The sequence below is a fragment of the Streptomyces sp. NBC_00009 genome (assembly GCF_045040855.1).
Lineage (GTDB): Bacteria > Actinomycetota > Actinomycetes > Streptomycetales > Streptomycetaceae > Streptomyces > Streptomyces aureus.
Genome location: NZ_CP108312.1, coordinates 5,655,878 through 5,711,598, shown reverse-complemented (window position 1 = coordinate 5,711,598; position 55,721 = coordinate 5,655,878). Strand labels below are relative to the sequence as shown.

Annotated in this window: 53 protein-coding genes, 1 other RNA gene and 2 pseudogenes (1 of these 56 cut by a window edge); 38 read left to right on the top strand and 18 right to left on the bottom strand. The window is 69.8% G+C overall.

Translation table 11 applies throughout. From position 1 onward, the window contains the following. Positions 1–681, top strand: the 3' portion of a protein-coding gene (locus tag OHA58_RS25795; RefSeq protein ID WP_405481685.1) for a site-2 protease family protein. Its footprint begins 120 nt before the window's first position; the window shows 681 of its 801 coding nt (coding positions 121–801); the start codon falls outside the window, past its left edge; the stop codon is at positions 679–681. Here the strand turns inward: OHA58_RS25795 and OHA58_RS25790 are convergent. The 3 genes from OHA58_RS25790 to OHA58_RS25780 all read right to left on the bottom strand — a co-directional run bounded on the left by OHA58_RS25790 (position 671) and on the right by OHA58_RS25780 (position 2,782). Then, complete coding sequence (locus OHA58_RS25790; RefSeq protein WP_405481683.1) at positions 671–874, bottom strand: hypothetical protein; 204 nt, start codon at positions 872–874, stop codon at positions 671–673. The two genes, OHA58_RS25795 and OHA58_RS25790, sit on opposite strands and share 11 nt — an antisense overlap. Before the next feature lie 111 nt (positions 875–985). Next, positions 986–1,690: an NADPH-dependent F420 reductase gene (gene npdG / locus OHA58_RS25785; RefSeq protein WP_405481682.1), complete on the bottom strand. Its 705-nt coding sequence runs from the start codon at positions 1,688–1,690 to the stop codon at positions 986–988. A gap of 9 nt (positions 1,691–1,699) precedes the next feature. Beyond that, the gene (locus tag OHA58_RS25780; RefSeq protein ID WP_405485182.1) at positions 1,700–2,782 is read right to left on the bottom strand and encodes an exo-alpha-sialidase; all 1,083 of its coding nucleotides are present in this window, start codon (positions 2,780–2,782) and stop codon (positions 1,700–1,702) included. A gap of 82 nt (positions 2,783–2,864) precedes the next feature. Between OHA58_RS25780 and OHA58_RS25775 the strand changes: the two genes are divergently transcribed. Continuing rightward, positions 2,865–3,467, top strand: a complete 603-nt coding sequence (locus tag OHA58_RS25775; RefSeq protein WP_405481681.1) for a hypothetical protein — start codon at positions 2,865–2,867, stop codon at positions 3,465–3,467. A 315-nt stretch (positions 3,468–3,782) separates the two neighbouring features. Here OHA58_RS25775 and OHA58_RS25770 read toward each other — a convergent pair whose 3' ends face one another. Further along, a complete protein-coding gene (locus OHA58_RS25770; protein WP_405481679.1) occupies positions 3,783–4,016 on the bottom strand; it encodes a hypothetical protein in 234 nt (77 codons plus the stop codon). 58 nt (positions 4,017–4,074) lie between these two features. Here OHA58_RS25770 and map point away from each other — a divergent pair, with 58 nt between their 5' ends. Together map and OHA58_RS25760 are read left to right on the top strand one after the other, a co-directional pair. Beyond that, complete coding sequence (gene map / locus OHA58_RS25765; protein WP_405481678.1) at positions 4,075–4,932, top strand: type I methionyl aminopeptidase; 858 nt, start codon at positions 4,075–4,077, stop codon at positions 4,930–4,932. Positions 4,933–5,075: 143 nt separating this feature from the next. Beyond that, positions 5,076–5,726: a heme oxygenase (biliverdin-producing) gene (locus OHA58_RS25760; protein ID WP_405481677.1), complete on the top strand. Its 651-nt coding sequence runs from the start codon at positions 5,076–5,078 to the stop codon at positions 5,724–5,726. Here the strand turns inward: OHA58_RS25760 and OHA58_RS25755 are convergent, their stop codons facing one another. Next, complete coding sequence (locus tag OHA58_RS25755) at positions 5,727–6,368, bottom strand: PhzF family phenazine biosynthesis protein (RefSeq protein WP_405481676.1); 642 nt, start codon at positions 6,366–6,368, stop codon at positions 5,727–5,729. It lies immediately after the preceding gene. Between the two features lie 206 nt (positions 6,369–6,574). On the opposite strand from OHA58_RS25755, the gene efeO reads away from it, so the two are divergent. From efeO to OHA58_RS25735, 4 genes are all read left to right on the top strand, one after another. Beyond that, a complete protein-coding gene (gene efeO, locus OHA58_RS25750) occupies positions 6,575–7,732 on the top strand; it encodes an iron uptake system protein EfeO (RefSeq protein WP_405481675.1) in 1,158 nt (385 codons plus the stop codon). A gap of 30 nt (positions 7,733–7,762) precedes the next feature. Then, positions 7,763–9,046 (top strand): iron uptake transporter deferrochelatase/peroxidase subunit, encoded by a 1,284-nt coding sequence (efeB, locus tag OHA58_RS25745; protein WP_405481673.1) that lies wholly within the window; start codon positions 7,763–7,765, stop codon positions 9,044–9,046. A 7-nt stretch (positions 9,047–9,053) separates the two neighbouring features. Next, entirely contained in the window at positions 9,054–9,911 is an 858-nt protein-coding gene (gene efeU, locus OHA58_RS25740; protein ID WP_405481671.1) for an iron uptake transporter permease EfeU, read from the top strand. Between the two features lie 69 nt (positions 9,912–9,980). Beyond that, the gene (locus OHA58_RS25735; protein WP_405481670.1) at positions 9,981–10,967 is read left to right on the top strand and encodes a hypothetical protein; all 987 of its coding nucleotides are present in this window, start codon (positions 9,981–9,983) and stop codon (positions 10,965–10,967) included. A gap of 72 nt (positions 10,968–11,039) precedes the next feature. Here OHA58_RS25735 and OHA58_RS25730 read toward each other — a convergent pair whose 3' ends face one another. Further along, the gene (locus OHA58_RS25730) at positions 11,040–11,765 is read right to left on the bottom strand and encodes a bifunctional DNA primase/polymerase (RefSeq protein WP_266569430.1); all 726 of its coding nucleotides are present in this window, start codon (positions 11,763–11,765) and stop codon (positions 11,040–11,042) included. Between the two features lie 180 nt (positions 11,766–11,945). Here OHA58_RS25730 and OHA58_RS25725 point away from each other — a divergent pair, with 180 nt between their 5' ends. Then, positions 11,946–12,791: a glycerophosphodiester phosphodiesterase gene (locus OHA58_RS25725; protein ID WP_405481669.1), complete on the top strand. Its 846-nt coding sequence runs from the start codon at positions 11,946–11,948 to the stop codon at positions 12,789–12,791. Here OHA58_RS25725 and OHA58_RS25720 read toward each other — a convergent pair. Then, complete coding sequence (locus tag OHA58_RS25720; protein ID WP_405481668.1) at positions 12,778–13,404, bottom strand: TetR/AcrR family transcriptional regulator; 627 nt, start codon at positions 13,402–13,404, stop codon at positions 12,778–12,780. The genes OHA58_RS25725 and OHA58_RS25720 overlap by 14 nt on opposite strands. A 166-nt stretch (positions 13,405–13,570) precedes the next feature. Here OHA58_RS25720 and OHA58_RS25715 point away from each other — a divergent pair, with 166 nt between their 5' ends. Together OHA58_RS25715 and ddaH are read left to right on the top strand one after the other, a co-directional pair. Continuing rightward, positions 13,571–13,753, top strand: a complete 183-nt coding sequence (locus OHA58_RS25715) for a DUF6243 family protein (protein WP_405481667.1) — start codon at positions 13,571–13,573, stop codon at positions 13,751–13,753. Between the two features lie 226 nt (positions 13,754–13,979). Continuing rightward, complete coding sequence (ddaH, locus tag OHA58_RS25710) at positions 13,980–14,813, top strand: dimethylargininase (protein ID WP_405481665.1); 834 nt, start codon at positions 13,980–13,982, stop codon at positions 14,811–14,813. Positions 14,814–14,892: 79 nt separating this feature from the next. Here the strand turns inward: ddaH and OHA58_RS25705 are convergent, their stop codons facing one another. Genes OHA58_RS25705 through OHA58_RS25695 form a run of 3 tightly spaced genes read right to left on the bottom strand, consistent with a single transcriptional unit; the run spans position 14,893 to position 18,378 of the window. Then, positions 14,893–15,909 carry a small ribosomal subunit Rsm22 family protein gene (locus tag OHA58_RS25705; RefSeq protein ID WP_405481663.1) on the bottom strand — a complete coding sequence of 339 codons (1,017 nt, stop codon included), beginning with the start codon at positions 15,907–15,909 and terminating at the stop codon, positions 14,893–14,895. A gap of 31 nt (positions 15,910–15,940) precedes the next feature. Continuing rightward, positions 15,941–17,131, bottom strand: a complete 1,191-nt coding sequence (locus tag OHA58_RS25700) for a serine hydrolase domain-containing protein (protein WP_405481662.1) — start codon at positions 17,129–17,131, stop codon at positions 15,941–15,943. Continuing rightward, complete coding sequence (locus OHA58_RS25695) at positions 17,065–18,378, bottom strand: multidrug effflux MFS transporter (RefSeq protein WP_405481661.1); 1,314 nt, start codon at positions 18,376–18,378, stop codon at positions 17,065–17,067. The genes OHA58_RS25700 and OHA58_RS25695 overlap by 67 nt, the downstream gene beginning before the upstream one ends. Before the next feature lie 124 nt (positions 18,379–18,502). On the opposite strand from OHA58_RS25695, the gene OHA58_RS25690 reads away from it, so the two are divergent. After that, on the top strand, positions 18,503–19,501 hold the full coding sequence (locus tag OHA58_RS25690; RefSeq protein WP_405481660.1) for a Gfo/Idh/MocA family protein: 999 nt from the start codon (positions 18,503–18,505) through the stop codon (positions 19,499–19,501). Positions 19,502–19,618: 117 nt separating this feature from the next. Here OHA58_RS25690 and OHA58_RS25685 read toward each other — a convergent pair whose 3' ends face one another. Next, complete coding sequence (locus OHA58_RS25685) at positions 19,619–21,268, bottom strand: alkaline phosphatase D family protein (protein ID WP_405481658.1); 1,650 nt, start codon at positions 21,266–21,268, stop codon at positions 19,619–19,621. Between the two features lie 134 nt (positions 21,269–21,402). Between OHA58_RS25685 and OHA58_RS25680 the strand changes: the two genes are divergently transcribed. The 3 genes from OHA58_RS25680 to OHA58_RS25670 all read left to right on the top strand — a co-directional run bounded on the left by OHA58_RS25680 (position 21,403) and on the right by OHA58_RS25670 (position 23,778). Continuing rightward, positions 21,403–22,194, top strand: coding sequence for an SDR family oxidoreductase (locus tag OHA58_RS25680; RefSeq protein ID WP_405481657.1), 792 nt, complete (start codon positions 21,403–21,405; stop codon positions 22,192–22,194). 105 nt (positions 22,195–22,299) lie between these two features. Continuing rightward, the gene (locus OHA58_RS25675) at positions 22,300–22,761 is read left to right on the top strand and encodes a lamin tail domain-containing protein (protein ID WP_405481655.1); all 462 of its coding nucleotides are present in this window, start codon (positions 22,300–22,302) and stop codon (positions 22,759–22,761) included. A gap of 120 nt (positions 22,762–22,881) precedes the next feature. Next, a complete protein-coding gene (locus tag OHA58_RS25670) occupies positions 22,882–23,778 on the top strand; it encodes a PhzF family phenazine biosynthesis protein (RefSeq protein WP_405481653.1) in 897 nt (298 codons plus the stop codon). A gap of 34 nt (positions 23,779–23,812) precedes the next feature. Here the strand turns inward: OHA58_RS25670 and OHA58_RS25665 are convergent, their stop codons facing one another. After that, complete coding sequence (locus OHA58_RS25665) at positions 23,813–24,136, bottom strand: nuclear transport factor 2 family protein (protein ID WP_405481652.1); 324 nt, start codon at positions 24,134–24,136, stop codon at positions 23,813–23,815. A 207-nt stretch (positions 24,137–24,343) separates the two neighbouring features. Between OHA58_RS25665 and OHA58_RS25660 the strand changes: the two genes are divergently transcribed. From OHA58_RS25660 to OHA58_RS25555, 22 genes and pseudogenes are all read left to right on the top strand, one after another. Beyond that, positions 24,344–24,916, top strand: a complete 573-nt coding sequence (locus OHA58_RS25660) for a DoxX family protein (RefSeq protein WP_405481651.1) — start codon at positions 24,344–24,346, stop codon at positions 24,914–24,916. Between the two features lie 23 nt (positions 24,917–24,939). Next, positions 24,940–25,305 carry a MazG-like family protein gene (locus tag OHA58_RS25655; protein ID WP_389529955.1) on the top strand — a complete coding sequence of 122 codons (366 nt, stop codon included), beginning with the start codon at positions 24,940–24,942 and terminating at the stop codon, positions 25,303–25,305. Between the two features lie 184 nt (positions 25,306–25,489). Continuing rightward, on the top strand, positions 25,490–26,047 hold the full coding sequence (locus OHA58_RS25650) for an MOSC domain-containing protein (protein ID WP_405481649.1): 558 nt from the start codon (positions 25,490–25,492) through the stop codon (positions 26,045–26,047). After that, on the top strand, positions 26,047–26,637 hold the full coding sequence (locus OHA58_RS25645; protein ID WP_405481648.1) for a GrpB family protein: 591 nt from the start codon (positions 26,047–26,049) through the stop codon (positions 26,635–26,637). The genes OHA58_RS25650 and OHA58_RS25645 overlap by 1 nt, the downstream gene beginning before the upstream one ends. A 131-nt stretch (positions 26,638–26,768) precedes the next feature. Then, positions 26,769–27,623, top strand: coding sequence for a glycosyltransferase family 2 protein (locus OHA58_RS25640; protein WP_405485179.1), 855 nt, complete (start codon positions 26,769–26,771; stop codon positions 27,621–27,623). Between the two features lie 87 nt (positions 27,624–27,710). Further along, the gene (locus tag OHA58_RS25635) at positions 27,711–27,986 is read left to right on the top strand and encodes a DUF1876 domain-containing protein (protein ID WP_389529959.1); all 276 of its coding nucleotides are present in this window, start codon (positions 27,711–27,713) and stop codon (positions 27,984–27,986) included. A 247-nt stretch (positions 27,987–28,233) separates the two neighbouring features. Further along, on the top strand, positions 28,234–29,268 hold the full coding sequence (locus tag OHA58_RS25630) for an RNA polymerase sigma factor (protein WP_405481647.1): 1,035 nt from the start codon (positions 28,234–28,236) through the stop codon (positions 29,266–29,268). 135 nt (positions 29,269–29,403) lie between these two features. Continuing rightward, entirely contained in the window at positions 29,404–30,348 is a 945-nt protein-coding gene (locus OHA58_RS25625) for an ABC transporter ATP-binding protein (protein WP_405481645.1), read from the top strand. Beyond that, positions 30,345–31,115, top strand: a complete 771-nt coding sequence (locus OHA58_RS25620) for an MlaE family ABC transporter permease (protein ID WP_389529962.1) — start codon at positions 30,345–30,347, stop codon at positions 31,113–31,115. The genes OHA58_RS25625 and OHA58_RS25620 overlap by 4 nt, the downstream gene beginning before the upstream one ends. Positions 31,116–31,118: 3 nt before the next feature. Continuing rightward, on the top strand, positions 31,119–31,922 hold the full coding sequence (locus OHA58_RS25615) for an ABC transporter permease (protein ID WP_326776031.1): 804 nt from the start codon (positions 31,119–31,121) through the stop codon (positions 31,920–31,922). Positions 31,923–31,927: 5 nt separating this feature from the next. Then, entirely contained in the window at positions 31,928–33,163 is a 1,236-nt protein-coding gene (locus OHA58_RS25610) for an MCE family protein (RefSeq protein WP_405481643.1), read from the top strand. Next, positions 33,160–34,197 (top strand): MCE family protein, encoded by a 1,038-nt coding sequence (locus OHA58_RS25605; protein ID WP_405481642.1) that lies wholly within the window; start codon positions 33,160–33,162, stop codon positions 34,195–34,197. The genes OHA58_RS25610 and OHA58_RS25605 overlap by 4 nt, the downstream gene beginning before the upstream one ends. Before the next feature lie 236 nt (positions 34,198–34,433). Further along, a complete protein-coding gene (locus OHA58_RS25600; protein WP_405485177.1) occupies positions 34,434–35,459 on the top strand; it encodes an MCE family protein in 1,026 nt (341 codons plus the stop codon). Continuing rightward, a complete protein-coding gene (locus tag OHA58_RS25595; protein WP_405481641.1) occupies positions 35,456–36,580 on the top strand; it encodes an MCE family protein in 1,125 nt (374 codons plus the stop codon). The genes OHA58_RS25600 and OHA58_RS25595 overlap by 4 nt, the downstream gene beginning before the upstream one ends. Beyond that, positions 36,577–37,863, top strand: coding sequence for an MCE family protein (locus tag OHA58_RS25590; RefSeq protein ID WP_405481639.1), 1,287 nt, complete (start codon positions 36,577–36,579; stop codon positions 37,861–37,863). Before OHA58_RS25595 ends, OHA58_RS25590 begins: the two co-directional genes overlap by 4 nt. Further along, a complete protein-coding gene (locus OHA58_RS25585) occupies positions 37,860–39,137 on the top strand; it encodes an MCE family protein (protein ID WP_405481638.1) in 1,278 nt (425 codons plus the stop codon). Before OHA58_RS25590 ends, OHA58_RS25585 begins: the two co-directional genes overlap by 4 nt. Before the next feature lie 26 nt (positions 39,138–39,163). Continuing rightward, the gene (locus tag OHA58_RS25580) at positions 39,164–39,679 is read left to right on the top strand and encodes a hypothetical protein (protein ID WP_405485175.1); all 516 of its coding nucleotides are present in this window, start codon (positions 39,164–39,166) and stop codon (positions 39,677–39,679) included. Positions 39,680–39,730: 51 nt separating this feature from the next. Next, entirely contained in the window at positions 39,731–40,528 is a 798-nt protein-coding gene (locus tag OHA58_RS25575; protein WP_405481637.1) for a hypothetical protein, read from the top strand. Between the two features lie 159 nt (positions 40,529–40,687). Beyond that, positions 40,688–41,998: pseudogene (locus OHA58_RS25570) on the top strand (DNA/RNA helicase domain-containing protein); the annotation flags it as partial. A 375-nt stretch (positions 41,999–42,373) separates the two neighbouring features. Further along, the gene (locus OHA58_RS25565) at positions 42,374–45,991 is read left to right on the top strand and encodes a DEAD/DEAH box helicase family protein (RefSeq protein WP_405481636.1); all 3,618 of its coding nucleotides are present in this window, start codon (positions 42,374–42,376) and stop codon (positions 45,989–45,991) included. Further along, on the top strand, positions 45,988–47,457 hold the full coding sequence (locus OHA58_RS25560) for a restriction endonuclease subunit S (protein WP_405481635.1): 1,470 nt from the start codon (positions 45,988–45,990) through the stop codon (positions 47,455–47,457). Before OHA58_RS25565 ends, OHA58_RS25560 begins: the two co-directional genes overlap by 4 nt. Continuing rightward, positions 47,454–49,010: an N-6 DNA methylase gene (locus OHA58_RS25555; RefSeq protein ID WP_405481634.1), complete on the top strand. Its 1,557-nt coding sequence runs from the start codon at positions 47,454–47,456 to the stop codon at positions 49,008–49,010. The genes OHA58_RS25560 and OHA58_RS25555 overlap by 4 nt, the downstream gene beginning before the upstream one ends. A 143-nt stretch (positions 49,011–49,153) precedes the next feature. Here the strand turns inward: OHA58_RS25555 and OHA58_RS25550 are convergent. From OHA58_RS25550 to OHA58_RS25540, 3 genes and pseudogenes are all read right to left on the bottom strand, one after another. Continuing rightward, positions 49,154–50,572: pseudogene (locus OHA58_RS25550) on the bottom strand (IS256 family transposase); the annotation flags it as partial. A gap of 612 nt (positions 50,573–51,184) precedes the next feature. Beyond that, complete coding sequence (locus OHA58_RS25545) at positions 51,185–51,379, bottom strand: DUF397 domain-containing protein (protein ID WP_405481632.1); 195 nt, start codon at positions 51,377–51,379, stop codon at positions 51,185–51,187. Beyond that, a complete protein-coding gene (locus tag OHA58_RS25540) occupies positions 51,376–52,233 on the bottom strand; it encodes a Scr1 family TA system antitoxin-like transcriptional regulator (RefSeq protein ID WP_405481631.1) in 858 nt (285 codons plus the stop codon). Before OHA58_RS25540 ends, OHA58_RS25545 begins: the two co-directional genes overlap by 4 nt. Before the next feature lie 141 nt (positions 52,234–52,374). On the opposite strand from OHA58_RS25540, the gene OHA58_RS25535 reads away from it, so the two are divergent. Further along, entirely contained in the window at positions 52,375–52,869 is a 495-nt protein-coding gene (locus OHA58_RS25535) for an ATP-binding protein (RefSeq protein ID WP_405481630.1), read from the top strand. A 200-nt stretch (positions 52,870–53,069) separates the two neighbouring features. Here OHA58_RS25535 and rnpB read toward each other — a convergent pair. The 3 genes from rnpB to OHA58_RS25520 all read right to left on the bottom strand — a co-directional run bounded on the left by rnpB (position 53,070) and on the right by OHA58_RS25520 (position 55,681). After that, an RNA gene (rnpB, locus tag OHA58_RS25530) (RNase P RNA component class A) lies at positions 53,070–53,489 on the bottom strand. A 44-nt stretch (positions 53,490–53,533) separates the two neighbouring features. Next, the gene (locus OHA58_RS25525; RefSeq protein WP_405485173.1) at positions 53,534–54,112 is read right to left on the bottom strand and encodes a Uma2 family endonuclease; all 579 of its coding nucleotides are present in this window, start codon (positions 54,110–54,112) and stop codon (positions 53,534–53,536) included. A 120-nt stretch (positions 54,113–54,232) separates the two neighbouring features. After that, a complete protein-coding gene (locus OHA58_RS25520) occupies positions 54,233–55,681 on the bottom strand; it encodes an RNB domain-containing ribonuclease (RefSeq protein ID WP_405481629.1) in 1,449 nt (482 codons plus the stop codon). Positions 55,682–55,721 lie beyond the last annotated feature (40 nt).

Genomic DNA, 55,721 nt, shown 5'->3' with positions numbered 1-55,721 from the left:
ATCGCCGTCTTCCTGTTCGTGACGGGCGCCTGGATCGTCTCGCTCTGCCTGCACGAGTACGCGCACGCGCGCACGGCCCTGCACAGCGGCGACATCTCCATCGGCGCGAAGGGTTATCTGACCCTGAACCCGCTCAAGTACACGCACGCCCTGCTCAGCATCGTGCTGCCCGTCATCTTCGTGATCATGGGCGGGATCGGTCTGCCCGGCGGCGCCGTCTTCATCGAGCGGGGCCGGATCCGGGGCCGCTGGCGGCACAGCCTCATCTCGGCGGCGGGCCCGCTGACCAACGTCCTGTTCGCCGTCGTGTGCACGGCGCCGTTCTGGCTGGACGCGCTGACCGGGGTGCCGGACACCTTCCGCTACGCGCTCGGCTTCCTCGCCCTGCTCCAGGTGACCGCGGCGATCCTGAACTTCCTGCCGATCCCCGGCCTGGACGGCTACGGCGTCATCGAGCCCTGGCTGTCCCGGAGCTTCCGGAGGCAGGTGGAGCCGTTCGCCCCGTTCGGGCTGCTCGCCGTCTTCGGCATCCTGTGGATCCCGGGGGTGAATGAGGTGTTCTTCGACGCGATCCACGCGATTCTGCGCTCCCTCGGTGTCACCGAGTGGGACACCTACTGGGGGCAGGAGTTCTATCGCTTCTGGCAGGGCACCCCTGACATCCCCGTCGTCACGCAGTAGGCGCGGAGGCGGCTACCGCCTTCGCCTGCTTCTCCGCCTTGGCCCGGCGCGCGTAATACCAGGTCATGTTCGAGGTGAGGCCCGCGAGCAGGACCCAGACGATGCCGAGCAGACTGCCCTGCACGAAGGCGACCACGGCGGCGACCACCGAGAGGACGCAGACGACTAGGGCGTACAGAGCGAGGCGGGGCATGGGGGTCGGCTCCTGTCGGACGGAGAGGTCGTACGCCGACCAGTGTCCCCCATGCCCCTCCCGCGGCTGCACGTCGGCTCCGCGTCCGTTGTGCGCAGCGGCTACGGCTGGTTATACGTCGGTGACCCGCAGCCCCGCGTGTGCCTTGTAGCGGCGGTTCACCGAGATCAGGTTCGCGACCAGTGACTCCACCTGGTGCGCGTTGCGCAGCCGGCCCGCGAAGACGCCGCGCATCCCTGGGATGCGTCCGGCGAGGGCCTGCACCATGTCGGTGTCGGCGCGGGCCTCGCCGAGCACCATCACATCGGTGTCGATCTCCTCGATCTCCGCGTTCTGCAGGAGGACTGCGGAGAGGTGGTGGAAGGCGGCGGTGACCCGCGAGTCCGGCAGCAGCGCCGCGGCCTGCTCCGCCGCGCTCCCCTCCTCCGGCTTCAGCGCGTACGCGCCCTTCTTGTCGAAGCCCAGCGGGTTGACGCAGTCGACCACGAGCTTGCCCGCGAGGTCCTCGCGCAGCGATTCCAGCGTCTTGCCGTGGCCCTCCCACGGCACCGCCACGATCACGATGTCGCTGCGGCGCGCACACTCCGCGTTGTCCGCGCCCTCGACGCCCAGGCCCAGCTCGTCGGCTGCCGCCTCGGCGCGCTCCGCCGCACGGGATCCGATGATCACCTTCTGGCCCGCCCGGGCCAGCCGGTACGCGAGCCCGCGGCCCTGGTCGCCCGTGCCGCCCAGCACGCCGACCACCAGGCCCGATACGTCGGGGAGGTCCCAGGGGTCCTTCGCGGGCGCCTTCTGCACACTGTCGGTAGAGGTCATACGGTGACCTTACTCAGGCGTACGAGCCAGTAGCGCGGCGACCGGGATCCGTCTGAACGTGATCGTCTCGTACGCGCCGAAGTCTCCCGTCTCGTAGAGGAGTCCGACCGTCTCGTCGTCGGTCTGTACGAGGTCGGAGTACGCGGCGGGCAGGCCGTCGACCGTGTGGGCCACGCGCCAGGTGACGCCCTCGTCCTCGCTCGCCCGCACGCTCATCAGCGCCCTGGACCCAGGGTCCGCCGGGCCCGCGAACAGCAGCAGCTCCCCCAGCCTCAGCAGGCTCCCCTCCACCACCGGGCCCACGAGGCCCGCCTGCGGCCGGAACGCCTTGACCAGGCTCTCGCCGCCGTCCTCCGATGTCGCGTCCGCCCTCGTGCCCGGCGCCGGCGAGTCGTTGCGGGCGTTGAAGTACAGCCGCCCGTCGGGCAGTTCGGCTGCTGTCGTCTCGTTCACGTTCACATAGCCGTCCGGGTGGTCGTCCACGTAGCCGAGCCGCCAGGTCCTGCCCCGGTCGTCGCTCAGCAGGCAGTGGCCTCCGTCGTACTTCCCCTCCGTGCCGGTGTCGCCTCCGGCGGGCGGGAGTGAGTGGTTGGCCGGCACCACCACGCGTCCGCTCTGTGTCTGGATCGCGTGGCCCGGGCCCGTGGCGTACCAGCGCCAGGTCCTGTCTTTTGCCTGCGCCGTGATCTCCCTGGGTGCGGACCACGTCAGCCCCTCGTCGTCGCTGTGCTGCACCCAGATCCGGCGCCCGTCCTCGGGCTCCACCTCGCCTCGTCTGATCGCCGCTTCTGTGGCCTGCGCCGCGTTCCGTACGTGGACGATCAGGACCCGTCCCGTGTCCAGGACCACCGGCGCCGGGTTTCCTGCCAGGTCGTCGCCGTTCGCCGCCACCACCTGGAGCGGGTCCCAGGTGCGGCCGCCGTCCGTGGATCTCTTCAGGACCACGTCGATGTTCCCGTGGTCCTCCCTCGATCCCACTCGTCCCTCGCAGAACGCGAGCAGCACGCCGGAGTGTGTCGTGACAGCCGCGGGGATCCGGAAACTCGCGTATCCCTCGCGCCCCGCGCGGAAGGGAACAGACGTCTCAGTCAGCACCCCCCATCCCTCCCCGCCCAGAGGGAATTCCCGGTGAACTCGGCCTGACGAGTGGACTGTTGCGGCAGTATGCGCAGGCATGGACGCCGTACGGGTCGCACTGCTGCGGGAAGTACTCGCCGGAACCGAGTGGCTGGGCGCCGCGCGCCGCTTCGCGGGTGCGCTGCGGACCTCCGTCGTGCCGCACGGGGGTGGGCTGCTCCTCGTCGGCACGCCCGAGTACGAGCCGTGGCATCTCGCGGCGCATCTTGTGGACGAAGCCGCTTGGTCCGGCATGCCCGAGCTGTCGCCCACGCTCGTGCGGCACCGGGCGGGGGTTGGGGATCCGGCCCATCTTGCGGTCGGGCTCGGGCGCATCGAGGCGGCCCGGCGGGGCGAGACCCTGCTCGTCGTGGCGCCTGGGGCGCCCGGTGAGGAGCTGCTGGAGCGGGTGCATGACGCTCGGCGGGCGGGGGCCACGGTTCTGGCGATCGACTCGGGTGACCGTGATCTGCATGCCATGGCTCATGAGGCGCTCACGCCCGGGCCTGATCTCGACCTCGATACGGCGCAGCATCTGGTCAGCGCGGCGGCGGGCGAGAATCCCGTCGGGGGGCCGGGCCGGGGGCCTCGGCGGCGCTTCCGCGATCGGCTGTCCCGTCTGGCGGATCATCTGACTTCGCCGCCGCCTGCGGGATGGTAGGGGGCGCTTGAAGGGTGGGTGGTGGGTGGGGGTGCGTTCTTGGGTGCGGGGTGTCGTCGGCCGTTGTGCTTTCGGGTGCGGGGCCGCGGGGGCATGTACGTGCTCGCTGTTCTACGGGTGCACGTTGGCCAGCTGATTGCCTGTACGTGGTGCTGGTGGCTGCGCGCGCACATGCCCCCGCGTCCCCTCCCGTCTCGTACGCGTCTCAGCGCCGGTGGGACTTGCTGCCTTCCGGGCCGCGTCTCGTGCGCCGATGCCTAGTGCCGGTCGGGGCGGCCAGTCGTGCGCGGGTCAGGGGCGCCCCTCTTGGCGGCGTCAGGTCTCTTCGTTCTCGTCCTTGGCCGTGGCGTCGTGCCACTTGGGGTCCGTCTCCCATTCGAGGTTTCGTTCACGCGCCGTCTCCATCGCGTGTTCCGCCTCGGCGCGCGACGCGTACGGGCCGAAACGGTCCTTGTTGGGGCACTCGGGCCCCTCCTCGACCTTCTGGTGCTCCAGGCAGTAGTACCACTCGCCGGGCTTCCCGACGGTCCGCCTCTTGAACAGGGCCATCTGCGGCTCCTCTCGCCATGACCATGGTCCCCCACAGCCGCTCGATACACTCGCTGGCATGTCTGGCCAGTCGCTGCTCGTACCAGGGGAGCTCTCTCCCACTCGTTCCGTACCCGGAAACATCCGGCGTCCCGAGTACGTGGGCAAGCCCGCGCCGACGCCGTACAAGGGTCCCGAGATCCAGACCCCGGAGACGGTCGAGGCCATGCGCCTCGCCGGCCGGATCGCCGCGCGGGCCATGGAGGAGGCCGCCAAGGCCATCGCGCCCGGTGTGACCACGGACGAGCTCGACCGCATCGCGCACGACTACATGTGCGACCACGGCGCGTACCCCTCGACCCTCGGCTACCGCAACTTCCCGAAGTCGCTGTGCAGCTCCGTCAACGAGGTCATCTGTCACGGGATCCCCGACTCGACCGTTCTCAAGGACGGCGACATCATCAACCTCGATGTCACCGCGTATATCGGCGGCGTCCACGGCGACAACAACGCGACCTATTTGGTCGGTGATGTCGACGAGGAGTCCCGGCTTCTTGTCGAGCGGACCCGTGAGTCCCTCAAGCGCGCCATCAATGCCGTCCGGCCCGGGCGTCAGATCAACATCATCGGCCGCGTCATCGAGTCGTACGCCAAGCGCTTCGGCTATGGAGTCGTGCGGGACTTCACCGGGCACGGGATCAACTCGTCGTTCCACTCCGGCCTGATCATTCCGCACTACGACAGCCCGCACGCCACCACCGTCATCCAGCCCGGGATGACCTTCACCATCGAACCCATGCTCACGCTCGGCACCCATGAGTACGACATGTGGGACGACGGGTGGACCGTTGTCACCAAGGACCGCAAGCGGACCGCTCAGTTCGAGCACACGCTCGTTGTCACCGACACCGGTGCGGACATCCTTACTCTGCCCTGACGCGGATTCGTCCGTAGGCCCGTCCCTCTGTGGGGCGGGCCTTTTGTGTTGCCCGGGTGAGCGATCGGGGTAGCGTTTTTACCGACAGGGCGTCGGGAACCTGGTAAGTTAGGTAAGCCTAAGTTTAATGATCTGGAGGCCTCATGGATACGCCGTTCTCCACCCTGATCCGCACCGCCTCCCACGAACAGCACACAGAGGCCGAGAGCACCACGTTCATGAGTGACCTTCTCGGCGGAGCCCTCGGCGTCGACGCCTACGCCCGGTACACCGAGCAACTCTGGTTCGTCTACCGGGCCTTGGAGGAAGCGGCGGAGCGGCTGGAGGGGTCCGCCGTCGCCGGTCCGTTCATTCAGGCCGAGCTGTTCCGGGTTCCCGCCATCGAGCGGGATCTGGCCCACCTCCGGGGGGACGGGTGGCGCGACGGCGTTTCCGCGCTGCCGGCCACCCAGGCCTACGCCTCGCGCGTCGCCGAGTGCGCCCGGGACTGGCCCGGGGGCTACGTCGCCCATCACTACACCCGGTACCTGGGGGATCTGTCCGGCGGCCAGATCATTCGCGACAAGGCCGAGAAGAACTGGGGCTTCGCCCGCAAGGGTGATGGTGTGCGGTTCTACGTGTTCGAGGGGGTTCCGAACCCTGCTGCTTTCAAGCGCAGTTATCGCGTTCTGCTTGATGGGGTTCGCGTTGATGAGCTCGAGAAGCTGCGCATCGTGGCCGAGTGCAAGCGGGCGTTCGCCCTCAACACCGCCGTCTTCAGGGCTCTCGGCGAGGAGTTCAGCAGCGCCGCCTGATCAGGTCAGGCGGACTCTGCCGCCTACTTCGATCAGGCCTTCCGGCTGGGGGGCCGTGAGGATTTGGGAGCCTTTGCCCTGTGTGATGTTCAGGGCTCTGCGCAGGTGTGCCGTGAGCAGGAGTGCTGCCGCCCCCGTTGCCTCGTCCTCTTCGATTCCGTCGTTCCTGCCCGGGAACCCTCGGGCCCTCACCCGTCCTGCCGCCGCGTCCTCCCATGCCCAGGCGTAGACCCACTCCCCCGGCGGGGGAACTTGGAGCTTCTCCACCTCTGCTGCCGAGCCGTACTCGCGCAGCGTCCGGGATGGCGCCCACTCCGGTCGCGCCTCGATCCAGGTGAACTCCCCGTCCAGTCGCGTGCCCACCACTCCCGCGGGCGTGACCAGTTCGGGTACGTCCAGGAGCCAGGCCGTGCCGACGCACGGGTATCCGGCGAAGGGCAGGCGCGTGGTCGGTGTGTAGATGTCGATGACGCCGCGCTCGGGGTCGTCCACGAACACCGTCTCACTGAAGCCCAGCTTCGCGGCCAGGGCTTGTCGCTCGTCCCTGTCCGGGACGTCACTTCCTTCGCGTACGACTCCGAGCTCATTGCCGTGGTCGCCATCGGGGCCGCAGAAGACTCGGAGCACGTCGTAGTCCGTCACCGGGACAGTCAATCACTCGGTGGGGGTTGGCGGGTTTTTGCCTTTCGTTTGCCTTTTCTCGGGTCGCCCATGGGTCGCTTGTAGCCGGGGCGCGATCGGTGCCTTTTTGTGAGAGCTGAATCACTGGACCCCCGGGTAGCACTGAGGTAAGCCTCGGTTAAGTTAGGTCCGCCTCACTCACTGTGCCTCACCGTCTTGGAGCCCGCATGCGAGCCGTCCGACTCACTGTTGTCACCGCCGCCGCCACCGCGGCGACCCTGGCCGCCGTCACGGGCTGCACCCAGAAGAGCGACGCCAAGGCCGGTGGCGACCGCGTCGTCGAGGTCACCGCCACGGATGACAAGTGCGATGTCTCCAAGACCGAGTTCCCGGCCGGCCATGTCGAGCTGTCCATAGAGAACAAGGGCTCCAAGGTCACCGAGGTCTACGTCCTGTTCCCGGACGACCGGATCGTCAGCGAGCGCGAGAACATCGGCCCCGGCACCAAGCAGAAGCTCACCGCCGAAGTGAAGGCCGGCTCGTACGAGATCGCCTGCAAGCCTGGCATGAAGGGCGACGGCATCCGGCAGAAGGTGACCGTCACCGGCGGCAAGGCCGTCAAGCGTGACGCCCGTCTGGACAAGGCCGTCGCCGCCTACCGGACCTACGCGCAGGAGCAGGCCGACGAGACGCTGCCCAAGGTCACGACGTTCACGGACGCCGTGCGCAAGGGTGACCTGAAGGCCGCGCAGGCCGCGTACGCGCCGTCCCGTATCGGCTGGGAGCGCACCGAGCCCGTCGCCGAGTCCTTCGGTGACATCGACCCGAAGGTCGACGTCCGCGCGGACGGCCTGGAGGAGGGGCAGGACCCGAAGACGGACTGGACCGGCTGGCACCGCCTGGAGAAGGCGCTGTGGCAGGACAAGAAGATCGGCTCGCGGGAGAAGGAGCTGGCCGGTCAGCTCGACAAGGATCTGAAGGACTGGCAGACGCGGGTGGGTAAGGCGGACATCACGCCTACCTCCATGGCCAACGGCGCCAAGGAGCTCCTCGACGAGGTCGCCACCGGCAAGGTCACGGGCGAGGAGGAGCGCTACTCGCACACCGACCTCGTCGACTTCAAGGCCAACGTCGAGGGTGCCGAGAAGGCGTACGACCTGCTCAAGCCCGTCGCCGCGGAGAACGACGCCGCGCTGACGAAGGAGCTCGACAAGCAGTTCGCCGCCTTGGACACGCTGCTCGACAAGTACCGCAAGGACAAGACCTCCTACGAGTTCACCTCCTACGACAAGGTCGGCAAGGCGGACCGCAAGGAGCTCTCGGACGCGGTGAACGCGCTCGCGGAGCCGCTGTCCAAGCTCGCCGCCGCCGTCGTCGTCAAGTAGTCCTCCGGGTACTCAGGTAAGGGGTCAGGGATGACGGACACCACCGCCGATATCTCGGTCGGATCGGACAACTCTCGTACGCCGTCGCGTCGTTCGCTGCTCGCGGTGGGCGGGGCCGGGCTCGCGCTCGGTGCCGCCGCCGCGGGAGGCACCGTCGCCGTGACGCGGACCGGTGACGATCCGCAGCCGGTCGCCGACTCGGGCGGCGCCGTGTCGTTCCACGGCGCGCACCAGGCCGGAATCGCCACCGCCGTGCAGGATCGTCTGCACTTCGCGTCGTTCGACGTGAAGACCGACGACCGCGACGAGTTCGTGCAGCTCCTGAAGGACTGGACGAAGGCGGCGTCCCGCATGACGGAGGGGCACGCGGTCGGCGAGGGCGCGTACGGCGGGTTGCCCGAGGCGCCGCCGGACGACACCGGCGAGGCGCTCGGCCTCAAGCCGTCCCGGCTCACCCTCACCATCGGTTTCGGCCCGTCCCTGTTCGAGAAGTTCGGGCTTGCGGACCGGCGGCCGGAGGCTCTCGTCGACCTGCCGAAGTTCCCCGGTGACAATCTCGACAAGGCCCGCAGTGACGGTGACCTGTGCATTCAGGCCTGCGCGGACGATCCCCAGATCGCCGTGCACGCCATCCGCAATCTCGCCAGGATCGGCTTCGGCAAGGTCGCCGTCCGCTGGTCCCAGCTCGGCTTCGGCAAGACGTCGTCGACGACTCCGGACGCGCAGACCCCGCGCAACCTGATGGGCTTCAAGGACGGCACCCGCAACATCGCCGGCACCGAGACCGCCCGCCTGGATGAGCACGTGTGGGTCGGCGCCAAGGACACGGACGCCAACTCGGCCTGGATGACCGGGGGTTCGTACCTCGTCGCGCGGCGCATCCGGATGAACATCGAGACGTGGGACCGTACGTCGCTCCAGGAGCAGGAGGACGTCTTCGGCCGCGACAAGGGCGAGGGCGCCCCGGTCGGCAAGGCCAAGGAGCGCGACGAGCCGTTCCTGAAGGCGATGAAGCCGGACGCGCACGTGCGGCTCGCGCACCCCGACTCCAACGCGGGGGCGACCATCCTGCGCCGCGGCTACTCCTTCACCGACGGCACGGACGGTCTCGGCCGTCTGGAGGCCGGCCTGTTCTTCCTGGCCTACCAGAAGGACGTGCGCAAGGGGTTCATCCGCGTGCAGCGCAACCTGTCGCGCAGCGACGCGCTCAACGAGTACATCCAGCACGTGGGTTCGGCCGTCTTCGCCGTCCCGCCGGGCGTCCGGGACTCCGGCGACTGGTGGGGCCGGGCGCTGTTCTCCAAGGAGGCATGAGGACACGATGTTCGGCAACTATCTGATCGGTCTGCGCGAGGGACTCGAGGCCAGCCTCGTCGTCTGCATTCTTATTGCGTATCTGGTGAAGACCGAGCGGAGGGACGCGCTGCGTCCCATCTGGATCGGCATCGGTATCGCCGTCGCCGTGGCGCTCGGCTTCGGTTTCGCGCTGACCTTCGGCTCGCAGGAGCTGACGTTCGAGGCGCAGGAGGCGCTCGGCGGTTCGCTGTCGATCGTCGCCGTGGGCCTGGTGACGTGGATGGTCTTCTGGATGCGGCGCACGGCGCGGCATCTGAAGTCGGAGCTGCACGGCAAGCTGGACGCTGCTCTGCAGATGGGTACCGCCGCGCTGGTTGCGACGGCGTTCCTGGCCGTGGGGCGCGAGGGCCTGGAGACCGCCCTGTTCGTGTGGGCGTCGGTGCGCGCGTCGAACGACGGCACGCACGGGCCGCTGATCGGTGTCCTGCTGGGTCTGCTGACGGCGGTCGTCCTCGGCTGGCTGTTCTACCGGGGCGCCCTGCGGATCAACCTGGCGAAGTTCTTCACGTGGACCGGCGGCATGCTGGTGATCGTGGCGGCGGGCGTCCTCGCGTACGGTGTGCACGACCTCCAGGAGGCGCAGTTCCTGGGTGGGCTGAACAGTGTGGCGTTCGACATCAGTGAGACGATCCCGCCGGACAGCTGGTACGGCACGCTCCTCAAGGGCGTGTTCAACTTCCAGCCCGATCCGACCGTGCTGCAAGTCGTCGTCTGGCTGCTGTACTTGATCGTGACGCTCGCGGTGTTCCTCGCGCCCGCCGGTTTCCTGTCCCGGAAGCCGAAGCCCGAGGCGCAGTCTCCTCGTGAGTCCGCCAAAGCCTGATCCGGACGCTCGCGCCGCTCCCCTCCCCGATAGGGTTCGGGCCCGGGAAGGGGAAGGTGAAGAGAACCGATGAGCAAGCTCCTCCGCAGGCCTCGTGGTCTCAGGAAGCCGGTTACGGCGGTGGCCCTCGCGACCGCCGTGGCACTGACGGCGAGCGGGTGTGTGACGGTGCACGGGGAGCGGGAGGTCCTCCCGGCGGCCACGAAGGCCGAGGCCGCCCGCGCCCTGAAGGATTTCACCACCGCGTACAACAAGGCCGACAAGGCGTACGACGGGTCACTCGACGAGGACCATGTGACGGGCGCGCTCGGCGCGATCGACGCCGCCAAGCTGAAGGCCGGTCACACCAATCACCCCGACGGCAACCCCAACCACTCGGATCTGGAGCTGTCGGACGCCGAGTTCACCATCCCCAAGAAGGCGGGCTGGCCCCGCTGGTTCGTCGCGAACACGAAGGCCAACCGGGGCGGCGACTTCCGGTGGATGCTCGTCTTCACCCGCGACGATGTGAACCGGCCGTGGCAGGTGGCGTATCTGACCCTCATGTCGCCCGGTGACGTCCCCGAGTTCAAGAAGGACAAGGACGGCTGGGCGCAGCCCGTGACGGCGGACGCCGCGGGGCTCGTGGTGGCGCCGCAGGACATGAGCCGCAAGTACGCGACGTATCTGAAGGACGGCGGGGACGGTTTCGCGCCGGGCCGGCACACGTCGCAGTGGCGGACCACGCGGGAGAAGAACGCGAGCCGTCCGGGCCTCGCCCGGCAGTACGTCGACGAGCCGATGACGTCGGGCGACTACGCGCCGTTGGGTCTGCGGACCGCGGACGGCGGGGCGATGGTGTTCTTCGCGACGCACCACTACGAGAAGCAGACGGCGTCCAAGGGCCTGAGCATCACGGTCGACAACGAGAACGTGAAGGCCCTGATGACCGGCGACGTCAAGCAGTCGCTGACGCTGGAGCGCATCTCGAACCAGGTCGCCGTCGACCCGGCCAAGGGCGGCGACGTCGAGATACTGACGCGGCTCGAGGGTCTGACGGGCGCGAAGGGCAGCTAGGGTCTGGGTCTTTCGTCAAACGAAAGGCACTAGGGCCCTGGGGGCTCTCTGCGAGCTTCCGGCCCTCGCCCGTCAGCCGCGCGAGGGCCAGGCTGCCGTGAAGTCCTTCTCCTCGCCCACGTAGCGTGCGCAGGCGTCCGTGAGGGCTTCGAGCAGGGTGAGCGGGTCCGGCAGCGGGTGTTCGAGGCCGCGCAGCCAGTCGACGGTCAGGTCACCGGGGAGCCGGGCGGGCGGCACGGGGACGTACGAGCCGCGGCAGTGCCAGCGCAGGCCGGGGTGCTCGTCCATCGTCTCGGGGTGGCAGTCCAGCTCGCAGGGCCACCACTCGTCCTCGTCCTCGGGGGTGCCGCGGGTGGCGGTGAAGAAAAGCATGCGGTCGCCGCCGGACTCGGCGACGGGGCCGACGTCGATGCCTGCCGCAAGGAGGCGTTCGAGGGCTTCGCGGCCCGCCTCCAGGGGGACGTCCAGGACGTCGTGGACCATGCCGGTCGCGGTGATGAAGTTGGCCTGCGGCTGATGCCTGGCCCAGCGCTCGATCTGGCCGCGGTCCGTCGTGGACTGCGTCTGCCAGGCGAACGAGACGGGGTGCCTGCCGGGCGTGGGACAGCCGATGCGGCTGCACGAACACCGGTAGTCGGTGGGGTACGCGGCGGGTGCGAGCGGCAGTCCCGCGTCGGCCGCTGCCAGGAGCAGCGCCTCGCGGCCGTCGTCGCCCTCGGTCTCCTTCGGGCGCCTGGCGCGCAGCCACTGGGAGATCCTGCCCTGTCCGCCGGACCGGCGGCCGTACTCCGCGCCCATCAATCCCCTCACCTCGCCGTAGTACCGAGAAGCATGTCCCATGGTCGCACCATCCTGCGCCGCGGGTGGCCACAGTCCACATCCGGGGTACCCGGGGCGATGCCGAGCGATACGAGACGCGGAAGATAATCGGGTGTCATTAGCGGGTTTACGGTGATTTGCCTGCCTACCGTGGTCGGCATGGTCACACGGATTGCGCTGACGGGCCTCGGCGGGCTCCTCGCTCTCGCCCCGCTGACCCCCTCCCCGCTCGAGTGGGGCTCCGCTCCCCTGACCGTCGGCAGCCTCCACGGCATCGTCTACACGGCGCACCGAGGCGGCGCCCTGGAGGTCCCGGAGAACAGCATGTCGGGCCTGACGGCCGCCTACGCGCGCGGCACCGCGCAGGTCCTCGACTTCGACACCCGGATGCTGCGCGACGGCACGATCGTGGTCATGCACGACCCGACCCTGGACCGCACGACGTACACGTCGGGCCCGGTGGACAGGCTGGACGCGCGGCAGTGGGCGCGCGTGCGGATGCGCCCGAGGGCCTCGCTGCCGGGCCGCTGGCGCGCCGAGCCGCTGCCGACGGCCGCCGAGGTCCTCGACCGCCTGGGCGGGCGCATCGTGCTGACACTGGAGGCGAAGGACGCGCGGAGCCTGGACGGGCTCGCCGCGATGATCCGACGCCGGGGCCTGGTCAGGTCGGTGTTCGTGAACTCCAACGACCCCGCCGTCGCCCTGCGCGCCCACCACATGGGCCTCACGTCGCAGCTGTGGCGTTCGAAGATCCAGATGCGCACGGACCGCCCGGCGCGCTGGGCCCGGTTCGTCGACCTGCTCGACGTGGACTACCAGGCGCGCGACGCCGATCTCGTACGGGCCGCGCGGTCCGGGATCCCGCGGGTGTGGGCGCACACGGTGAACTCGCCGCGGCAGCGGGACCGGGTGCTGCGGCTCGGCTGCAACGGCGTGATCTCGGACGCGCCGGGCCTGCTGGCCCGCACCCCGTCGGACGTGCGGGCGCGGGTCAGCGCGGGCTGAGCCCGTAGAGGGCGTATTCGACGAGGGCGTCGGCGTAGGCGTGGTCCAGGGGGCCCGTGCCCTGGAGCCAGCGCTGGGCGAGCGGCGCGGAGAACAGGTCGCGGGCGATGTACGGGTCGACGTCGGCGCGGATCTGACCGGCGTCCTGCGCTGCGCGCAGCCGGCGCGCGTACAGCTCGAGGGAGGGCATCAGGAGGCGGCCGACGAACTCCTCGCCGAAGGCCGGGTTGGCGACGCCCTCTGCGGCGAGGGCGCGGGCCGGGGCGTCGTAGCGGGGGTCGAGCAGCTCGTCGACGGTGGCGCGCAGGACCGCCTTGAGGTCGGCCTCGATGTCGCCGGTGTCCGGGATGCCGTCCGCCTCCGCCCAGTCGCCCGCTCCGGCCGCCTCCGCCGCCTGGACGCCGAGGTCGATGAAGGCCTCCATGAGGACCTCCGCCTTGGACGACCACCAGCGGTAGATCGTCTGCTTGCCCACGCCCGCGCGGGCGGCGATGCCCTCGATGGTCGTCTTGGGGTAGCCGATCTCGCCGACGAGGGCGAGGGCGGCGTCGTAGATCGCGCGGCGTGAGCGCTCGCTGCGGCGGTTGGAGTCGGGAGCGGTCTTCTGGGCCATGGCTCGAATGTATCAGCGGGCGAGGCGAGACGTGCCGTCTCAACTCCCTTGACAAGACGATCCGTCTCGCCGACAGTGGACATCGTTGGCGAGACGCCTCGTCTCGCTTCGGGCGGTTCAACTCCCGCCCGGGACAGCACCATTCGAAGGTCGAAGGGAGACCACGATGAGCCGAGGTGGATCCGGGAACATGCTGGGCGTCGGCGGCACCCGCAGCAATCTCTCCCGCAAGACCCTGCGCGGCGGCGGCCGCGGCGGCCGGGTCGGCGGCGGGCTCGACCCGCAGGCGCAGAAACGGGAGCTGCTGCGCAGGCTCCGGGAGGAACGCACGGCGGGCGAGAGTTCGTGACGCCGTCGTGAGAGCGGGCCCCGGCGGGTGACGGGTCGGCGAGTGGCGGGGGCGGTGAGTGGCGGGGTCGGCGGGTTGTGTGCCGGTGGCACGCGGGCCGGTGGATTGCCGGCCCGCGACATGCGGGCCGGTGACTCAGAGGGACCACCCGTTCGGTGCACAGCGGCAAGGACTCCTCACACCGCACCATGGGCGCATCTGCCACTGCGGTCGTGAGGAGCCCTCATTGCCTGGTCGCCGCGCCACACCCCGGCGTTACCTGATGTGCCCACCGGCACACTTCGAAGTCACGTACTCGATCAATCCCTGGATGGACCCCGCCAAGCCGGTCGACGTCCCGCTCGCACTCACGCAGTGGGAGGACCTGCGGGACCGCTACCGCTCGCTCGGTCACCGCGTCGACGAGCTCGAACCCCTCCCCGGCCTGCCCGACATGGTGTTCGCGGCGAACGGCACGACCGTCGTCGACGGACGGGTGCTCGGGGCCCGCTTCGCCCATCCCCAGCGCACCGCCGAGGCCGCGGCGCACCTGGACTGGTTCAGGGAGCGCGGCTACGCGGCGGTCCACGAGCCCGTCCACATCAACGAGGGCGAGGGCGACTTCGCGGTCACCGCCTCGTACGTCCTGGCCGGCCGGGGCTTCCGCTCCAGTCCGCTCTCGCACGCCGAGGCGCAGGAGTTCTTCGGCCGCCCGGTCATCGGCCTCGACCTCGTCGACCCGCGCTACTACCACCTGGACACCGCGCTCGCCGTCCTCGACGACGGGGCGGACGAGGTCATGTACTACCCGGACGCGTTCTCACCGGGCAGCCGGGCCGTCCTCGAACGCCTCTTCCCCGACGCGCTGATCGCCACGGAGCCGGACGCTGCGGCGTTCGGCCTGAACGCCGTCTCGGACGGCCTGCATGTGCTGCTGCCGCAAGCGGCCGTCGGTCTGTTCGGGCCGCTGCGGGCCCGTGGGTTCGAGCCGCTCGGAATGGATCTCTCGGAGCTGCTCAAGGCAGGCGGCAGCGTGAAGTGCTGCACGTCGGAGCTTCGCGGCCAGGAACTCGGGGCCTGAGCCGGTTCGCCGGGCGCGGGGGTCTGTGGTTGTTCGCGCCCGCGCGGCGAAGCCGCAAAATGTCACAGCCCCGCGCCCCCTAGGGGGCCGGAGGCCAGGCGTCGCCCCAGTCGGCGTCGCGGGCCGCCCGGTACAGCGGCCCGTGCCGCTTCGTCACCGTCTCGCGGCCCAGCGCGCCCTCCGCCTCGCACAGGTCCAGGAGTACCTGGCCCTTGCGGATCTGGGGGCGGCGGGTGATCCGGGCCGCGGGGCGCTCGGGAGCGAACCGGGTCGCAGCCACGTAGCTGAACTTCTCGTCCTCGTACGCGAGGGAGCCGCCCTTGACCTGGCGGTGCAGCGACGACCTGCTGACCCGCGCCGAGAAGTGGCACCAGTCGGTGCCGGGCTCGATGGGGCAGGCCGCGCTGTGGGGGCAGGGCGCGGCGATGTGGAATCCGGCGTCGGTCAGGCGGCGGCGTGCCTCGATGATCCGCTCGTAGCCGTCGGGGGTGCCTGGCTCGACGACGACCACGGCCCCGTCGGGGCTCGCGGCGGCGGCCGCGGCGTCGACCACGGCGCGGCGGTCGTCGGCGGTCAGCTCCTTGAGGACGTACGACACCGTCACGAGATCGGCGCTCTCGATGGTGAGCGCCGCTCCGATACGTGAGCGCTGCCACCGCGTGGAGGCCAACCGGTCGCAGGAACCGGCCAGTTCACGCCCGAGGGCGAGCGCGGGCTCGGCCCAGTCGAGGACGGTGACATCGCGCTCGCCCGCCCAGGTGTCGGCGACGGCCCAGACCGCGGCGCCCGTCCCGCCGCCCACGTCGACCTGGCTCCCGGGCGCCCAGCCCTCCGGCGCCGCGTCGGCGAGCGCGCCGAGCGCCGAACGGACCGCCTCGAAGGTGGCCGGCATCCGGTACGCGGCGTAGGCGGCGACGTCGGCACGGTCCCGCAGGATCGGCGCGTCCGTCGGGGTGGTCCCCCGGTAGCTCGCGATCAGCCGTTCGACGGCGCGCGCCGCCTGCGTGGGCGGCAGCCCGTCGAGCAGCCCCGCGAGGGCCGCGCGCAGGGTGTCGGCCGGGGAGGCCGGCGAGTAAGAGGAGAGGGGGGCGTTCACCCCCTGATTCTACGGTCGCCCCGGGGGCCGCCTACGCGCCCACGGCCCGCGCGAGACGCGTCGCCGCCGAGGCGCGCGGCCCGTTCTGCGGGGGCCTGCGGCGCGGGTGGACCGTGTTCGCGAGGAGGACCAGGAACGTGTCCGTGACGCGGTCGAGGACGAGCGACGTGCCGGTGAAGCCGCAGTGTCCGGCCGCGCCCTGGCCCGCGAGCTCGCCCATGAACCAGGGCTGGTCGAGCTGGAAGCCGAGGCCGGGGGCCGTGAGCATCAGCTCGACGTAGTCGGGGCCGAGGATGCGTGCGGTGCCGTAGGAGCCGCCGTTGAGCAGGGTGCGGCACAGGACCGCGAGGTCGTACGCCGTGGAGAAGAGGCCCGCGTGCCCGGCGACGCCCCCGAGGGCCCAGGCGTTCTCGTCGTGGACGATGCCGCGCAGGAGACCCCGGTCGGCCTTGGCCCAGGGGCGGCGCTGGTCCTCGGTGGCGGCGGCGCCGGGGTGCGGGCCGAAGCCCGTCGCGGTCATGCCGAGGGGCCGGGTGATGCCGTCGCGCACGAGGGCGTCCAGGGGGCGCTGCGCGATGCGCTCCAGGACGTGCTGGAGCAGCAGCATGTTGAGGTCGGAGTAGAGGTGGGCGCCGGGCGGGGACGACGGGGCCTCGGTGCGCAGGGCCGTCAGGCGCGCCGCGTCGTCCGGGCAGTCGTACAGCGGGAGTTCGGGGCGCAGGCCAGAGGTGTGGGTGAGGAGCTGGCGGATCGTGACGTCGTGCTCGGCGGCGGCCGTGAACTCGGGGATGTAGGCGCCCACCCGCGCGTCGATGCCGAGGGTGCCGCGCTCCAGCTGCTGCACGGCGGCAACGGTCGTGAAGAGCTTCGTGAGGGAGGCGAGGTCGAAGGCCGTGTCGGGGCGCATGGGGACGCGGGACGCGGGTGGGAGCTCGACGCCCCGGTCGGCCGTCTCGTCGTAGGCGAGATACCGCGTCGCCCAGCCCGCCGCCTCGTGCGCGGCGACGACCGGGCCGCGGCCGGCGAGGACGACGGCGCCCGCGCACCAGGGGCGCGCCCCGCGGGGCAGTTCGCGCACGTCCTGGACGAGGCGGCGCAGCTCGTCGGGGTCGAGCCCGGCGCGTTCGGGGGTGCCGGGGCGCAGTCGTGGGGTACTCAGTGCTCCGCCTCCCGCGTCGGCTCGGTCCCGCGCTGCCAGGGGCGGCACAGTCCCATGAAGCATGCGATGGCCGCCAGGGCGCAGGCCAGCTGGACTACGGCCATCGGGACGGCGGTGCCCTCGCCCGCGATGCCCACGAGCGGTGAGGCGATCGCGCCGACCAGGAAGGAGGAGGTGCCGAGGAGCGCGGACGCGGAGCCCGCGGCGTGCGGGGTGCGCATCAGGGCGAGGGCGTTGGTGTTGGGCATGGCGAGGCCCATCGCGGACATGAGGACGAACAGTCCGGCCGCGATCGGCACGAGTCCCACGTCGCCGAAGACGCCGGTCGCCATGAGCAGGAGCGCGGCGGAGGCGAACGCGATGACGCAGAGGCCGACGGCGAGCGCCTTGTCGAGGCTGACGCGGCCGACGAGGAGCTTGCCGTTGATCTGGCCCACGGCGATCAGGCCGACGGAGTTGATGCCGAACAGGAGGCTGAAGGTCTGGGGCGAGGCGCCGTAGATCTCCTGGACCACGAACGGCGATGCGCTGATGTACGCGAACAGCGCGGCGAAGGCGAAGCCGCCCGCGATCATGTAGCCGGTGAAGACGCGGTCGGCGAGGAGGCCGCGCATGGTGCGCAGCGCCTCGGCGGTGCCGCCGCCGTGCCGCCGTTCGGGGGCGAGCGTCTCGGGCAGGCCCTTCCAGACGAGGGCGGTCAGCGCGATGCCGACGACGGTGAGGACGACGAAGATGCCGCGCCAGTCCGTGATCCGCAGGACCTGGCCACCGATGAGGGGCGCGACGATCGGGGCGACGCCGGAGATCAGCATGAGGGTGGAGAAGAAGCGCGCCATCTCGACACCGTCGTACAGGTCCCGCACGACCGCCCGCGCGATCACGATGCCGGCGGCCCCGGCGAGGCCCTGCACCAGGCGGAAGCCGATGAGGAGCGGGGCCGTGGGAGCGAGGGCGCAGACCGCGGTGGCGACGATGTAGACGAGGAGGCCGATGAGGAGGGGGCGCCTGCGGCCCCACTTGTCGCTCATCGGGCCGACGGCGAGCTGCCCGAGCGCCATGCCGGTGAGGCAGGCGGTGAGGGTGAGCTGGGCGGTGGCGGCCGAGGTGTGCAGCGCGCCGGTCACCTCCGGCAGTGCCGGGAGGTACATGTCCATGGACAGCGGGGGTACGGCGGTGAGTCCGCCGAGTACGAGGGTGACCAGGAAGCCGGTGCGGCGGCGGGCGGTGAGCGTGGCGCCCGCGACGGGTGGTGCCCCGGGTATGCGCTGCGCTTCACGCGCGGACGCGTGCTGGCGGCCGTGATCCGGCATGCGGTTCCCCTCCCGGTCGTTCATTCGATTACCTATGCTCTCAGCTCAGGTGCATTGGTTGAGACCACATTTCGTGACGTGCCGGCAAGGGCAGTGGCCGGAACCTGGCAGGGGGCCTTCAGTGGTGGAACGCGAGCGTGTGCGGTGGGGCGTCCTGGCGACCGGGGGCATCGCCGCGTCCTTCACGGCGAACCTTCTCGACATGCCGGACGCGGAGGTCGTCGCCGTGGCGTCCCGCTCCGACGCCTCGGCGAAGGCGTTCGCGGAGCGGTTCGGGATCCCGCGGGCGTACGGGGACTGGTCCTCGCTCGCCGAGGACGAGGACGTCGACGTCGTGTACGTCGCGACCCCGCACTCCGCGCACCGCGCGGCCGCCGGGCTGTGCCTGGAGGCGGGCCGGGCGGTCCTGTGCGAGAAGGCGTTCACGCTGAACTCGCGCGAGGCGGAGGAGATGGTGACACTCGCCCGCAGCCGTGGCCTCTTCCTGATGGAGGCCATGTGGATGTACTGCCATCCGCTGATCAGGAAGCTGAAGGCGCTGGTCGACGACGGGGCGATCGGTGAAGTCCGGACGGTGCAGGCCGACTTCGGGCTCGCGGGGCCCTTCCCGCCTGCGCACCGGCTGCGGGACCCGGCGCAGGGCGGTGGTGCGCTGCTCGATCTGGGCGTGTACCCGGTGTCGTTCGCCCACCTGATCCTCGGTGAGCCCTCGGAGGTCACTGCGAGAGCGGTGCTCTCGGACGAGGGCGTCGATCTCCGTACGGGGATGCTGCTCTCGTGGGAGAGCGGTGCTCACGCGCTGCTCAACTGCTCCATCGACGCGGGTACGCCCGTCACCGCGTCGATCACGGGTTCGCAGGGCCGTATCGACATTCCGCACGGCTTCTTCTACCCGGACCGGTTCGTGCTGCACCGCGACGGGCGCGAGCCGCGGGAGTTCACGGCGGAGGCGGGGGACGGGCCGCGCGACAGCCTCCGGCATGAGGCGGGTGAGGTGATGCACCGGCTGCGGGCCGGGGATACGGAGTCGCCGCTCGTGCCGCTTGCCGGTTCTTTGGCGGTGATGCGCACGCTCGATGCCGTGCGCTCCGTTGTGGGGGTGCGGTATCCGTCGGAGCGGTGACGGTTTCGTTGGCGGGTGACGGGCCGGTGGGGGCTTGTCGCGCAGTTCCCCGCGCCCCTGAAGGCAGCTGCCCGCGCCCCTGAGAATGACTCGGGGGCGCGGGCTGGCCGGTGTCGGTTATGCCGGGCGCAGGCCCTGGTTGCCCACCGTCGTGACGAACGACGCCGCCGTGGCGATCGGGGCTCCCGGCGTCGTCACCGCCGGGACCGTCTTGAAGTCGGCCCGCGCCGATTCCTCACCGAGCGCGACCGTCACGTAGCCGCGGCGTCCGTTGTAGAACTTCAGGTGCGGGTTGGCCTGGGTGTACGTGCCCCAGTTCGCCGGCTTGTCCGCGCCGTCCTTGCCGCTGCTGATGGACGTGGCGACGATCTCCGTGCCGAGGGTCTTCGACGACGGGTCGTCGAAGTTGTCCTTGATGTCGAAGGCGTAGCCGACGTGCACGTCGCCGGTGAGCACCATCAGGTTGTCGACGCCGGCGGCCCTGGCCCCGGCGAGGACCCTCTGGCGCGAGGCGCGGTAGCCGTCCCACGCGTCCATGGACACCTTCGCGGCCGCGTTCAGGTCGAGCTTGCGCTGCGAGAAGGTGACCTGCTGCGGGACGACGTTCCACAGGGCGTTCGAGCGGCGCCAGCCGTCGATGAGCCACCGCTCCTGCGTGGCGCCGGTGATGGTGCGCGCCGGGTCGTCCGACTCGGGCCCGGGGACGTGGGACCCGTCGCCGTACGCCTGGTTGGAGCGGTACTGGCGGGTGTCGAGGATGTCGAACTGGGCCAGCTTGCCCCAGGTCAGGCGCCGGTACATCTGGGCGTCGGGGCCCTGCGGGAGCTGCGGGCGGCGCAGGGGCTGGTTCTCCCAGTAGGCGCGGTACGCGGAGGCGCGGCGGAGCAGGAACTCGGCGGGCGGGCCGTCCTTCTCGTCGATGTCGTCCGCGTAGTTGTTCTCGGTCTCGTGGTCGTCCCAGGTGACGACGAAGGGGTGCGCGGCGTGCGCGGCCCGCAGGTCCGGGTCGGACTTGTAGAGCGCGTACCGCAGCCGGTAGTCCTCCAGCGTCACGGTCTCGCGGTTGAAGTGGGCGGGCAGTACGTCGCCGCCCGTGTAGGCGCGGGCGCCGCCGGCGGAGTTCACGGCGTACTCGTAGAGGTAGTCGCCGAGGTGGAAGACGACGTCCACGGAGGGGTCGGCGGCGAGGTGCTTGTAAGCCGTGAAGTAGCCGTCGTGGTAGGCCTGGCAGGAGACCGCGGCGAGGGTGAGGGCCGAGGTGCGGGCGTGGGCGGAGGGCGCCGTGCGCGTCCGGCCGGTGCCGCTGACCCACTTGCCGGTGCGGAAGCGGTAGTAGTACACGCTGCCCGGCGCAAGGTGTTCGACCTCGACGTGGACGGAGTGGTTGAACTCGGGGTGGGCGGTTGCCGTGCCGCGCCGCACGATGCGCCGGAAGCTCTCGTCGTGCGCGAGTTCCCACTGGACGGCTATGCGCTCGGCGGGCAGCCCGCTGTCCGCCTCGTACGGGGACGGGGCCAGGCGGGTCCACAGCAGGACGGAGCCGGGCAGCGGGTCGCCGGAGGCCACGCCGAGCGTGAACGGGTCGGCGGTGATCTTGCGCGCGTCGAGCTCGGCGGCGCTCGCGGTGCCCGCGGCCGGCAGGTTCGTGGCGAAGGCGAGCGCGGCGGCGGCGCCCGTGACGGTGAGGAAGCGGCGGCGGCCCAAGTGGCCCGCCGCGGCGCGCAGTTCGGGCGAGTGCTGGTTCGGATGGCGTCCTTCGGCTGTCATGTGGCCCTCCCCTGACGGTTGTTGTCAGAGGAAATTGGAGTGCCGGGGGACGACCGTGGCCTGTCATTCGCACGGCCGCCACATGGCGGATGGGTGATCTCCGTATGACCCCTCCTGCCGTACGCTCCGGGGCCATGAACGCTCAGAACAACGCCCCGGAACCGCACGTACCGCCCGCCGTACGGACCGCCGTGGTCACCGGCGCGGGCTCCGGCATCGGCCGGGCCGTCGCCGTCGAACTGCTCCGCGCGGGCTGGCAGGTGGCGCTCGCGGGCCGCCGCACCGAGACCCTCGACGCGACGGCGGCCCTCGCCCCCGAGGCCGCGGCCGGGTCGCTCTCCGTAGGGACCGACGTCTCGAGCCCCGAGGACGTGGCCGCGCTCTTCTCCGCCGTGCGCGACCGGTTCGGCCGCCTCGACCTGCTCTTCAACAACGCGGGCACGTTCGGGCCGGCGGTCCCGGTCGAGGACCTGGAGTACGACGCCTGGCGCCACGTCGTCGACACGAACCTCAACGGCGCGTTCCTGTGCGCGCAGGCGGCGTTCCGGCAGATGAAGGAGCAGGACCCGCAGGGCGGCCGGATCATCAACAACGGCTCCATCTCGGCGCACACGCCGCGGCCGCGCTCGACCGCGTACACGACGACGAAGCACGCGCTGACCGGGCTGACGAAGTCGCTGTCCTTGGACGGGCGTCCGTACCGGATCGCGTGCGGCCAGATCGACATCGGCAACGCGGCGACCGACATGACGGAGCGCATGCAGACCGGGACCCTCCAGGCCGACGGAACGCTGGCGCCGGAGCCGGTGATGGATGTCGCGGACGTGGCGCGCACGGTGCGGCACATGGCCGAGCTGCCCCTGGAGGCGAACGTGCAGTTCGCGACGGTCCTGGCGACCAACATGCCGTACATCGGGCGCGGTTGAGAGGTTAATCTCCACAAGCGGAATGGGACCTACCGCCCTAATTCAGGGCAGCGCAGCCCGTATGCTCAGCATCTCTCCACGAGAACTTCACATTCGGAGCACACCTTGCGCATACGTTCCGCAGCCTCCGCCGCCCTGGCGGCCGGCGTCCTGACGGTCTCCCTGCTCGCCGCGTCCCCGGCCTCCGCGGCCGCTCACCAGGGCGGTCTGCATCTGGGCTACATCCAGTACGACAGCCCCGGCAGCGACAACCGGTCGAACTCCTCGCTGAACGCGGAGTGGGTGAACATCCACAACAACACCCGCTCCGCGATCCAGCTCAAGGGGTACAAGCTCAAGGACAACACCGGCTACACGTACACGTTCGGCAGCTACAACATCGGCGCCGGCAAGACCGTCAAGGTCCGCACCGGCCAGGGCACCAACGCCTCCGGTGTGCGCTACTGGGGCCGCGGCTCGTACGTCTGGAACAACACCGGCGACAAGGCCCGCCTCATCAAGCCGAGCGGCGCCCAGCTCGACTCCTGCTCGTGGGGCGACGGGCCCGGCGGGATCAGCTGCCACTGAGCCATTTCCGAGGGGGAAGGCGGGCAGCCGTTCCGCGGCCCGGAGGCAGGGGGGACCTGCCGACGGGACCGCAGGAGAACCCGGGCCGCGCTGCGGCTGCCCGCGCTACGCTCCCCTGTCATGAACACCAACTCCGACGTGCTGCGGTACACCGCGTTCACCACGGACCCCGCGGGCGGCAACCCCGCCGGTGTCGTGCTCGACGCGCGTGCGCTCGACGACGACGAGATGCTCGCCATCGCGGCGCGGCTCGGATACAGCGAGACGGCGTTCCTGATGCCGGCGCCCGGCGGCGCCCCTGCGTCCGACAGCACCCCGGCGCCCGGCGGCGCGCAGCGCTCGTACACCGTGCGCTACTTCAGCCCCAAGGCCGAGGTCCCGTTCTGCGGGCACGCCACCGTGGCGACGGGCGTGGCGCTCGGCGAGATCCACGGGCCCGGCGACTACCTCTTCGCCACGCAGGCCGGCGAGGTGCCGGTGACGGTCACTCAGGGCGCCGACGGCACCCCGCGCGCGACGCTCACGAGCGTCGAGCCGCACCTCACCGACGTGGCGCCCGACGACCTGGCCGAGGCGCTCGCCGCGCTCGGCTGGCCCGCCGCCGACCTCGACCCGGCGTTCCCGCCGCGCATCGCGTACGCGGGAAACCGCCACCTCGTCCTCGCGGCCGCAACGCGCGCGCGGCTCGCGGACCTCTCCTACGACTTCGCGCGTCTCGAGGCCCTGATGCACCGCCTCGACCTCACCACGGTCCAACTGGTGTGGCGCGCCTCGGAGTTCGTCTTCCACGCCCGTGACCCGTTCCCGGTCGGCGGTGTCGTGGAGGACCCGGCGACGGGCGCCGCCGCGGCCGCGTTCGGCGCGTACGCGCGCGCACTCGGACTCGTCCCCTCCGAGGCGGTCCTCACCCTCCACCAGGGCGAGGACATGGGCCGCCCGGGCGAGCTGACGGTGACACTGCGCGAGGGCGACCCTCGGGTCCGGGTGAGCGGCGCGGCGGTGCGGATTCCCGGCTGACCGGAAGTACTGACCGGGAGTGCCGACCGGGGAGTTACGCCTGGCCGGTCTCGAAGCGGGTCACTTTGCCGCCCGCCACGACGAACTGCCACTTCGTCCGCATCTCGCCCCAGGCGTCGTTGCTGTAGAGGGCCGTCAGGGCGAGGCCGCCCGCGGACTCCTTCTCGACCTCCATGTGTCCGTGGGAGTCGAAGATCTCGCGGCCGGTCCACTCTTCGATGTCCCGGTCGGACCCGTCGTCGGACATCGTCGCGCCGGGCGCGAGGGCGGCGCGGAAGGCCTCCCGGTCGTGGGCGTTCACCGCGGCCACGAAGGCCCGCACGGCCGGGTCGCTGAGCTTCGCTGTCTGGATGTGCATCACGTCGTCTCTCCTTCCGGCGCTACGGTGCCGGACCTTCCGGTCGTTCGTCGCCGGGCCGGGACCCCGGCCGCACGGGGCCCGGGCCCCCGGCCCAGACTCACACCGCGGCCCGGGACGCGCCACCCGAACGGGCCCGCGTACCGGGTGCCGCGGCCCGGCCTGCCGGACCGTAGGAGCATGACCTGTCACAAGCACCGTAGGACCATGACCTGTCACAAGCCTTGTGTGGACCGCAAAGACCTGGGACTGCTCGTGCTGCGCGTGGGCACGGGCGGTGTGCTCGCCGCGCACGGAGCGCAGAAACTGCTCGGCTGGTTCGGCGGCGGTGGCCTGCGCGCCACAGCCTCCGGGATGGAGGCCATGGGCTTCGCCCCGCCGAAGGCGAGCGCCCTGGCCGCCGGTGTCGGCGAGGCGGGCGGCGGCGTCCTGCTCGCCCTCGGCCTGGCCACCCCCGTCGGCGGGGCCGCCGCGGCCGGCACGATGGCCGGCGCGGTCGCGGTGCACGCGCCCAACGGCTTCTTCGCCCAGGGCGGTGGCTACGAGTACCCGGCCTTCCTCGGCTTCGTCGCGGCGGGACTCGCGGTGACCGGCGCGGGCCGCTACTCCCTCGACCATGCGCTCGGCCACGCCCTGGACCGGTACTGGATGGTCCCGGCCGCGCTCGTGGGCAGCGCCGCGGCGGCGCTCGCGGTCGTGGCGTCGCGCAAAAGGCGGGTGGGCGGGCCGGGTCCGCAGCCGGGTCCGGGGGAGTATTCCCCGGACAGCACCGACGAGTAGCCCGTCCGTGGCAGGCTGCGCGGATGTCCGACACCACGCGGCCCAGCGCCCGGCACGACCTCGCCCCGCCCACGTACGACAGCGTGTGGGAGACCGTCGACGGGCTGCATGCCTGGCTCGAATCGCACAACCGCCGCAGCGCGGACGAGGCCCTTCTGCTGCGGGTGCTGAAGCTGTCGGAGGAGGTCGGCGAGGTCGCCCAGGCGGTCATCGGCGCGACGGGCCAGAACCCGCGCAAGGGTGAGAGCCACTCCTGGCAGGACGTGGAGTCGGAACTCTGCGACGTCGTGGTGACGGCCCTGGTCGCCCTGCGCACGCTCACCCCTCAGGCCCCCGAAGTGCTGGCGGCGCATCTGCGGCGGGTGGCGGAGAGGTCGCTCGCCTCGTGATCGTCCGGCTGAACGGCGACGGATGGGCGCCGGGCGACGTGGCGGCGCGGATCGTGGAGCACGTGGGCTGAAGCCCCTTGTGTTCGCCGGGGTTAGGCTCGGCGTGGATCGCGGTCCGGACGGCCGGGATCACGGATCAGGCAACCGGGATCAGGGATCACCGGCGCGGAAACGGGGGCCCGGCATGGGCAGGTTCGACGGCGGCGAGGTCATCGCGGTCAGCAGCAACGAGACGTACTCCTTCACGAAGCCGAACCGGGAGAGCATCACGCTGCTCGCCGGGCTCGGCGTCGAGGGCGACGTGCACGCGGGCGTCACGGTCAAGCACCGCTCCCGCGTCGCGAAGGACCCGACGCAGCCGAACCTGCGGCAGGTCCACCTGATGCACGACGAGCTGTTCGCCGAGGTCGCCGAGCAGGGCCACGACGTCGCTCCCGGCGACCTCGGGGAGAACGTCACGACGACCGGCATCGACCTCCTCGCACTGCCCGCGGGCACGCTCCTGCATCTGGGCGAGGGCGGCGCCGTCGTCGAGGTCACGGGCCTGCGCAACCCGTGCCTGCAGATCGACCACTTCCAGGACGGGCTGCTCAAGCGGGTCGTCGGGCGCGACGAGAACGGGGCGCTCGTCCGCAAGGGCGGGATCATGAGCGTGGTGCGGACCGGCGGCGTGGTGCGCCCCGGCGACGCGATCCGCGTGGTCCTGCCGGCCGAGCCGCACGTCGCGCTGGAAGCCGTCTGATGATGCCCGAGTCGGAGATCCCCGTCGTCGTCCCGTACGACCCGGCCTGGCCGGAGCGAGGCCGCGCGCTGTGCGTCGAACTCGGCGCGGCGCTCGGCCCGATGGCCCTGCGGACGGAACACATCGGCAGCACGTCGATCCCCAAAATGGCGGCCAAGCCGGTCTACGACCTCCAGGTGAGCGTCACCGACCTGGACGAGGCGGAGGCCGCTTTCGCGGGCCCCCTCGCGGACCTGGGCTTCCGGCTCTCCCCCTACCGCCGGGACCACGTACCTGCGGGCCTGGACGACGTACCGGCCCGCTGGGCCAAGCGCTTCTGGTCCCGGCGCGGCACGCCCGCCGAGCCGGTCAATCTGCACGTACGCCTCGCCGGCTCCCCCAACGAACGCCTGGCCCTGCTCTTCCGCGACTGGTTCCGCACCCACCCGGAGGCGGTCACGGCCTACACCCACTTCAAGTACGCCCTCGCCTCCCGGGTCTCCGACACCGGCACCTACGCCGACGTGAAGGACCCGGTGGTCGACCTGGTGGTGGCCGTCGCGGAACCCTGGGCGGCCGAGACGGGGTGGACGGCGGAACCCGGCGCCTGATCCCAACTCCCCCTGGCTGCCGGGTGACTTCCCGATGAACGGATACGATCGCGGGCACCGCACCGGGATGTCCGAGGAATGGGGAGTCGGCCGTGGAGCAACCGCCGCGTCTGGGCGTCGCGATCGTGACGATGGGCAACAGGCCCAGGGAGGTCGACGCCCTCCTGGCGGCGGTGGCGAAACAGGACGTGCCGCCGACGCGGGTCGTCCTCGTCGGCAACGGCTCGCCGCTGCCCGACTTCACCGGCTCCGGCCTGCCCTTCACCGTCACGACCGTCGAACTCGACGACAACCTCGGCTGCCCCGGCGGCCGCAACGTCGCCCTGGCGCGGCTGCGCGGCTTCGGCGACGTGGACGTGGCGGTCGAGCTCGACGACGACGGGCTCCTCGTCGACGCGGACGTCTTCCGTACGGTCCGCGACCTGTACGCCGGCGACCCACGCCTCGGCATCGTCGGCTTCCGCATCGCGGACGAGCACGGCGAGACGCAGCGCCGCCACGTGCCGCGGCTGCGCGCCAAGGACCCGATGCGGGGCGGTGAGGTGACGGCGTTCCTCGGCGGCGGCCACGCGTTCTCGATGCGGATGCTCGCCGAGACCGGCGACTGGCCCGCCGACTTCTTCTTCACGCACGAGGAGCCCGACCTGGCCTGGCGGGCCCTGGACGCCGGCTGGAAGGTCGTCTACGAGCCGTCGCTCCTGCTCCAGCACCCCAAGACCTCGCCCGCCCGGCACGCCGTCTACCACCGCATGACGGCCCGCAACCGCGTCTGGCTGGCCCGCCGCCGTCTCCCGCTCCCCCTGATCCCGCTCTACCTCGGCACCTGGACCCTCCTCACGCTCGCCCGCACCCGGTCCGCCGGCGGTCTGCGCGCATGGGCGGGCGGCTTCGTGGAGGGCGTGCGCACGCCGTGCGGGGGCCGGCGGCCGATGCGCTGGCGCACCGCGTGGCGCATGACGCGTCTGGGGCGGCCGCCGGTGATCTGAGCCGGTTCGCAAGCGGCGGGGCGGGACGTGGTGCGTCGGGAGCCCGACAGGCGCACCCTGGAATTAGCAGTCCCGGAGGTGATCACGATGTCGGCACAGACCACTGTCGGATGGCATGTAGAGCTGGAATTCGAGGAAGACACACACCGCACGCGTGCCGCCGCGCTCGTCCGGCTCCCCGACGGGAGCGAGGTACGGGCCCATGGCTACGCGAGCCGCCACCCCTCCGACGTGAACCAGCCGCGGGTCGGCGAGGAGGTTGCGGGAGCGAGGGCACTCAACGAGCTGGCGATGAAGATGCTGACGAAGGCGCACGACGAGATCGACGAGGCGTCGGGCCGGACGTCGCACACGTTGCGGTGAGGGTCCCGGTTTTCCGGTGGGCGCCTCCCCGTCACCGGGCGATTCGGCGCGGTGACGGCGAGGCGCGGTCCTGTCCGCCGCCCCGTCGATGGTCCACCTACCTGCAAGCGGTGGTCCACTGACCACCGCTGACCAGCAACGGTGTGGACTCAATGGGCTCCGCCCCTCCACAAGCGCGGATACTGGGCGGTAATGTCGCCATCCGCCGGACGGCACGAGACCGGCGGATGAGCGCGAAGGGGCCCTCATGGCGACGGACATGCCCGCGGAGATGCGAGGGACCGACGACCGTTGGCAGCGCATGTGGAGCCACCGCGAGCACCTGCTCAAGGTGGCCCGGCGCAGGTCGATGAGTCCGGAGGACGCCGAGGACGCGGTGCACGAGGCGATGCTGCGCGCCGCGGAGCGCCCCGACCTGGACGACGAGCGCCTCGGAGCGTGGCTGACGACCGTGACCGTGCGGCTGTGCGTCGACCGGTACCGCCAGGTCAACCGTGAGGCCGAGGTGCACCGCAGCCCCACGCTCACCGCGCCGGGTCCGGTGCCCGTCGAGGAGGCGGTGTGCGACCGGGCCGAGGCCAGATGGCTGGCCGTGCGCAGCGGGGAGCTGCCCGCGCGCCAGGCCGAGGCGCTCCGGCTGAAGTCCGAGGACCTCGACGTCGGCCAGGTCGCCGTACGCATGGGGCTGAGCTATCGCACCGTGGAGTCGCTGCTCGCCAGGGCCCGGCGCACGCTGCGGAACTCGCTGGCCGGAACGCTGGGCCTCGCCCTGTTCCTGTGGGGCCGTGGCAAGCTGCGCGCGGGCGGGCACGCGCAGGCCGTGGCGGTGACCTCGACGGCCGCGACCCTGGTGGTGGCGGGGTGTGTACTGCCGTACGTCCATGGCGGGGACGGGCGGGGCGCGGCTTCCCGGCCTTCCGTGTCCCGAACGGAGAGGGCGGTCAGGGAGACCGTGCGGCCGGACGGCGTCGGCCGGGCGGTCACGCCGAAGCCCCGTGATCTGTCGGCCGCGTCGCCGTCCCACACGGCGAGGCCGAGTCGGTCGCCCGGCGATCACAACCGGTCGCTGCTGCCGCTCTCCGTGCCGTCGTTGCCGGACGCCTCGCTGTCACCGGTGCCGCCCGTCCCCGCCGTCCCCGCCGTCCCCGCCGTTCCCGGTGTGTCCGACCTGCCTCGTGCTCCCGGGCTCCCCGATCCGCCGGCCGCGTCCACGGTCCCGACGACGCTTCCGGCCGTACCGAAGTCTCCCGTCGAGGTACCGACCCGGACCGCCCTGCCGTAGAACCCCGCGCTGACGCAGCACCCTCGAAACTGACGCAGCACCCTCGAAAAAAATCCGCCGCCACCGCGACGGACGCCCCGCCCCTCCCCGTAGAGCAGTTGTACGAGCTACTCCACGGGTCGAAGGGTGAACCGGATGGGTGTCGAGATCTGTGTCGAAGGGCTGACCAAGTCCTTCGGTCACCAGGTCGTCTGGCAGGACGTCTCGCTGACGCTGCCCGCCGGGGAGGTCTCGGTCATGCTCGGCCCCTCGGGCACGGGCAAGTCGGTGTTCCTCAAGACGCTCGTCGGACTGCTGAAGCCGGACCGGGGCTCCGTGACGATCGCGGGCCGGGACATCACGAGGCTGCGCGAGCACGAGCTGTACGAGGTACGGAAGCTCTTCGGCGTGCTGTTCCAGGACGGCGCGCTGTTCGGCTCGATGAACCTGTACGACAACATCGCCTTCCCGCTGCGCGAGCACACCCGTAAGTCCGAGAGCCAGATCCGGCGCATCGTGCTGGAGAAGATGGACCTGGTCGGGCTGATCGGTTCGGAGGGGAAGCTGCCCGGCGAGATCTCCGGCGGGATGCGCAAACGGGCCGGTCTCGCGCGGGCACTGGTCCTCGATCCGGAGATCATCCTCTTCGACGAGCCGGACTCGGGCCTCGACCCGGTGCGCGTCGCGTATCTCAACCAGCTCATCGTCGACCTCAACGCGCAGATCGACGCGACCTTCCTGATCGTCACGCACGACATCGCCTCGGCCCGTCAAGTGCCGGACAACATCGGCCTGTTGTTCCGTCGCGAGCTGGTCGTGTTCGGGCCGCGAGAGAAGCTCCTGACGAGTGACGAACCGGTCGTACGGCAGTTCCTGAACGGCCGGATGCAGGGCCCCATCGGGATGGCCGAGGAGAAGGACGCCGCACAGGTCGAGCAGGAGCTGGCGCGGCTCGGTGACGTGGACCGCAAGGCCCGTCACGCCGGCAACGACATGACGCCGCGCCTGCTGCCGGGCCCCGGCATCGTCCGCCCGCCCCGCTGGGAGGCGATCGCGCGGCGCGAGGCCGAGCTGCACCGCAAGGAGGCGGCGGACGCATGAGCCTGTCACCGACCGGGGCGCTCAGGCACTCGGGAAACCTCTTCGCGATGGCCCTGGACGTGGTCCGGACCGTGCCCCGACGGCCGTTCCAGGCAAGGGAGTTCATCCAGCAGGCCTGGTTCGTCGCGAGCGTCACGATCCTGCCGACGGCCCTCGTGTCCATCCCGTTCGGCGCGGTCATCGCGCTGCAGATCGGCAGCCTGACGCGGCAGCTCGGCGCCCAGTCCTTCTCCGGGGCCGCCTCGGTCCTCGCGGTGCTGCGGGAGGCCTCGCCGATCGTCACCGCGCTGCTGATCGCGGGCGCCGGCGGCACGGCGATCTGCGCGGACCTCGGGGCGAGGAAGATCCGCGAGGAGATCGACGCGATGCAGGTGCTTGGCATCGACCCCATCCACCGCCTTGTCGTGCCGCGTGTGCTGGCGTCGATGGTGGTGGCGGTGCTGCTCAACGGCCTGGTGTCGGTGGTCGGCGTCGCGGGCGGCTACTTCTTCAACGTCGTCCTGCAGAACGGCACTCCGGGCGCCTATCTCGCCTCCTTCACCACGCTCGCCCAGCTCTCCGACCTGTGGGCGGCGGAGATCAAGGCGCTGGTGTTCGGAGCGATCGCGGCAATCGTCGCCTCGTACAAGGGACTTAACGCGAAGGGCGGACCCAAGGGGGTGGGCGACGCGGTGAACCAGTCGGTAGTGATCACCTTCATGTTGCTGTTCGTGACGAACTTCGTGATGACCGCCGTGTACTTCCAAATCGTTCCGCAGAGGGGCTGAGACATGGCGCTGCTGAAAGCCCTGGAGGAACTTGGCAGTCAACTCTCCTTCTACGGGCGCTCCTTGGCGTGGACGGGCCGCACGGTTCGCCGCTACAAGAAGGAGATCCTGCGGCTGCTCGCCGAGGTGAGCTTCGGGCGCGGCGCCCTCGCGGTCGTGGGCGGCACGGTCGGTGTCATCGCCTTCCTGTCGTTCTTCACCGGCACGGAGGTGGGCCTGCAGGGGTATGCCGCGCTGAACCAGCTCGGCACCTCCAACTTCGTGGCGTTCCTCTCGGCGTACTTCAACACCCGTGAGATCGCGCCCCTGGTGGCGGGTCTCGCGCTCTCCGCGACCGTCGGCGCGGGCTTCACCGCCCAGCTCGGCGCGATGCGGATCAGCGAGGAGACCGACGCACTCGAAGTCATGGGCGTCCCCTCGCTGCCGTTCCTGGTGACCACCCGGATGATCGCCGGTTTCGTCGCGGTGATCCCGCTGTACGTGGTCGGGCTGCTGTCCTCGTACTTCGCCGCCCGCACCATCACCACCGGCTACTACGGCCAGTCGGCGGGCACGTACGACCACTATTTCCAGCAGTACCTGCCACCGGTCGACGTGCTGTGGTCCTTCGGGAAGGTGCTCGTCTTCGCCGTCCTGATCATCCTGGTGCACTGCTTCTACGGCTATTACGCGAGCGGCGGTCCGGCGGGCGTCGGCGTCGCCGTGGGCCGCGCGGTACGGACCTCGATCGTCGCGATCAACGTCCTGGACTTCTTCCTGTCGCTCGCGATCTGGGGCGCCAACACGACCGTTCGGATTGCGGGGTGAGCCGTATGAGAGTGGTGAGACTGCGGTTGTACGGCGTCGTGTTCCTCGCTGTGCTCGCGCTGCTGCTGTCCCTGTCCGTCGCCGTGTACCAGCAGGTGTTCACGTCGGTCGTGCGGATCACGCTGGAGGCCGACAGCCTCGGCAACCAGCTCGATCCGCGCGCCGACGTCAAGCTGCGCGGGCTGCTGGTCGGCGAGGTGCGCTCGGTGCGCGCCGACGGGTCGAAGGCGACGCTCGACCTCGCGCTCAAGCCGGAGTACGTCGCGTCCATCCCGTCCGACGTGCACGCGCGCCTGCTGCCCAAGACACTGTTCGGCGAGAAGTACGTCGACCTGGTCGCGCCCGCGCACTCCTCGACCCGGCCCATCCGCGCGGGAGATGTCATCACGCAGGACCGCACCCGCGTCGGCATCGAGCTCCAGCAGCTGATGAACGACCTGCTGCCGCTGCTGCGGACCGTGCGGCCCGGCCAGCTCAACGCCACGCTGTCCGCGTTCGCCACCGCCCTCGAAGGGCGCGGCGACCGGATCGGCGACAACCTCACGCGCGTGGAGGACTATCTGCACCGCCTCAATCCTCATCTGCCGTCCCTCACCGAGGACTTCGCACGCCTTGCCGACGTCGCCGAGGTGTACGGCGACGCGGCGCCCGACCTGATGGAGATCCTGCGCAACACCGTGACCACCAGCCGCACCATCGTCGAGCAGCGGGACCGGCTCGCGGCCGCACTCTCCACGACGGCCACCGCCGCGGGCACCGCGGACGACTTCCTCCACGCGAACGGCGACCGGCTGATCACCCTGGGCCGCGTCTCCCGCCCCACGCTCGGCCTCTTCGCCCGCTACGCGCCCGAGTACCCCTGCCTCCTCGCCGGCCTGGTCCGCCAGGAGAAGGCCTCCGAACAGGCCTTCCAGGGAGGAAAGATGCACATCACCCTCGAAGTCGTGCGCCAGCAGGGGGCGTACGAACCCGGTGAGTATCCCCGCTACGGCGACCGGTCGGGCCCCAACTGCCGCGACCTGCCCCATCCGCCGGTGCCCGCGCCCGGGGTCCACCTCAACGACGGTTCCGCGAAGGGGAGTCCGGCCGGTCCGGCCGACGTCTCCGCCACCCCGGCCGAGCAGCGCGCCGTCGGCTCGCTCGTCGCGCCCGTCCTGGGCGTGCCCGCCGACGAGGTGCCGCCGGTCGCGACCCTGTTGTTCGGACCGATGGCGCGCGGGACGGCGGTGAGCGTCGTATGAGGACGTCAGGAGCCCGGCAGGCCGCCGCCCCGCTGATCAAGTTCAGCCTCTTCGCGGTGGTGACGATCCTGGCGACGGCGCTGCTCGCCGCCACCATCGTCAACATCTCCTTCACCCCCGAGCACACGTATCGCGCGGTGTTCAGCGACGTCACCGGACTGGAGAAGGGCGACGACATCCGGGTGGCCGGGGTGCGGGTCGGCGAGGTCGAGGGCATCCGGATCAAGGACCGGACCCTTGCGGAGGTCACCTTCACCGTCGGCGCGGACCGTCCGCTGCTGCACAGCACCGGCGCGGTCGTCCGCTACCGGAACCTCGTAGGACAGCGTTACGTCGCCCTGACCGAGGGCGCGGGCGACGGCACCGGGCTGAAGCCAGGGGCCACGATCCCGCTGTCGCGCACCCAGCCCGCCCTGGACCTCAACGCGCTGCTGAACGGTTTCAAGCCCCTGTTCGCCGCGCTCAGTCCCGACGACGTCAACCAGCTCGCCACCGAGATCATCCGGACACTCCAGGGCGAGGGCGGCACCGTCAACAGCCTGCTCGTGCACACGGCTTCGCTCACGACGACGCTGGCCGGCCGCGACAAACTGATCGGCTCGGTGATCGACAACCTCAACACCGTCCTGGAGACGCTGGACAAGCGCGGCGCCCGGTTCTCCGGGCTGCTCAAGCAGCTGCGGCGGCTGATATCCGGTCTGTCGGCCGACCGTAAACCCATCGGGCAGTCGCTGGTGAACATCGGCGACCTGACCGACGCCACCTCGGGGCTGCTCAAGGACGCACGTCCGCCCCTGAAGGACGACATCGCCGAGCTGACCGGTCTCACCGGAACGCTGAACAAGAACGAGAACACCGTGGAGGGCGTCCTGAAGCGGCTGCCGAACAAGCTCAACGCGCTGACAGGGACGGCGTCCTACGGCTCGTGGTTCAACTTCTACCTCTGCGACTTCGACGGCCGGATCGTGCTGCCGAAGACGAAGCAGGTGCTCACCCCTGAGCTGCACGTGGCGAGGGCGAGGTGCGGCGCATGACGAGGCACTTCCTTCCGCGCAGGACCCGTAGGCCACGCCCTGAGCCGCTGGTCAAGGTCCGCATCGAGCCGCCCAGGCTGCCGAAGATACGGCTCCTGCCGCGCCGGGCACCCCGCCCCCGCCGCCCGGAACCCCTGGTGAAAGTCCGCATCGACCCGCCCAAACTCCCCAAAATACGGCTCCTGCCACGCCGGGCACCCCGCCCCCGCCGCCCGGAACCCCTGGTCAAGGTCCGCATCGACCCGCCCAGGCTGCCCCGCATACGGATCCGTCGTCCGCGCCTCATCCCGTTCCGCGAGCGGAACCCCGTGGTGGTCGGAGCCGTCGGCCTCACCGTCCTCGCACTGCTGGCCGTGGCCGCGTTCAACGCCGACAGCCTGCCGCTGATCGGCGACGGCGAGACGTACAGCGCGGCCTTCTCGGAGGCGGGCGGCCTCAAGCCCGGCGACGAGGTGCGCATCGCCGGCGTCAAGGTCGGGAAGGTCGAGGACGTCGATCTGGACGGCGGCCACGTCAAGGTCACCTTCAAGATCAAGGGCGATCCCGGGTTCGGGACCGGGACCGGCGCCGCCATCCGCGTCAAGACCATCCTCGGCGCGAAGTATCTCGCGCTGACCCCCAAGGGACCTGGGCAGCTGCCGCCCGGCAGCGAGATACCGCTGAGGCGGACGGTTCCGGCCTATGACGTCGTGCAGGCGTTCAGCGATCTCACGACCACGACGGAGAAGGTCGACACCGACCGCCTTGCCAAGGCTCTCGACACCCTCTCCACCACCTTCCAGGACTCGCCCGCCGAGGTACGGGCGTCCATCAAGGGCCTGTCGAGGATCTCCCGGACGGTCGCCTCGCGCGACCAGGCGCTGGGCGAACTCCTCGACCACGCGAACGGCGTCACGGGCGTCCTTGCCGAGCACTCCGAGGACTTCTCCGCGCTGGTCAAGGACGGCGACAAGCTGTTCAAGGAGATCAGCAATCGGCGCAAGGCGATCCACAAGCTGCTGAAGAGCTCCGTCGCGCTCGGCATCGAGCTCTCCGGCCTGGTCGACGACAACGACAAGGAGATCGGGCCCGCGCTCAAGGGCCTGAACCGTGTGGTGCGGATGCTCGAACGCAATCAGGCGAGCCTCGACCGGAGCGTCAAGCTGCTCGCGCCCTATGTGCGGGTCTTCAGCAACACCCTCGGCAACGGCCGCTGGTTCGACAGCTACGTCCAGAACCTGGTCGCCGCCCCGGTGGTGCCGCGCACGGGAGGCACGCAGTGAAGAACCTGAAGAGGCGCGTGGCCCTGGTCACCGCACTCGCCCTCGTGGCCGCGCTCACCTACGTGCTGTGGCCGCGCTCCGAGCCGGTGCGCGTCACCGCGTACTTCCCACGCACCGTCGGCATCTACCCCGGCTCGGACGTCCGCGTCCTCGGCGTCCGGATCGGCAAGGTCGAGAAGATCACGCCGGAGGGCGACCGGGTACGCGTGGAGCTGTCGTACGACGAAGGCCGCAGGGTCCCGGCGGACGCGCAGGCCGCGATCATCAACTCGTCAGTGGTCAGCGACCGTTACGTGCAGCTGCTGCCGGTGTACCGCAAGGGCGCGGTGCTGCGGGACGGTGACGTCATCCCCGAGACGCGCACGGCCGTGCCGGTCGAACTGGACCGCATCTTCGACAGCCTGCACACGACGGCCGACGCGCTCGGCCCCAAGGGCGCCAACAAGGACGGCTCGCTGTCGCGGCTGCTCGGCGTGAGCGCGGACAACCTCGACGGCCAGGGCGAGAACCTCAACCGGACGGTCAAGGATCTCTCGCAGGCCGTCACCACCCTGTCCGACGGCCGCTCGGACCTGTTCGGCACGGTGCGCAACCTTCAGGTGTTCACGGCGGCGCTCGCCGCCGACGACAAGAGCGTGCGGTCGTTCAACACCAGCCTCTCCGAGGTGGCCGCGCAGCTCGCGGGCGAGCGCAAGGACCTCGCGGACGCACTGCGGAACCTGGGGACGGCGCTCGGCGACGTGTCGGACTTCGTGAAGAAGAACAAGAAGTCGCTGACCTCGGACGTGAAGGGCCTGAGCAAGGTGACCAAGGTGCTCGTCACCCAACGGGCCGCGCTGGAGGAGCTGTTGGACGTCGCCCCCACGGGCCTGTCGAACCTCAACAACGCCTACAACCCGTCCTCCGGCACCCTCGACACCCGTAACAACGCGCAACAGGCCCAGGATCCGGCCTCGCTGCTGTGCTCCGTCCTGAGGACGACCGGCGACGAAGGCGGCAAGAACCCCGACTGCAAGGAGCTGAAGAAACTCTTCGACTCCCTGCCCAAGGTGCCCAAGGGCCCCGCGGTCACGGGAACGGTCGACCGGACGCTCGGCGGAATCCTGGGGGCGAGCGCATGAGCGTACGACGCAAGGCCGGGGCGGTCGCGTGGGCCGCGGTCGGCTCGCTGCTGCTGTCCGGCTGCCAGTTCAACGGCTGGTACGACGTCCAGCTGCCCGGCGGAGCCGCCGCCGACGGCCACGCGTACCACGTCACCGTCGAGTTCCGCGACGTCCTCGACCTGGTGCCGCAGTCGGCGGTGAAGGTCAACAACGTCACCGTGGGCGCCGTCGAGAAGGTGGAGCTGCACGGCTGGCACGCGCGCGTACGGCTGCGGATCGCCGACGACGTGAAGCTGCCGGGCAACGCGCTCGCCGGACTGCGGCAGACCAGCATCCTCGGCGAGAAGTACGTCTCGCTCTCCGCCCCGCCCGGCAGGGCGGCGGTGGGCCGGCTCCGCGACGGCGACCGCATCCCGCTGTCCCGCAGCGGCCGCAACCCGGAGATCGAGGAGGTGCTGTCCGCGCTGTCCGCACTGCTCAACGGCGGCGGAGTGGCCCAGCTCAAGACGATCACCGTGGAGCTGAACAAGGCCCTGGACGGCCGGGAGAACCGGGTCCGGTCACTGCTCAAGGAGCTGAACACGTTCATCGGCGGTCTCGACGACCAGCGGAAGGACATCGTCCGCGCGCTCAAGGCCGTAGACCGGCTGTCGGGCCGGCTCGGGAAGGAGAAGAAGACGATCGCCCGGGCCGTGGACACGATGCCGCCGGCACTGAAGGTCCTCGCCGACCAGCGGCGCGATCTGACGAAGATGCTCACCGCCCTGTCGAAGCTGGGCAAGACGGGCTCCAAGGTGGTCAATGCCTCGCACGACGACACGGTCGCGAACCTCAAGCAGCTGCGGCCGATCCTCCAGCAGCTGAACAAGGCGGGCGACGACCTGCCCAACTCCCTTGAACTGCTGACCACTTACCCGTTCCCCCGCAACGTGGTGGGCGCCGTCAAGGGCGACTACGTCAACCTCAAAATCACCGCGGATCTCGACCTGACGGACATCTACGGCAACGTGACGGACGGGAACTCCGGCCGAAGCAAGGGCAATTCCCAGAAGCCCGACACACCCGACGTACCGGATCTCCCCGATCTCCCGGATGTGCCGAGCGTGCCGACACCCACCGCACTGCCGAGCACACCGAGCCTGCCGTCGTCCCCTTCTGTGCCGTCGGCTCCCTCGGGCGGAGGCGGTGGTGGGCCGCTGTGTCCACCGGTGTGCAAGAGCAGCTACACCACTCACGGCGAGCTGCCCGAGGGGATCAACCTCGCGCTCGCCGAGCTGATGCTGAAGGGGGTTCAGCCGTGATCACACGTACGGTCAAGGCCCAGTTGCTCGCCTTCGCCACCGTCACCGCCGTCGGGGTGTCGTACGTCGGCGCCGCGTACACCGGCCTGGCGGACGACGTCCTGGGCCACGGCTACACCGTGCGGGCGGACTTCGCCGACTCCGGGGGCGTCTTCCCCGGCGCCGAGGTCACCTACCGCGGGGTGCCGGTGGGCCGCGTCGGCGCGCTGCGGCTGACCGGCTCGGGCGGGGTGTCGGTGGCCCTGGACATCAAGGACGGCACGCGGCGCATCCCCGCGGACACCCTCGCGGTGGTGGCGAACCGTTCGGCGGTGGGCGAGCAGTACGTCGATCTGCAGCCGCGTACTACGCATGGCCCCTACCTCCTCGACGGCAGCGCCATCCCGCGCGGCAGCACCCGCGTGCCGCTGCCCACCACGGACCTCGTCCTCAGCCTGGACCGGCTGGTGAACTCGGTCGGCAAGGACGATCTGCGGGTCACCGTCGACGAGCTGGACAAGGCGTTCTCCGGCACCGGTCCGAACCTGAGCCGCCTGGTGGACTCGGGCAACGCGCTCGTCGAGTCGGCGTCCGGCTCGCTCCCCCAGACGATCTCGCTCATCGAGGACTCCCGGAAGGTCCTCAAGACGCAGGCCGACCAGGGCTCGTCCATCAAGTCGTTCGCACGCGATCTGGCCGCGCTCACCGCGCAGTTGAAGTCGAGCGACGGGGACCTGCGCAAGCTGATCGGCAACGCCACGCCGGCCGCGCAGCAGCTGAACTCACTGCTGAAGTCCACCGGGCCACGCCTTTCGGTCCTGCTGGCCAACCTGATCAGCGGTGGCCAGGTCACGCTGGCGCGCCTGCCCGGCGTGGAGCAGTCCCTGGTCACCTTCCCCGCGCTGGTTGCGGGCAGCTACACGGTCGTCCCGGGCGACGGCACCACCCACTTCGGCCTCGTGGTGAACGCCGACGACCCGCCGCCGTGCACCCAGGGGTACGGGACGGCGCGGCGCGACCCCTCGGACACCAGCACGCGCGAGGCGAACACCGCCGCGCGCTGCACGGCCCCGCGCGGCGGCAAGACGTCGGTGCGGGGCGCGCAGAACGCCCCCGGCGCGCCGGCCGCCTCCGGCGGTGCGGACCAGTCGGCGTACGTCACGCCCTACGACCCGGAGACCGGCACGGCGACCGGCCCGGACGGAACGCCCGTCGAGATCGGCTCGACGGGCGGCCAACAGACGGTGTTCGGAAGGGAGTCGTGGCAATGGCTGCTAGTCGGACCGATGGCATGAGCGGGGCCATGAGCAGAACCAAGAGCATGAGCAAGAGCATGAGCGGGGCCTTGAACGGGGCCCTGTCGGGCAGGGCGTGGTCGGTGGGGCTGGTGGTGGCGACCGTCCTCACCACCGCGCTGACGATCTGGCTGAGCCTCGGGCTCTATGACCAGCACGACAGGGCACAGCGCCGCCAGGACCTCCTGGCCGCGGCCCGCCAGTCGGCGCTGAACTTCACCTCGCTCGACTACCGGCACTACGACCGGGACAGCGCGAACGTCCTCGAGGGCGCCACCGGCGACTTCAAGAAGCAGTTCGCCGCGCAGACCGAGCAGCTGACCAAGCTGGTCGCCGAGAACAAGTCCGTGTCCGAGGGCCAGGTTCTCGAAGCGGGCATCGTCCGCTCCGACGCGCACTCGGCGCGCGTCCTGGTGGTCGCCGACAGCAAGGTGACCAACACCGCCGCACCCAGGGGCGAGGCGCGCACCTACCGGCTGCAGCTCGACCTGGTGTACCGGGACGGCCGCTGGCTGACCTCGGACGTCGAGTTCGTCGGCTGACCGCCCCCCTCTCCACCCGTACCACCCGTACCACCCTTGAGGAGCAATACCGTGGCGAAGACGACCAACCGAAGCCGCGGCTCCGGCGCCGCTTCCGGCACCCGGCGCACCATGACAGCGGCCGCCCGCGCGGCGGCCAAGCGCGCGGAGCGCGGCCACCGCGAGCCGGGCCACGCGGCCGCCGGCGAGGAGGCCGCGGGCCGGCCCGAGGCACCGCCCGCCGGACGCACCCTGCTCATCGAGCCCAAGGACGAGAACGGCTGGGACGACCCGCCCGAGCCCTCGCCGGAGTCGTTCGACGAGCGGAAGGAGGACGAGCCCGACTCCGGTACGCCGGCGTGGCGCGGGCGGCGACGCCTGCTCACCGCGGTCCTCTGCGTCCTGCTCGTGGCGGGCCTGGTCACGGCCGGCGTGCTCGGGTGGCGTTACCGGGAGGGAGCCCGGGCGGACGAGGCGCGCGGGCAGGCGCTCACGGCCGCGCGGCAGGCGGCCCCGGTCGTCCTCTCGTACGACTACCGGCATCTGGACCGCGACTTCACCGCCGCCCGCGCCCGGCTCACCGGCCACTTCCGCGACGAGTACGGCAAGACCACCAGCACGGTGGTCGGGCCGACGGCCAGGAAGTACCACGGGGTGGTCAAAGCGACGGTGGCGCAGCCCACGGGCGGCGGCTCCCCGGCGGCCTCCGTGGTCTCGGCCTCGCCGGACCGGGCCGTGGTTCTTCTCTTCGTCAACCAGGTGACCACGAGCACCCAGGTCCAGGGCTCCCGCGTGGACCTGAACCGCGTGCGGATGACGCTGGCCCGTACGGCCGACGGCTGGAAGGTGAGCGCGGTCGACGCGCTGTGACCTCGGCTTCTTTCGGGGGCTCAAGGCCAGACGAGGTGGGCCCCTGGCCGAGTCCGCCCCATCCCCTCCTCGTGATCCACACACTCGCCTAGGATGGCGAGAACCATCTCAGCGGCCCGACGGGCTTCCTGATCCGCCTGCGCGCGGACATCGGAGGACATGCCCCCACCCGCACGAGTCTTCTTCGTGCTGCCTGGGGGCATTTTCTTGCTGTTCCGTGAGTCCGCGGCGTCCGTGGCCGCCCGCATCCTCGAAGGGTCGCTGGCGCTGCATCTGACCGAGAACTTCCGTCACCAGCATGGCCGGAGGCCCGCGCAGGCGGAGATACGTTCCTGGGAGCGCAGCCTCCCCGCGCTCGTCAACGCCCTCATCGAGGCCGGTCTCGACGACGTCGAAGTCCTGGTCGAGTACAGCCTGCCCCTCACCAGCAAGCGCGCGGACGCCGTACTCGCCGGCGTGCACCCGACGACGGGTGAGCCGTCGTACGTCGTCGTGGAGTTGAAACAGTGGAGCGCGGCCTACCCCGAGGAAGACGAGCCGCTGCTGTGCCGGATCGACGCGTACGCGCAGCCGATCCTCAACCCCATCGAACAGGTGCGGGGCTACTGCGAGTACCTGATGTCGTTCAACGGGGCCCTGGAGCGGATACCCAGGTCGCTGGCGGGGGTGGCTTTCCTGCACAACGCGACCGAGTTCGGGGTCGCTGGGCTGCGCGCCGTCACCGAGGACCAGCACGGACGCATGTACACCGGTGAACAGCGCGGCGCCTTCCTGAACTTCCTTCGCTCGCGGCTCGCCGCGAAGCCCGGAGCGGAGGCTGCGGACGTACTGCGCGACGCCAAGATCCGACCATCCAAGCAGCTGATGGCTGTCGCGGCCGCCGAGATCCGCGACCGCGAGCAGTTCGTACTCATCGCCGAACAACGGGTCGCCTACGAGAAAGTGATGTCCGCCGTACGCAAGGCCAAGCGGTCGAACCACAAGCAGGTGATCGTGGTGACCGGCGGTCCCGGCTCCGGCAAGAGCGTGATCGCGATGTCGCTGCTGGGCGAGCTGTACCGGCGCGGGGTGCCCACTCTGCACGCGACCGGGTCGCAGTCGTTCACCAAGACGATGCGCAGGGTCGCAGGGGCCAAGAAACGCGAAGTCCAGCAGCTGTTCAAGTACTTCAACAGCTTCATGGACGCAGAGCCGAACGACCTCGACGTACTGATCTGCGACGAGGCCCACCGCCTCCGGAAGACCTCCGCCAATCGCTACACCAAGGCAGAGCTGCGCACGGGCCGGCCCCAGGTGGCCGAGCTGATCGACGCGGCCCGGGTACCGGTGTTCCTGCTCGACCAGCACCAGGTGGTGCGGCCCGGCGAGATGGGGACCAAGGAGCAGATCCAGCGGGCCGCCGCCGAACAGGGCCTCGACTGCGCGGTGTTGGAGCTGGACAGTCAGTTCCGGTGCGGCGGTAAGACTGCACAGCAGCCTCGGCTACCGCAGTCCCGCCGAGTACGAGACCGCCCTCGCAGCCTGACCACCACACCGACGGTGTCCGTCAAAGCGGAGCAAGCTCAGGACCGTCACTGCTAGCTGTAGCACGCGATGGAGGCCTTCCGCGCCGACCGCCTAGCCTTCCCAGCTGCCTGGGTGTTGGCGGTGCACTCCCTGGCTCTGGCATGACTCCCCCGACCCTGTGAGCCCTCCTCGGCATTCTGACGAGAGCTCATGGGGGCGATCGCTTCCAGCGCCAGGAGCCGTCTGGCCGATGGGAACGGTGCGCTGTCGATGAGCAATGGCTCAGTAATCAGAGCTAGTTGATCAGAATCTGGTTGACTTGCCGACCGCCATGATGTGATGGTCGAAGGCTATGTACTGCATGGGATCCGTTGGGGGCAAGGGGTGTCGTTAATGCCGGGTGGGCACGGGGTGGACCCGGAGATCGCGCAGCTCGCTGCAGGGTCGGCGAATTTCGGGTACCTGCTCGCGCACGAGCCGCTGCTGGTCTCCCTAGGCGCGGCGACCGAGTCCTATGTCCACTCCGATGCCAACGCCGCGATGTTCAAAGCTCGGCTGTTCGGTGAGGTCTTGGCGCAGCACATGGTCGCCAGGATGGGCGTTCAGGTGACTGGGACAACACAGTTCGCCCGGGTGCAGGCGCTCAAGGACCAGGTACCGCTGAGGCCGGAGGTCTTTGGCTGGTTCGACACGCTGCGAGCCGTCGGCAACAGAGCTGCGCATGAGCATTACGGGGAGGTGCGGGCAGCGCTGCGTGCGTCGGAGGTCTGCTTCCTTCTGGGAGACTGGCTTCACCGCTCGACTACGAGCGACGCCACCCATCGCGTCTTCCTGCCGCCGGCTGCACCTCAGCAGGCTCCGGCACCAGCGTCAGCGGCTGATGAGGCCGAACTCGCGTCGTTGAGGGCGGAGCTGGAGGCTTACCGCAACAAGCTGGCTGAGGCGCGCCTTCGCTACGACGGCAAACTGGATCGGCTGCAGCGGGAGCAACAGGCACGGCAGGAGGCAGAGGCAGAGCTAGAGCGCGCCGATGCCGAGCGGCAGTCCTTGCACGGGCTGGTGTCCCAGCTGAGCGAGAAGATCACGCGGTTGGCGCAGGATCCGGACCGGGTTCAAGCCACAGCTGCAGATCCGATCGAGCGAGACCGGATTGTCGCGCGGGCGCAATCCGCCTCTCGGCCTCCGCTCAACGAGGCGCAGGTGCGCGTTGAGATCGACCGCGCTCTGGTGCTGGCGGGGTGGGCTGTCCAGGACCTTGACGACATGGACGTGGTCAACCACAGGGGAGCCGCAGTCCGCGAGGTGACCACTAGGGCAGGCCGGGCGGACTATTTGCTCTATGTGGATGCGCGTCTGGTCGGTGTGATCGAGGCCAAGCGGGAGGGCGCGGATCTTTCCGGTGCGCAGGAGCAGGCTGCCCGTTACGCCTCTCACCTGACCAGCGACCAGAGGATCAGCGCAGGTGGGTGGGAGCGGCTGCCGTTCCAGTACGTCTCGGACGGCAACACGGTGCGGTTCAGGAATGAGCTGGACCCTGATGCGCGTTCCCGCCGTGTGTTCTCCGTGCACCGCCCGGAGACTATGGCGCGCTGGATCCACGAGGCGGCGACGGACCCGGACAATCCCACCTTCCGGGCCCGGCTTCGGCTCCTGCCCGAGACCTACCTCGACATCGCACCGCTGCGCGAGGCTCAGGTCGAGGCGATCGTGGGACTGGAGAAGTCCCTCGCATGTGGGGACACGCGTGCGCTGGTCCAGATGACCATGGGTGCCGGCAAGACGCATGCGGTAGTCCAGCACAGCTACCGGGTGCTCAAGCACGCCAAGGCACAGCGGGTGCTCTTCCTCGTAGACCGCAACAACCTTGGCAAGCAGGCTGTGGAGGAGTACGAGGGCACCGCTGTACCCGGGGGCAGCCAGTGCTTCAGCGATGTCTACCCCGTCCAGCGGCTGCTGGGCGGCCCGCTCAAGGGATCATCCGACGTCGTGGTGAGCACCATCCAGCGGCTGTGGCTGTCGTTGACGGGTCAGCCCGTCCCCGAGTCGGGCGAGAACCAGGACGACAGGGTGGACACCTATGACGTCGAGCGTCCCGTCGAGGTGAGCTACAACAAGGACCTGCCACCGGAGACCTTCGATGTGATCTATGTGGACGAGTGCCACCGCTCGATCTACGGCAAGTGGCGCGGAGTGCTCGACTACTTCGACGCGCACATCATCGGCCTGACCGCGACCCCGGTCCCGCAGACCTACGGCTTCTTCCACCAGAATCTGGTGAGCGAGTACCCCTCAGAGCGTGCCGTTGCCGACAAGGTCAACGTCCCCTTCACGGTGTTCCGCATCCGGACCGAGCTCGGCGAACACGGTGGCCTGATCCCGGCAGAGACCGTGGTGCCGATCCGGGAACGCAAGACCCGCCGCGAGCGCTACAAGGCACTCGACGCCGACTTCAGCTGGAAAGCGCCCCAGCTGGGCCGGGATGTGATCAGCAAGGGCTCACTCAAGCTCGTGATCGAGACCTTCAAACACCATCTGTTCTCGGAGATCTTCCTGCCGATCGGTGAGGACGGGGCTCCGGCTCGGGCGCGGGCGACGGTGCCCAAGACCTTGATCTTCGCCGCTGACGAGAACCACGCCGAGGAGATCGTCGAGACAGTGCGGCAGGTTTTCGGCAAGGGTGACGGCTTCTGTGCCAAGATCACGCACACTGTCAAGCAGCCCGACAAGCTGCTCCAGCGGTTCCGCCGGGACCCCGACCTTCGTATCGCCGTCACCGTGGACATGATCGCAACCGGGACCGACGTCCGCCCTCTTGAATGCGTGTTCTTCCTGCGCAACGTCCGCAGCTGGGCCTACTTCGAGCAGATGAAGGGCCGCGGAGCGCGCACGATCGATCCGGCCGAGTTCCAGGCCGTGACCCCGGATGCCAAGGTCAAGGACCGGTTCGTCATCGTCGACGCCGTCGGCGTCACGGACTCCCCGCGTGTGGACGCCCAGCCCATGGAGCGCAAGTCCGAAAGGCAGCTCCCGCTGGAGCGGCTCCTGCGCAAGAGCGCCAGCCTGGTGATGAGCGAGGAAGAAGTGGCCACGCTCGCCGCCCGGCTGAACCGGCTGGACATGCGGCTGACCAACGAGGAACGGACCCAGGTCGCCCACCTGGCGGGCAAGCCGTTGGGCGAGGTCGTCGGCGGACTGCTCCAGGCCATCGACACCGACACCCAGGAGGCAGCGGACGCACAAGGCGGCGAAGCAGCCGTACGTAAACTCGTCGCGGACGCCCTGCGCCCTCTGGCCGGAAGCGCGGCCCTGCGCAAGCTGATCATCGGCCTGTGCTCGGCGCACATCGTCTACGACGAGGTCAACCCTGATCAGCTCATCGAGGCCCGGGGCATGACCGAGGAGGAGATCGCCACCCAGACGGTCGCCTCGTGGCGGGAGTACCTGCACAAGAACCGGGACGTAGCGGCGGCCTTCCAGATCGCCTTCACGGAGCGGAAGAACCCCCGTGAGGTCCATCGTCAACTTCGCGCCCTTGCCCAGAGCATAGCCCGCCCCCCGTACAACTGGACCATCAGCGAGCTCTGGACGGCTTACGAGAGGCTCGGCAAGGCCACGAAGCGCAAGCAGCAGAATGCGGGGGTCGCCGACCTCATCAGCCTACTGAGGATCGAACTCGGCCTCGACGAGCAGGTACTTCCCTACCGCAGCCTCGTCGAGGAGCGGCTACTGGGCTGGTTGCTGCGCCAGGAACAGGCTGGTGTCACCTTCGACCACGAGCAGTGGTGGTGGCTCGACCGCATCGTCGACGTCGTCTCCCTGAACGCCGTCCTCGAACCGGAGCGCCTCAATGACGTAGCGTTCGGGGAACGCGGGGGCGCCCACGGGTTCCTCGAAGCCTTCGGGCACGACCGCGGCCACACGATCTTGGAAGAGCTGGAACAGGAGCTGAGTGCGTGAACGCGGAGCTGCCGCCAGGGTGGGAGTGGGTCCGCCTCGGCGACATCCTCCTGTCCATCGAGGCCGGAAAGTCGTTCACCTGCGACCCGCGCCCGGCCGGGAGCGACGAGTGGGGAATCATCAAAGTCAGCGCCATGACCTGGGGCAGGTTCGACGCGACCCAGAACAAGGCCGTGCCCGCAGACAAGGACGTAGACCCGCGCTATGAGATCCGCTCCGGCGATCTCCTGGTCAGCCGCGCCAACACGGAAGCATATGTGGGAGCGCCTGTCCTGGTCGACGAGTGCCGCCCCCGGCTGCTGCTGTCGGACAAGAGCATGCGGCTCGACCCCGCTTCCATGATTAACAAGCGGTGGCTGCTCCACATCCTGTCGTCGCCCATAGTGCGCCGACAGGTCTCCGCGAAGTCCAGCGGAACCAAGGCGGCCATGCGCAACATCTCACAGCAGGCACTCAAGGACATCGTCATCCCGCTCCCGCCGGCCGACGAGCAGCGGCGCATCGCTGATGCTGTGGGCAGGGAGCTAGACCGACTCGATGATGTCGACTCGAGTCTGAAGGCGGCGCAGGGGCGGCTTCGCCAGCTCCAGAAGTCGACTCTGTTCGACCTCGTGCCCGAGGCGGCCCTTCCGGGATGGCGCATGACGACGGTAGGCGACGCCGGCGAGATCGACCTGGGCCGGCAACGTCACCCCGACTGGCACACAGGTCCTGAGATGCGACCGTACCTGCGGGTCGCCAACGTCTTCGAGGACCGCATCGACACTCGCGATGTCATGCAGATGGACTTCTCCGGCGTCTTCGACCGCTTCCGCCTCGAACCAGGTGACGTCCTGCTGAATGAGGGCCAGAGCCCGGAACTCGTCGGCCGGCCGGCTCTGTACCGAGGAGAGCCGTCCCAAGTTGCCTTCACCAACAGCCTCCTGCGCTTCCGTGCGCACGCCGACGTGCTCCCTGAATGGGCGTTGCTGGTGTTCCGCCGCCACCTCCACAGCGGGCGCTTCAAAGCAGAAGTGCGGATCACCACCAACATCGCGCACTTGTCAGCGACCCGGCTGAAGACAGTCGAATTCCCGGTGCCACCTCTTCCTGAGCAGGAAGAACGCGTCAGACTGGCGGCTGAGCGCTTCGCTTGCGTCGACCAGCTCGACGCCCTCATCAAACACGGCGCCCAGCAGGCACAGGCACTGCGCAAGTCCATCCTCGACCAAGCGTATAAGGGGGGATTTGCGGTCTCGGGCCCGTCGGACGAGCCTGCGGGGTTGCTCCTGAAGCACATCGCAGATGAGAAGGCCACGGCGGAGAACGACCAGGCCACGAAGCGCCGCGGCCGCAGAACCGCAATGGCGGCCAAGGCACCCTCGGCGGGCTCGGGTACGGCTTCTCGCCTTGCCGCCCCCACCAGCACAGCACCTGTCCCTGACGGCACTCAGGGCGCCTTTTTCAACCAGGAGTACGCGAAGTGAGCAGCAACGAGACCGCCCGTCGCCTCGTCGACAAGCTGTGGAGTTACTGCCACGTCCTGCGCGACGACGGCGTCTCCTCCATCGACTACGTCGAGCAGCTGACCTACCTGCTGTTCCTGAAGATCGCTGAGGAACAGCGCCCCTTGGGAAGGCTTGGCACCCAGATGCTTCCTGACGACGCCGCATGGGCGGAGCGCGGCTGGCCGGAACTGCTCAGGGCCAAGGGGAGCGACCTCAGCATGGTCTACCAGCAGCTTCTGGACGACCTCGGTAGCTCGGCCGACGACACAACGTTCCACCTGATCTTCGACGCTGCACGCAACAAGATCAGGAGCTCGACGCACCTGCGCCGACTGGTCGTGGACTTCATCGAGAGCGAGAAGTGGTCGGTCAACAAGACGACCGACGGTCAGCTCATCGACGTCAAGGGAGACGCCTACGAGCAGCTCCTCGCTCGGGGCGCCTCAGACATCAAATCGGGTGCGGGTCAGTACTTCACGCCGCGCGTCCTGGTCCAGACGATCGTGGAGTGTGTCCAACCCACCCCCAAGGACACCATCACCGATCCGGCCTGCGGGACCGGCGGTTTCCTCCTCTCGGCTTGGGACTACATCCGCCGGAATCACGGCGCCGAACTGACCGACGTCCAGAACGAGCGCTACAGGTCCGGAGGAGCGATCTGGGGCGCCGAGCTGGTGCACAACACCGCCCGGCTCGCTGCCATGAACCTCTACTTGCACAACATCGGCACTGCTTACGGCAAACCGGTCATCCACAACGAGGACGCGCTGCGCAACCGCCCGACGAAGCGGGCCACGCTCGTACTCGCCAACCCGCCCTTCGGTAGGAAGTCCTCGGTCGCTACCTACGACGAGGACGGCACGGCCGGCAACCGCGAAGCACAGACCTACAAGAGCCGCACCGACTTCTGGGACACCACCTCCACCAACAAGCAGCTGAACTTCGTCCAGCACATCGTCTCCCTGCTGGAAATCGGAGGTCGAGCAGCCGTCGTCCTGCCCGACAACGTGCTCTTCGAAGGAGGCGTCGGGGAAACCATCCGCCGGAGCCTGCTTCGCGAATGCGACGTCCACACCATGCTTCGCCTGCCCACGGGCCTCTTCTACGCCAACGGCATCAAGGCCAACGTCCTGTTCTTCACCCGCAAGCCTGCGCGTAGCGAGTCCGAGCCCCCAGCCACGAAGCGGCTCTGGGTATACGACTTCCGTACCCGGAAGCACTTCACACTCAAGCAGAACCCGCTCACGCGAGAGGCGCTGCAGGAGTTCGTCGACAGCTACCGTCCCGGGGCAGACCCCGACGAGCGCATCGAAACAGAGCGATTCAGGGCGTTCTCCTACGAGGAGCTCATGGAACGCGACAAGGCCAGCCTCGACATCAGCTGGCTTTCAGAGTCAGACGACAAGGATGGCGCCAGCCTTCCAGCCCCCCAGATCCTCGTAGAGGAGATTGCCCTGGACCTTCAACTGGCTCTTGGGGAGCTGGAAAAGATCACGGATTCGCTGCGCACAGCCCTCGTTACTGGTCCCTGAGCTGACCGTAGGCGGCCCGGCCTACCTGGGCGTGGCTCCGGAAGCGGTGGCGCGCCTCCAGCGGCTCTCAGTCCGGGCGAGACCGCGCGGAAGGTACACCGTCCGTGCTCACCAGGCCACGGCGGCCACCTGTCGCCCGGCCCTCAGCCCAGTCCTGGCATGAGAGGGCTGGAGCGGAGAGAGATCAGAGGCGAGGAGTCCCGTTCTCCAGGTAGGCGGTCGCCGAGCGAGAGCGGGCCCCAAGGGCGGCGAGGACGCGCCGGGCCAGGCGCGGGATGAGAAGCGTGTCGATCTGCTCGGCGGCGTGGAAGGCGTACTCGCCGATCTCGACTCCGTCCAGGTTGATCTGAGCCTGCTTGTCCGCCGGGAGGACGCCCCCGTCGAAGACGAAGAGCAGCTTGTCGCCCTCGGTCGGGTGGGGTGCCCAGTCCGTAACGAGGAGGTGGCCGATGGGCGGGGTGATGCCGAGCTCCTCCTTGACCTCCCGGGCCGGGGAGTGTCTTGTTCTTTGTGTAAGCCCTGGTGTTGACGCTTCTTCTGTGCCGTGTGCTGTTGCTACTGATTCTCGAGGACCCGGTCGCCATAAAAGCCGGCGAGGGTGTTGATGCCCCCTTCCAGTTGCGGGTGCGGCCGGTGACGTTGGGGCGGTTGGGCTGTCGGTCGCGGATCACGAGGTAGAGCACCTTCAGAGCGGAGTCCTCGTCGGGGAAGTGCCCGCGTCGGCGGGTGGCCTGGCGGAAGCGGGCGTTGAGGCTCTCGATCACGTTCGTCGTATAGACGATCTTGCGGATCTCGGGCGGGAAGCGGAGGAACATCACGAAGTGTTCCCAGTTGCGGCGCCACACTCCGATCAAGGCCGGGTAGCGGGCGCCCCATTCGGCCTCGAACTCCGCGAAACGGTCCTCTGCCGCGTCCGCGTTGGCGGCGGTGTAGACGTGGCGGAGCTCCCTGGCGATCTGCGCCCAGTACTTGGTGGAGGCGTACTTCAGGCTGGCGCGGACCATGTGGACCACGCACAGCTGCACATCCGCCTGCGGCCAGGTGTTCTGGATCGACTCCGGCAGTCCCTTCAGCCCGTCACAGCAGGCGATCAGCACGTCCTCCACCCCGCGGTTGCGGAGTTCGGTCAGCCAGGTCTTGGCGCCCTCGCCGCCCTTGCCGACCCACATCCCCAGCACGTCCCGCTCGCCCTCGAGATTGATGCCCACCGCGACATAGACCGGACGGTTAGCGACGGCTCCGTCCCTGACCTTCACGACGATGGCATCGATCATGACGACTGCGTAGACACGGTCCCGCGGCCGGTTGCGCCACGCTTCCAGCTCCGAGCCGACCTGGTGGGTGGCCCGGGAGATCACGTCGCGGGAGACCTCCACGTCGTAGATCTCCGACAGATGGGCCTGGATCTCCCCGGTCGTCAAGCCCTTGGCATACAGCGCCAGGATCGCCGCGTCGAAGCCCTGCACCCGGCGGGAGTGCTTGGGCACGATCGCCGGTGCGAAGCTGCCGGACCGGTCCCGCGGCACCTGAAGATCCACCGGCCCGACGTCGGTCAGGACCGTCTTCTTCGAGGTGCCGTTACGGGAGTTACCCGACCCGGCACCGGCCGAATCGCCCTTCTCGCCCCGACCAGATTCACGCCCTCGGCGCGGGCCCGGGCCACCAACTGCCCGGCCAACTCCCGGTCCAGCTTCGCCAGTCTCGCCAACTCAGCCCCCGTACGTACGATGCTCGAGTCCTCGCGGGGGTGCTCGCTCTTGGTCCCCACGGTGATCCTTCCCGGCAGAGGTCCCACCTCATGCCATCCGGGTCACACCGGGGCATACGCAATCTTTAGGACAGCCCCGATGCCGACCTTCGGCTTGGAAAGCTGCGGACAACTAGGCCCCGCTGTAGCACTGACCTGGTCGAATGGCCAGTTCGTGGTCTCCGCGGTCTCGGTTGCATTCACCGTGATTCCCCGCTGTTCCCCGCTCGATCTGGTGCGGTTGCGGTGCGCGCACTCGTGATGCTTGGCACCACTTGCCTCGGCTTGGCTGTGTGCGTCTGATCGGCGCGTGCAGGGAGGGCCGGGGCCGTGCTGGTGGAGTTGAGCGTGGCCGCACAGCGGTATCACGCGGTCATGGAGGTTGCCGCGGGGGTTCCGGTGCTCGTTCGTGGCCCCACGTTGCGCCTCAGAGCCCTACCGCGAAGTCCACGAACGCGGCCCACTCCAAGCTCCGAAAGGCGAGTTGGGCGCGGGCTGGAGCCTTGGAGTCGCGGACGTGGATGGTGCCGGACGTTGCGGCGACCTCCAGGCATTCGCCGCCCTCGTTACCGCTGTAGCTGCTCTTGAACCAGGCGAGGCGCGCGGATTCCGCGGTGTTCATCGTTCCCCCAGCAAGTCCTCCATCAGGTCCAAGGACTCCCTTGGCGTGAGCGCCTGGGCCCTGATGCTGCCGTACCGTGCGGCCAGGATACGTACTTCCTCGGCTTCCGTGATCAGTCGACTGCTGTTCTGCGCCTCCGTGTATCCCACCTGTGTCTTCCCCTTCGGGGTGAGCAGGACGAACGCGCCACCCATTCCGGCATGCTCCGCCCGATCCGTCGGCATCACCTGAAGCTCCACATTGCGCAGTCGACCGAGCTCGATCAGCCGCTCCAACTGCTCCTTGTGGACATCCGGACCACCGATGGGCCGTCGCAGTACCACTTCCTCGATGACGGCCGTCACCATGGGAAGAGGCCAACGCGTCAGAATCTCTTGCCGGTCCATCCGTGAGGCCACCCGCTGCTCGATGATGTCCTCACTCAGAAGCGGCTTACGCATCTCGTAGAGGGCACGGGTCCGCCGCTGGGTCTGCAACAGGCCGGGAACATCATGGTTGTTGTAGAAGTTGATCTCAACAGTGTCCCGCTCCAACCGCGCGTAATCTCTGAACCAAGCCGGATGCCTGACTCTCGCCTTCGCCTTGGCCTTCTCAACATCCTCAATCGTGGCCTTCAACAGCCCACCGGCCTCCAGCAGTTCATCCGCCGTCTCCAGGAACTCCCGCTGCGGCGTCCGTCTCCCCCGCTCCAGCGACGAGACCAGATCCTCGCTGTAGCCAAGGCGGTCCCCCAGCTCCTTCTGCGTGAGCCCGGCACGCTCCCGAAGTACCTTGACCTGCTTGCCGATCGCACGGTTCAGGTCGCTGGACTGCTCACCCTCGTCGTACGTCTCCTGCGGCTCCGTCACCGTCATCGCAACACCCGCCCTGCCGTCCCACGCCCCACCAGGTCACGGCCGACACCCCGTACAGGACACCGTCCGTACCGCTACACGCACCCTGCGTACCGAAGGATTCCCTGGTCAGGGTAGAGCGAGGCGGCCACGCTCAGTGACATGAAGTCAGAAATCTCCACCCGGCACTTCAGTCAACTCCTCAGCGCCACGCCTCGCGGGGCCCGCCTTGCCCGGCTGCTGGCTGTGCAGCAGCTCGGTGAGTGGGGCTGGCCGCACGGCTGCGCGGTGAGCGAGTCCGCAGGCCTGGTCGTCGCCGAGTTGGCGGCGAACGCGGTCGCCCACGGGCGCGTGAAGGGGCGCGGGTTCCGGCTCACGCTCACTGTCGAGGCCTCGGACACGCTCCGTATCGAAGTGGCCGACCCACGAGGCGACCGCCGGCCCCTGGCCCGTCGTACCGCGAGTCCCACCGACGAGACGGGGCGCGGGCTGCTCCTCGTCGACGCCCTGACTGCCCGGTGGGGCAGTGAGCCATGGCCGCCGTCCGGGAAGGTCGTGTGGGCGGAGATCGGTCTTCCCCGCCCTGTGCTCACTGCTTCCGTCTCCGCCACTCAGCTCTCGACCGGGGCCGTTCCAGCACCGGAGGCGGCAAGCTGATCATGGAAGGCGGCGATCATGATCGACAGCTTCGACGAGGGGCTCCTCACGTCTACGGAGACCTCCTCCCACCTGGAGATCCGCCTCCCTCCACCGCCCTGGTCCACGGGAATTCCCGGGAGCTCAGGCAGAGGAAGGAAGTCCACCCGCACAGAAAAAGGCCCCGACCAGGCCATAAGACCTTTTCAGAGCCCTGCCGGCAGACGAGTCGGGCTGTACGCCGGGTTCTGTCGCCCGGTCGCCTCGCGGCGGCCGGGGAGACGGCCATCCATCTAGGGTCCGCATTGCTGCGGACCTCGTGCGGTCTACCCGCGGACTCGGGCGGGCAGCCCTCGAACGTCCGCGCAGAGCCGCCCCTTCTTGCGAGGAAGCGGCTCCTTTTGACCTTGCTCCAGGTGGGGTTTACCTAGCCGCCTGAGTCACCTCAGGCGCTGGTGGTCTCTTACACCACCGTTTCACCCTTACCGAGGGCCTTGCGGTCCCCGGCGGTCTGTTTTCTGTGGCACTGTCCCGCGGGTCACCCCGGGTGGCCGTTAGCCACCACCTTGCCCTGTGGAGCCCGGACGTTCCTCGGGAAAACCCTGGTGAAAGGGTCCTCACGCGGCCGTCCGCCCGGCTCGTCTGCCGTGCCGACCATGCTACCCGGCGCGGGAGGCCCCACCGGTCAGAGGAACGCCGAGGTCTCCAGCTCGAAGTCGAACGGGGCGGGGAGAGTCAGTGACTTGCCGAAGGGCAGCGTGCACAGCTCCCGGTAGTCGTCGCCCTCCGGGTCCCGGAAGAGCGTCACCGAGGAGGCTTCGCGGTCGATGAGGAGGTGGAGGGGGATCCCGCCGAGCGCGTAGCAGCGGCGCTTGGCCTCTCGGTCCGCCTGTGGCTTCGTGGAGGTGACCTCGACCACCAGGGCGACGCCTTCGCAGGGCATCCAGGGCTCGGCGCCCCGGAAGAGCCGACGATCCCAGGGGGCCAAGGTGCCGTCCGGGATCACGTGGTTGTCGGGCCAGGCTCCCCCGCTGTTCAGCTTCAGTCCCTTGTTCCCGGAGAACTGCATATCGGTCCGGGACCGCTTGATCACCTGGCTCACGATCAGGCTGATGCAGTCCTCGTGGTCCCCGTCCGGCGGCGGCGTCACGACGATTTCGCCCTCGATCAGTTCCGCCCGGAAACCCTCCGGGGTGTCCAGGGCAAGGAAGCCTTCGAGCAGGACGTCTGCTTGCGTGAGCGACTCGTGCGGCTCGTGCGCCATGGCCGTCATGTCACGCCCCTCCCTCGGTCGCTCGCCAGACTCGGCCATCGGGGGATCCACCGTCCGTGAGATCGGAAGTTCTTCCCTCGATCGTGGCACATGAGCGCGGGGCGAGGGGTCTTACGCGGGAGCGAACTGGACCTTTGCCGCTCCCGGGTCCGCCTGCGTCAGCCGTACCCGCAGCCGCTCCCCCAGCGGCAGCGGAGCCGTGCCGCCCTCGATGCGGGCGACGACCGCGGGGTCGGTCAACTGGACGGTGCCGACGGCCGGTTCCTGGTCCTTCACGTCGACGACGCACGCCTCGAAGATGTCGCCGATCCGGTCCTTGAGGAGCGCCGCCTCGACGATGTCGACGCAGCCGCGCTCGACGGCGTTGGCCCGGCGCGTGCCCTCCGCCATCTCCTTCGGCAGACCGGGCAGTGCGGCGAGCACCCACTCCGGGGGCGGGGTGCCCGCGCAGGCGGCCACGCACAGTTCGGAGGCGTAGCGGTCGGCGAGGCGGCGCAGCGGGGCCGTGCAGTGGGCGTAGGGCGCGGCGACCGCGGCGTGGACGGTGAGGTCGGGGAGCGTGCCGCCGCTGAACACGGTGTAGCCGGCGCCGCGCAGGAGCGTCGTGCACTCCTGGAGGAAGGCCGCGTGGTGCGGCTTCTTCGGGTCGAGGGAGCGGATGAGCTGGGCGTACGGGACGTGGTGCGGCCAGTCGATGTGCAGGGCGTCGGCCGTGCGGCGCAAGCGGCCGACGGCGCCGTCGGGGGCGGCGGGCAGGGTGCGCAGGATGCCGGTGCCGGCGGTGAGCATGAGGTCGGCGGCTGCCATGCCGGTGAGCAGGGAGATCTGGGCGTTCCAGCCGTCGGCGGGGAACGGGGCGCGGTAGCCGAGCTCGTAGCGGCCGTCGCGTTCGGTGATCTCCTGTTCGGGGACGTTGAGGGAGATGCCGCCGCGCTCGGTCTCGAGCTGTTCGCGCAGGCGCCCGATGTCGCGCAACAGCGCTACGGGTTCCTCGGCGGTGCCGTCGTCGATGGCCCGCTGCACGCCCTCGTAGTCGAGTTTGGCGCGGCTGCGGACGGTGGCGCGGGTGACGTCGGTGGCGACGGTGCGCCCGTCGGCGTCGAGGTCGAGGGTCCACACGACGGCGGGGCAGGTCTGGCCGGGGAGCAGGCTGGCGGCGCCCTCGCTGAGCACGGTGGGGTGCAGGGGGACGTTTTCGTCGGGGAAGTAGAGCGTGGTGACGCGGCGGTGGGCCTCGGTGTCGAGAGGGCCGCCGGGCGTGACGTACGCAGCGACGTCGGCGATGGCGTAGCGGACCCGGTAGCCGCCGTCGCGGCGCGAGAGGTGCATCGCCTGGTCGAGGTCGAGGGAGGTCGGCGGGTCGATCGTGAAGAAGGGGATGTCGGTGGCGTCCTTGCCGCCCGGTTCCGGCGGGTGCGGGGCCGCCGCGGCCCGTTCCGCCTCCGCGAGGACGTCGGCCGGGAAGGCCCCGGGGACGTCCAGGGTCGTACGCAGTTCACGCAGTGCGGCACGCAGCGGGGCCTCGGCTGCGCCGGTCACACGGAGATGACGGCGGGGCATGCACCGAGCGTAGGACGGGGCGGGGACGTCGGCACCCCGT

What these genes read in the sequence shown, in the direction of transcription:
- efeU (WP_405481671.1), top strand. Translation starts at nt 9,054, where the DNA reads ATGTTCGGCAACTATCTGATCGGTCTGCGCGAGGGACTCGAGGCCAGC.
- OHA58_RS25655 (WP_389529955.1), top strand. Translation starts at nt 24,940, where the DNA reads ATGTCCGACACCACGCGGCCCAGCGCCCGGCACGACCTCGCCCCGCCC.
- OHA58_RS25770 (WP_405481679.1), bottom strand. Translation starts at nt 4,016, where the DNA reads ATGGCCCTGTTCAAGAGGCGGACCGTCGGGAAGCCCGGCGAGTGGTAC.
- OHA58_RS25615 (WP_326776031.1), top strand. Translation starts at nt 31,119, where the DNA reads ATGGCGCTGCTGAAAGCCCTGGAGGAACTTGGCAGTCAACTCTCCTTC.
- OHA58_RS25630 (WP_405481647.1), top strand. Translation starts at nt 28,234, where the DNA reads ATGGCGACGGACATGCCCGCGGAGATGCGAGGGACCGACGACCGTTGG.
- OHA58_RS25580 (WP_405485175.1), top strand. Translation starts at nt 39,164, where the DNA reads ATGAGCAAGAGCATGAGCGGGGCCTTGAACGGGGCCCTGTCGGGCAGG.
- OHA58_RS25775 (WP_405481681.1), top strand. Translation starts at nt 2,865, where the DNA reads ATGGACGCCGTACGGGTCGCACTGCTGCGGGAAGTACTCGCCGGAACC.
- OHA58_RS25735 (WP_405481670.1), top strand. Translation starts at nt 9,981, where the DNA reads ATGAGCAAGCTCCTCCGCAGGCCTCGTGGTCTCAGGAAGCCGGTTACG.
- OHA58_RS25665 (WP_405481652.1), bottom strand. Translation starts at nt 24,136, where the DNA reads ATGCACATCCAGACAGCGAAGCTCAGCGACCCGGCCGTGCGGGCCTTC.
- OHA58_RS25695 (WP_405481661.1), bottom strand. Translation starts at nt 18,378, where the DNA reads ATGCCGGATCACGGCCGCCAGCACGCGTCCGCGCGTGAAGCGCAGCGC.
- OHA58_RS25730 (WP_266569430.1), bottom strand. Translation starts at nt 11,765, where the DNA reads ATGGGCGCGGAGTACGGCCGCCGGTCCGGCGGACAGGGCAGGATCTCC.
- OHA58_RS25715 (WP_405481667.1), top strand. Translation starts at nt 13,571, where the DNA reads ATGAGCCGAGGTGGATCCGGGAACATGCTGGGCGTCGGCGGCACCCGC.
- OHA58_RS25620 (WP_389529962.1), top strand. Translation starts at nt 30,345, where the DNA reads ATGAGCCTGTCACCGACCGGGGCGCTCAGGCACTCGGGAAACCTCTTC.
- OHA58_RS25720 (WP_405481668.1), bottom strand. Translation starts at nt 13,404, where the DNA reads ATGGCCCAGAAGACCGCTCCCGACTCCAACCGCCGCAGCGAGCGCTCA.
- OHA58_RS25625 (WP_405481645.1), top strand. Translation starts at nt 29,404, where the DNA reads ATGGGTGTCGAGATCTGTGTCGAAGGGCTGACCAAGTCCTTCGGTCAC.
- OHA58_RS25725 (WP_405481669.1), top strand. Translation starts at nt 11,946, where the DNA reads ATGGTCACACGGATTGCGCTGACGGGCCTCGGCGGGCTCCTCGCTCTC.
- OHA58_RS25545 (WP_405481632.1), bottom strand. Translation starts at nt 51,379, where the DNA reads ATGAACACCGCGGAATCCGCGCGCCTCGCCTGGTTCAAGAGCAGCTAC.
- OHA58_RS25640 (WP_405485179.1), top strand. Translation starts at nt 26,769, where the DNA reads ATGGGCAACAGGCCCAGGGAGGTCGACGCCCTCCTGGCGGCGGTGGCG.
- OHA58_RS25605 (WP_405481642.1), top strand. Translation starts at nt 33,160, where the DNA reads ATGAGGACGTCAGGAGCCCGGCAGGCCGCCGCCCCGCTGATCAAGTTC.
- OHA58_RS25650 (WP_405481649.1), top strand. Translation starts at nt 25,490, where the DNA reads ATGGGCAGGTTCGACGGCGGCGAGGTCATCGCGGTCAGCAGCAACGAG.
- OHA58_RS25535 (WP_405481630.1), top strand. Translation starts at nt 52,375, where the DNA reads ATGAAGTCAGAAATCTCCACCCGGCACTTCAGTCAACTCCTCAGCGCC.
- OHA58_RS25670 (WP_405481653.1), top strand. Translation starts at nt 22,882, where the DNA reads ATGAACACCAACTCCGACGTGCTGCGGTACACCGCGTTCACCACGGAC.
- efeB (WP_405481673.1), top strand. Translation starts at nt 7,763, where the DNA reads ATGACGGACACCACCGCCGATATCTCGGTCGGATCGGACAACTCTCGT.
- efeO (WP_405481675.1), top strand. Translation starts at nt 6,575, where the DNA reads ATGCGAGCCGTCCGACTCACTGTTGTCACCGCCGCCGCCACCGCGGCG.
- OHA58_RS25520 (WP_405481629.1), bottom strand. Translation starts at nt 55,681, where the DNA reads ATGCCCCGCCGTCATCTCCGTGTGACCGGCGCAGCCGAGGCCCCGCTG.
- OHA58_RS25565 (WP_405481636.1), top strand. Translation starts at nt 42,374, where the DNA reads ATGGTCGAAGGCTATGTACTGCATGGGATCCGTTGGGGGCAAGGGGTG.
- OHA58_RS25700 (WP_405481662.1), bottom strand. Translation starts at nt 17,131, where the DNA reads ATGCTTCATGGGACTGTGCCGCCCCTGGCAGCGCGGGACCGAGCCGAC.
- OHA58_RS25680 (WP_405481657.1), top strand. Translation starts at nt 21,403, where the DNA reads ATGAACGCTCAGAACAACGCCCCGGAACCGCACGTACCGCCCGCCGTA.
- OHA58_RS25610 (WP_405481643.1), top strand. Translation starts at nt 31,928, where the DNA reads ATGAGAGTGGTGAGACTGCGGTTGTACGGCGTCGTGTTCCTCGCTGTG.
- OHA58_RS25645 (WP_405481648.1), top strand. Translation starts at nt 26,047, where the DNA reads ATGATGCCCGAGTCGGAGATCCCCGTCGTCGTCCCGTACGACCCGGCC.
- OHA58_RS25540 (WP_405481631.1), bottom strand. Translation starts at nt 52,233, where the DNA reads ATGACGGTGACGGAGCCGCAGGAGACGTACGACGAGGGTGAGCAGTCC.
- OHA58_RS25790 (WP_405481683.1), bottom strand. Translation starts at nt 874, where the DNA reads ATGCCCCGCCTCGCTCTGTACGCCCTAGTCGTCTGCGTCCTCTCGGTG.
- map (WP_405481678.1), top strand. Translation starts at nt 4,075, where the DNA reads ATGTCTGGCCAGTCGCTGCTCGTACCAGGGGAGCTCTCTCCCACTCGT.
- npdG (WP_405481682.1), bottom strand. Translation starts at nt 1,690, where the DNA reads ATGACCTCTACCGACAGTGTGCAGAAGGCGCCCGCGAAGGACCCCTGG.
- OHA58_RS25635 (WP_389529959.1), top strand. Translation starts at nt 27,711, where the DNA reads ATGTCGGCACAGACCACTGTCGGATGGCATGTAGAGCTGGAATTCGAG.
- OHA58_RS25525 (WP_405485173.1), bottom strand. Translation starts at nt 54,112, where the DNA reads ATGGCGCACGAGCCGCACGAGTCGCTCACGCAAGCAGACGTCCTGCTC.
- OHA58_RS25590 (WP_405481639.1), top strand. Translation starts at nt 36,577, where the DNA reads ATGAGCGTACGACGCAAGGCCGGGGCGGTCGCGTGGGCCGCGGTCGGC.
- OHA58_RS25685 (WP_405481658.1), bottom strand. Translation starts at nt 21,268, where the DNA reads ATGACAGCCGAAGGACGCCATCCGAACCAGCACTCGCCCGAACTGCGC.
- OHA58_RS25760 (WP_405481677.1), top strand. Translation starts at nt 5,076, where the DNA reads ATGGATACGCCGTTCTCCACCCTGATCCGCACCGCCTCCCACGAACAG.
- OHA58_RS25660 (WP_405481651.1), top strand. Translation starts at nt 24,344, where the DNA reads ATGACCTGTCACAAGCCTTGTGTGGACCGCAAAGACCTGGGACTGCTC.